Annotated in this window: 45 protein-coding genes (2 of these 45 cut by a window edge); 19 read left to right on the forward strand and 26 right to left on the reverse strand. The window is 59.0% G+C overall.

What is annotated here, in order from left to right:
• The 4 genes in view from ACSSVV_RS09315 to ACSSVV_RS09330 are tightly spaced (at most 45 nt apart) and all read right to left on the reverse strand, a layout consistent with a single transcriptional unit that may run on beyond the window.
• Positions 1-651: the 5' portion of an SDR family oxidoreductase gene (locus ACSSVV_RS09315; protein WP_023009468.1), read on the reverse strand. 21 nt of this gene lie to the left of the window's left edge; the window shows 651 of its 672 coding nt (coding positions 1-651); its start codon is at positions 649-651; its stop codon lies off the left edge, out of view.
• Positions 644-1,855, reverse strand: a complete 1,212-nt coding sequence (gene arsJ, locus ACSSVV_RS09320; protein WP_222534057.1) for an organoarsenical effux MFS transporter ArsJ — start codon at positions 1,853-1,855, stop codon at positions 644-646. The genes ACSSVV_RS09315 and arsJ overlap by 8 nt, the downstream gene beginning before the upstream one ends.
• 1 nt (position 1,856) lies before the next feature.
• Positions 1,857-2,861 carry an ArsJ-associated glyceraldehyde-3-phosphate dehydrogenase gene (locus ACSSVV_RS09325; RefSeq protein ID WP_454106133.1) on the reverse strand — a complete coding sequence of 335 codons (1,005 nt, stop codon included), beginning with the start codon at positions 2,859-2,861 and terminating at the stop codon, positions 1,857-1,859.
• Positions 2,862-2,906: 45 nt separating this feature from the next.
• Entirely contained in the window at positions 2,907-3,263 is a 357-nt protein-coding gene (locus tag ACSSVV_RS09330) for a metalloregulator ArsR/SmtB family transcription factor (protein ID WP_022993220.1), read from the reverse strand.
• A gap of 90 nt (positions 3,264-3,353) precedes the next feature.
• Between ACSSVV_RS09330 and arsH the strand changes: the two genes are divergently transcribed.
• The 3 genes from arsH (at position 3,354) to ACSSVV_RS09345 (ending at position 6,072) form a co-directional block, all read left to right on the forward strand.
• A complete protein-coding gene (gene arsH, locus ACSSVV_RS09335) occupies positions 3,354-4,070 on the forward strand; it encodes an arsenical resistance protein ArsH (protein WP_011787046.1) in 717 nt (238 codons plus the stop codon).
• 9 nt (positions 4,071-4,079) lie between these two features.
• Positions 4,080-5,150, forward strand: a complete 1,071-nt coding sequence (gene arsB / locus ACSSVV_RS09340; RefSeq protein ID WP_222198295.1) for an ACR3 family arsenite efflux transporter — start codon at positions 4,080-4,082, stop codon at positions 5,148-5,150.
• Positions 5,151-5,274: 124 nt separating this feature from the next.
• The gene (locus ACSSVV_RS09345; RefSeq protein WP_011787048.1) at positions 5,275-6,072 is read left to right on the forward strand and encodes an undecaprenyl-diphosphate phosphatase; all 798 of its coding nucleotides are present in this window, start codon (positions 5,275-5,277) and stop codon (positions 6,070-6,072) included.
• A 184-nt stretch (positions 6,073-6,256) separates the two neighbouring features.
• On the opposite strand, the gene uvrD is transcribed toward ACSSVV_RS09345, so the two are convergent.
• Together uvrD and ACSSVV_RS09355 are read right to left on the reverse strand one after the other, a co-directional pair.
• Complete coding sequence (gene uvrD, locus ACSSVV_RS09350; protein ID WP_022993223.1) at positions 6,257-8,422, reverse strand: DNA helicase II; 2,166 nt, start codon at positions 8,420-8,422, stop codon at positions 6,257-6,259.
• A 189-nt stretch (positions 8,423-8,611) separates the two neighbouring features.
• Positions 8,612-9,235, reverse strand: coding sequence for a hypothetical protein (locus ACSSVV_RS09355; RefSeq protein ID WP_454106157.1), 624 nt, complete (start codon positions 9,233-9,235; stop codon positions 8,612-8,614).
• Between ACSSVV_RS09355 and ACSSVV_RS09360 the strand changes: the two genes are divergently transcribed.
• Positions 9,164-9,613 carry a HAMP domain-containing protein gene (locus ACSSVV_RS09360; protein ID WP_454106155.1) on the forward strand — a complete coding sequence of 150 codons (450 nt, stop codon included), beginning with the start codon at positions 9,164-9,166 and terminating at the stop codon, positions 9,611-9,613. The genes ACSSVV_RS09355 and ACSSVV_RS09360 overlap by 72 nt on opposite strands.
• A 68-nt stretch (positions 9,614-9,681) precedes the next feature.
• Here ACSSVV_RS09360 and ACSSVV_RS09365 read toward each other — a convergent pair whose 3' ends face one another.
• Positions 9,682-11,130: an NAD-dependent succinate-semialdehyde dehydrogenase gene (locus ACSSVV_RS09365; RefSeq protein ID WP_454106134.1), complete on the reverse strand. Its 1,449-nt coding sequence runs from the start codon at positions 11,128-11,130 to the stop codon at positions 9,682-9,684.
• Positions 11,131-11,335: 205 nt separating this feature from the next.
• On the opposite strand from ACSSVV_RS09365, the gene ACSSVV_RS09370 reads away from it, so the two are divergent.
• Positions 11,336-12,349, forward strand: a complete 1,014-nt coding sequence (locus tag ACSSVV_RS09370; protein WP_183577550.1) for a histone deacetylase family protein — start codon at positions 11,336-11,338, stop codon at positions 12,347-12,349.
• Here the strand turns inward: ACSSVV_RS09370 and thiI are convergent, their stop codons facing one another.
• Entirely contained in the window at positions 12,350-13,804 is a 1,455-nt protein-coding gene (thiI, locus tag ACSSVV_RS09375) for a tRNA uracil 4-sulfurtransferase ThiI (protein ID WP_023012098.1), read from the reverse strand. It abuts the gene before it with no gap.
• 121 nt (positions 13,805-13,925) lie between these two features.
• On the opposite strand from thiI, the gene ppnN reads away from it, so the two are divergent.
• Positions 13,926-15,308, forward strand: a complete 1,383-nt coding sequence (ppnN, locus tag ACSSVV_RS09380; RefSeq protein WP_011787057.1) for a nucleotide 5'-monophosphate nucleosidase PpnN — start codon at positions 13,926-13,928, stop codon at positions 15,306-15,308.
• 26 nt (positions 15,309-15,334) lie between these two features.
• Here the strand turns inward: ppnN and ACSSVV_RS09385 are convergent, their stop codons facing one another.
• Positions 15,335-15,673, reverse strand: a complete 339-nt coding sequence (locus ACSSVV_RS09385) for a c-type cytochrome (RefSeq protein WP_011787058.1) — start codon at positions 15,671-15,673, stop codon at positions 15,335-15,337.
• 214 nt (positions 15,674-15,887) lie between these two features.
• Here ACSSVV_RS09385 and ACSSVV_RS09390 point away from each other — a divergent pair, with 214 nt between their 5' ends.
• On the forward strand, positions 15,888-16,997 hold the full coding sequence (locus ACSSVV_RS09390; protein ID WP_011787059.1) for an enoyl-CoA hydratase/isomerase family protein: 1,110 nt from the start codon (positions 15,888-15,890) through the stop codon (positions 16,995-16,997).
• Position 16,998: 1 nt separating this feature from the next.
• On the opposite strand, the gene ACSSVV_RS09395 is transcribed toward ACSSVV_RS09390, so the two are convergent.
• Both ACSSVV_RS09395 and ACSSVV_RS09400 read right to left on the reverse strand, forming a co-directional pair.
• A complete protein-coding gene (locus ACSSVV_RS09395) occupies positions 16,999-17,586 on the reverse strand; it encodes an ankyrin repeat domain-containing protein (RefSeq protein WP_454106135.1) in 588 nt (195 codons plus the stop codon).
• Between the two features lie 69 nt (positions 17,587-17,655).
• On the reverse strand, positions 17,656-19,797 hold the full coding sequence (locus ACSSVV_RS09400; RefSeq protein WP_454106136.1) for a tRNA(Met) cytidine acetyltransferase TmcA: 2,142 nt from the start codon (positions 19,795-19,797) through the stop codon (positions 17,656-17,658).
• A 57-nt stretch (positions 19,798-19,854) separates the two neighbouring features.
• Between ACSSVV_RS09400 and ACSSVV_RS09405 the strand changes: the two genes are divergently transcribed.
• Both ACSSVV_RS09405 and ACSSVV_RS09410 read left to right on the forward strand, forming a co-directional pair.
• On the forward strand, positions 19,855-22,179 hold the full coding sequence (locus tag ACSSVV_RS09405) for an ATP-dependent helicase (protein ID WP_454106156.1): 2,325 nt from the start codon (positions 19,855-19,857) through the stop codon (positions 22,177-22,179).
• A gap of 168 nt (positions 22,180-22,347) precedes the next feature.
• Entirely contained in the window at positions 22,348-23,553 is a 1,206-nt protein-coding gene (locus tag ACSSVV_RS09410) for an OmpA family protein (RefSeq protein WP_022993232.1), read from the forward strand.
• A gap of 77 nt (positions 23,554-23,630) precedes the next feature.
• On the opposite strand, the gene ACSSVV_RS09415 is transcribed toward ACSSVV_RS09410, so the two are convergent.
• Entirely contained in the window at positions 23,631-24,875 is a 1,245-nt protein-coding gene (locus ACSSVV_RS09415) for a methyltransferase (protein ID WP_454106137.1), read from the reverse strand.
• Between ACSSVV_RS09415 and ACSSVV_RS09420 the strand changes: the two genes are divergently transcribed.
• Positions 24,874-25,245 (forward strand): RNA methyltransferase, encoded by a 372-nt coding sequence (locus ACSSVV_RS09420; RefSeq protein ID WP_022993234.1) that lies wholly within the window; start codon positions 24,874-24,876, stop codon positions 25,243-25,245. The genes ACSSVV_RS09415 and ACSSVV_RS09420 overlap by 2 nt on opposite strands.
• A 2-nt stretch (positions 25,246-25,247) precedes the next feature.
• Here ACSSVV_RS09420 and ACSSVV_RS09425 read toward each other — a convergent pair whose 3' ends face one another.
• Positions 25,248-26,519 (reverse strand): D-amino acid dehydrogenase, encoded by a 1,272-nt coding sequence (locus tag ACSSVV_RS09425; RefSeq protein ID WP_454106138.1) that lies wholly within the window; start codon positions 26,517-26,519, stop codon positions 25,248-25,250.
• A gap of 10 nt (positions 26,520-26,529) precedes the next feature.
• Positions 26,530-27,360 (reverse strand): polyphosphate kinase 2 family protein, encoded by an 831-nt coding sequence (locus ACSSVV_RS09430; RefSeq protein WP_454106139.1) that lies wholly within the window; start codon positions 27,358-27,360, stop codon positions 26,530-26,532.
• Between the two features lie 119 nt (positions 27,361-27,479).
• On the opposite strand from ACSSVV_RS09430, the gene ACSSVV_RS09435 reads away from it, so the two are divergent.
• The 3 genes from ACSSVV_RS09435 (at position 27,480) to ACSSVV_RS09445 (ending at position 31,171) form a co-directional block, all read left to right on the forward strand.
• Entirely contained in the window at positions 27,480-28,289 is an 810-nt protein-coding gene (locus tag ACSSVV_RS09435; protein ID WP_222179636.1) for a TatD family hydrolase, read from the forward strand.
• Positions 28,286-29,494, forward strand: coding sequence for an HD-GYP domain-containing protein (locus ACSSVV_RS09440; protein ID WP_303293280.1), 1,209 nt, complete (start codon positions 28,286-28,288; stop codon positions 29,492-29,494). The genes ACSSVV_RS09435 and ACSSVV_RS09440 overlap by 4 nt, the downstream gene beginning before the upstream one ends.
• A 69-nt stretch (positions 29,495-29,563) precedes the next feature.
• Positions 29,564-31,171, forward strand: a complete 1,608-nt coding sequence (locus ACSSVV_RS09445) for a Na/Pi cotransporter family protein (RefSeq protein ID WP_454106140.1) — start codon at positions 29,564-29,566, stop codon at positions 31,169-31,171.
• Here the strand turns inward: ACSSVV_RS09445 and ACSSVV_RS09450 are convergent.
• From ACSSVV_RS09450 to ACSSVV_RS09480, 7 genes are all read right to left on the reverse strand, one after another.
• On the reverse strand, positions 31,153-33,432 hold the full coding sequence (locus ACSSVV_RS09450; protein WP_454106141.1) for a diguanylate cyclase domain-containing protein: 2,280 nt from the start codon (positions 33,430-33,432) through the stop codon (positions 31,153-31,155). The two genes, ACSSVV_RS09445 and ACSSVV_RS09450, sit on opposite strands and share 19 nt — an antisense overlap.
• Complete coding sequence (locus tag ACSSVV_RS09455; RefSeq protein WP_454106142.1) at positions 33,429-34,385, reverse strand: ABC transporter substrate-binding protein; 957 nt, start codon at positions 34,383-34,385, stop codon at positions 33,429-33,431. The genes ACSSVV_RS09450 and ACSSVV_RS09455 overlap by 4 nt, the downstream gene beginning before the upstream one ends.
• A gap of 108 nt (positions 34,386-34,493) precedes the next feature.
• Positions 34,494-35,402, reverse strand: a complete 909-nt coding sequence (locus tag ACSSVV_RS09460; RefSeq protein ID WP_011787073.1) for a lysine exporter LysO family protein — start codon at positions 35,400-35,402, stop codon at positions 34,494-34,496.
• Between the two features lie 61 nt (positions 35,403-35,463).
• Positions 35,464-35,784, reverse strand: a complete 321-nt coding sequence (locus ACSSVV_RS09465; protein WP_011787074.1) for a DUF2288 domain-containing protein — start codon at positions 35,782-35,784, stop codon at positions 35,464-35,466.
• Positions 35,785-35,853: 69 nt separating this feature from the next.
• Complete coding sequence (locus ACSSVV_RS09470) at positions 35,854-36,246, reverse strand: response regulator (protein ID WP_114435218.1); 393 nt, start codon at positions 36,244-36,246, stop codon at positions 35,854-35,856.
• A complete protein-coding gene (locus ACSSVV_RS09475) occupies positions 36,243-37,382 on the reverse strand; it encodes a response regulator (protein ID WP_454106143.1) in 1,140 nt (379 codons plus the stop codon). The genes ACSSVV_RS09470 and ACSSVV_RS09475 overlap by 4 nt, the downstream gene beginning before the upstream one ends.
• Positions 37,383-37,406: 24 nt before the next feature.
• A complete protein-coding gene (locus ACSSVV_RS09480; RefSeq protein WP_454106144.1) occupies positions 37,407-39,092 on the reverse strand; it encodes a diguanylate cyclase in 1,686 nt (561 codons plus the stop codon).
• Positions 39,093-39,253: 161 nt separating this feature from the next.
• Between ACSSVV_RS09480 and ACSSVV_RS09485 the strand changes: the two genes are divergently transcribed.
• The 3 genes from ACSSVV_RS09485 to ACSSVV_RS09495 are packed head-to-tail and all read left to right on the forward strand — an operon-like array spanning position 39,254 to position 44,939.
• Positions 39,254-40,978 (forward strand): ATP-binding protein, encoded by a 1,725-nt coding sequence (locus ACSSVV_RS09485; RefSeq protein ID WP_454106145.1) that lies wholly within the window; start codon positions 39,254-39,256, stop codon positions 40,976-40,978.
• Positions 40,965-43,010, forward strand: coding sequence for a GAF domain-containing protein (locus tag ACSSVV_RS09490; RefSeq protein WP_454106146.1), 2,046 nt, complete (start codon positions 40,965-40,967; stop codon positions 43,008-43,010). Before ACSSVV_RS09485 ends, ACSSVV_RS09490 begins: the two co-directional genes overlap by 14 nt.
• Before the next feature lie 12 nt (positions 43,011-43,022).
• Positions 43,023-44,939: an ATP-binding protein gene (locus tag ACSSVV_RS09495; RefSeq protein ID WP_454106147.1), complete on the forward strand. Its 1,917-nt coding sequence runs from the start codon at positions 43,023-43,025 to the stop codon at positions 44,937-44,939.
• Here the strand turns inward: ACSSVV_RS09495 and acnA are convergent.
• The gene (acnA, locus tag ACSSVV_RS09500; protein ID WP_454106148.1) at positions 44,936-47,698 is read right to left on the reverse strand and encodes an aconitate hydratase AcnA; all 2,763 of its coding nucleotides are present in this window, start codon (positions 47,696-47,698) and stop codon (positions 44,936-44,938) included. The two genes, ACSSVV_RS09495 and acnA, sit on opposite strands and share 4 nt — an antisense overlap.
• Positions 47,699-47,913: 215 nt before the next feature.
• On the opposite strand from acnA, the gene ACSSVV_RS09505 reads away from it, so the two are divergent.
• Together ACSSVV_RS09505 and ACSSVV_RS09510 are read left to right on the forward strand one after the other, a co-directional pair.
• Positions 47,914-50,814 (forward strand): MHYT domain-containing protein, encoded by a 2,901-nt coding sequence (locus tag ACSSVV_RS09505; RefSeq protein WP_113879091.1) that lies wholly within the window; start codon positions 47,914-47,916, stop codon positions 50,812-50,814.
• Positions 50,808-51,800 carry a response regulator gene (locus ACSSVV_RS09510; RefSeq protein ID WP_454106149.1) on the forward strand — a complete coding sequence of 331 codons (993 nt, stop codon included), beginning with the start codon at positions 50,808-50,810 and terminating at the stop codon, positions 51,798-51,800. Before ACSSVV_RS09505 ends, ACSSVV_RS09510 begins: the two co-directional genes overlap by 7 nt.
• On the opposite strand, the gene ACSSVV_RS09515 is transcribed toward ACSSVV_RS09510, so the two are convergent.
• From ACSSVV_RS09515 to ACSSVV_RS09525, 3 genes are all read right to left on the reverse strand, one after another.
• Entirely contained in the window at positions 51,797-53,155 is a 1,359-nt protein-coding gene (locus ACSSVV_RS09515) for a methyl-accepting chemotaxis protein (protein WP_023012118.1), read from the reverse strand. The genes ACSSVV_RS09510 and ACSSVV_RS09515 overlap by 4 nt on opposite strands.
• 123 nt (positions 53,156-53,278) lie before the next feature.
• Positions 53,279-54,802: a methyl-accepting chemotaxis protein gene (locus tag ACSSVV_RS09520; protein WP_023012119.1), complete on the reverse strand. Its 1,524-nt coding sequence runs from the start codon at positions 54,800-54,802 to the stop codon at positions 53,279-53,281.
• Between the two features lie 11 nt (positions 54,803-54,813).
• On the reverse strand, positions 54,814-55,383 hold the full coding sequence (locus ACSSVV_RS09525; protein ID WP_023009437.1) for an SCO family protein: 570 nt from the start codon (positions 55,381-55,383) through the stop codon (positions 54,814-54,816).
• A gap of 264 nt (positions 55,384-55,647) precedes the next feature.
• On the opposite strand from ACSSVV_RS09525, the gene ACSSVV_RS09530 reads away from it, so the two are divergent.
• Positions 55,648-57,102 (forward strand): hypothetical protein, encoded by a 1,455-nt coding sequence (locus tag ACSSVV_RS09530; RefSeq protein ID WP_036149913.1) that lies wholly within the window; start codon positions 55,648-55,650, stop codon positions 57,100-57,102.
• A gap of 18 nt (positions 57,103-57,120) precedes the next feature.
• Here ACSSVV_RS09530 and ACSSVV_RS09535 read toward each other — a convergent pair whose 3' ends face one another.
• A protein-coding gene (locus ACSSVV_RS09535; protein WP_454106150.1) for a rhomboid family intramembrane serine protease crosses the window boundary here: on the reverse strand, positions 57,121-57,671 show its 3' end. Its footprint extends 901 nt past the window's final position; only the last 551 of its 1,452 coding nucleotides appear in the window; its start codon lies off the right edge, out of view; it ends in the stop codon at positions 57,121-57,123.

Here is a 57,671-nt window from a genome sequence, read left to right on the forward strand (position 1 = left end):
ATTGCTGTGCCAGAACGACCCGGTGTTCTCCAGAGTCAGATTGGCAATGCGCTCGGCCAGCCCCCTGGCAGACTCCTCCGGCGTGATCAGCCCGCCAAAGTTCACCATTCGCGTTTTCACATAACCGGGGTGCAGCTGCGCCACGGCAATGCCCCTGGGTTTGAGATCCACCGCCAGGGATTTTCCGAAAGCGTTCAGCGCAGCCTTCGAGGCCCGATAGCCATAACGGCCGCCGGAGTCGTTGTCGGCGATAGAGCCCATCCGGCTGGTTATATTGGCAATCTTGCTGCCCTGCCCCATCAGAGGCGCCAGGGCTTCGGCCACGCGCAGTGGCGCGTAGGCGTTGATTTCCATCTGGGTGCGAATGGAGTCGAAGTCGATACCGCCCAGCTGCTCGTCCTGAAGCAGGCCCGCGTTGTTAATCAGCAAGCTGATACGCTTGCCCGCCAGACTGGATTTCAGCTTATCGATGCCGGCATCGGTGGTGACATCCACGCCGTCGATCACCTGACCCGCCACACCGGCAAGCTCTTCCGAGGACTGTCGGCATACGCCAATGACCTCGCAGCCCTCAGCGGCATAGTGCCGGGCCAGCTCCAGACCAATACCCCGATTGGCACCGGTAATGACCACCACATTGGAATCAGACATAGCCTTTTTCTCCTATTGGTTTCTCCGCTCGTTCCGGCAACCATACTGACAACGCTGCCGCTGTGGCTACCAGGGCAGCGGAAATCCACAAACAGGCTTCCAGCCCGTAGGCCTGGTACACCCAGCCAGAGAGAATGGTGCCCAGCAGCCGGCCGGCGGCGTTAGACATATAATAGAACCCCACATCCAGCGATACGCCGTCACCCCGGGCGTAGCTGACAATCAGGTAGCTGTGCAGCGAGGAGTTGATGGCAAACAGCACCCCGAACAGCAGCAAACCGCCAATCACCACCACCTGTGCCGACCAACCGGCCAACAGAGCCCCGGCAATGGCGGCAGGAACCAACGCCAACACTGCCGCCCAAAGCACGGCACCGGACTTACCGTTGGCGTGGCCGGTGATTCTGGGCGCAAGGGTCTGGATAAAACCGTAACCGATAATCCAGCTGGCCATAAAGCCGCCAACTTTCCAGTGGTCCCAGCCGAACACCGTGGCCATGTACACCGGCAACGCCACTACAAACCACACGTCCCGGGCGCCGAACAGAAACATCCGGGCGGCCGACAACACGTTGATGGCCCGGCTTTTGGACAGGATCTCGCTGAACTTTGGCTTGGCCTTGCTCTTGCCCAGGTCCTGCCCCAGCAGGAACAGACTGGCCAGCCACACCAGCCCCAGCGCTACCGCCATGAGGATCACCGCACCGGTAAACCCGGCGGCCATCAGCAACACGCCGCCCAGAAAGAATCCCACCCCTTTCAGGGTGTTCTTGGAGCCGGTCAGAATCGCCACCCACTTGTACAGGGTGCCCTGCTGCTCGTCCGGTACCAGCAGCTTGATACCGCTCTTGGCCGACATCTTGTTGAGGTCTTTGGCAATACCCGACAACGCCTGTGCCGCCATCACCCAGGGCACCGTGAGCATGGCCGCCGGCAGGGCCAGCATGGCCAATGCAACAATCTGCAGGAACAACCCGATATTCATGGTGCGGTTCAGGCCCATGCGGGCGCCGAGATAGCCGCCCACCAGGTTGGTCACCACCCCGAAGAACTCGTAGAAGATGAACAACAGGGCGATTTCCAGGGGCGAATAGCCCAGCTGGTGAAAGTGCAACACCACCAGCATTCGCAGGGCGCCATCGGTCAATGTGAAGGCCCAGTAGTTGCCGGTGATCACCAGGTACTGGCGAATGGCGGCATTCATATCAGGCCTGGCCTACCTTGCGCGCCAGTTCGACGGTGCGGTTGGCGTAGCCCCATTCGTTGTCATACCAGGCGTAGATTTTCACATGGGTGCCGTTGACCACCAGGGTGGACAGGGCATCGACGATGGAAGAGCGGGGGTCGGTTTTGTAGTCGATGGACACCAACGGGCGCTCTTCGTAGCCCAGAATGTCTTTCAATTCGCCCTCAGCCGACTCTTTCAACAGTTGGTTGACGGTATCCCGGTCCGTCGGCGTTTCCACTTCAAACACGCAATCGGTCAGTGACGCATTGATCAGCGGAATCCGCACCGCGTGGCCATCCAGCTTGCCTTTCAGCTCCGGGAAGATCTCGACAATCGCCGTGGCGGAACCCGTGCTGGTGGGGATCAGCGAGCTACCACAGGCCCGGGCCCGGCGCAGGTCCTTGTGGGGCGCGTCGATAATGGTCTGGGTGTTGGTCAGGCTGTGGATGGTGGTCAACGAACCATGTTTGATACCGAGTTTCTCGTGGATTACTTTCACCACCGGTGCCAGGCAGTTGGTGGTGCAGGAAGCCGCGGTGATGATGCGGTCGTTGGCGGGGTCGAAGATGTCTTCGTTCACACCCATGACAATGTTCTTCGCACCCGGCTCTTTCACCGGGGCGGTGACCACCACCCGTTTGACACCCTGGTCCAGGTAACCCTGCAGCACAGCCACCTTCTTGTTCACACCGCTGGCTTCGATCACCAGGTCGCAGCCGGACCAGTCGGTCTCGGCGATAGCCTTGTTATGGGTTACCCGGATGCGCTGGCCGTCAATCAACATATCGTCACCATCGGCCATCGCTTCACGACTCCAGGTGCCGTGTACGCTGTCAAAGTTCAACAGGTGCGCCAGCGTATGGGTGTCCGCGCCGGGATCGTTGATGGCGACAAACTCGAACTCCGGCCAGCCCCAGGCGGCCCGCAGCGCCAGCCGGCCAATGCGACCAAACCCGTTAATGCCTACTTTGATCTTGCTCATGATGTTCTCCTTGCGACCTTCGCGATCCGTATGTGCGATAAAGGATCAGGGGCACTGCACCGCCGGGCGATCCGCCATGGCCTGTAATCTGGCCAGCGGCTGCTTAATCAGTGCCGGGTTGTTAACGGCAGTTTCCTCCAGCACCCGCACCATCCAGTCTGGCAGGTGCGGACTAAGGTAATAATAGACCCATTGGCCCCGGCGCTCTGTTTCCAGCAAGCCAGCTTCACGCAGCGATGCCAGGTGGCGGCTGACTTTTGGCTGAGGCGCCTCAAACGCCGCCATCAATTCGCACACGCACAACTCACCCTGACGGTGGATCAACAGCGTGGCCGCAAGCCGGAGTTCATCTCCCAGGGCCTTGAACAGGGTCATCGGATTGTAATGGGCTTGACCTTTCATATTTACCGACCAATATATATGCTTATTCGAATATGCAGTTTTTCGCATATTAGTGTGACACAGTGATGACGTAAAGGATCGACGATCAACATGCCAACCGCGGATCTTCCCAACATTAAAGCTGAGCTGTTCAATGCTCCCACGGCATCGAAGGTATTCGAGGCCCCCGCCTCCGAGCATCCAGCCCGGATTCTATTGCTATACGGCTCCCTGCGCGAACGCTCGTTCAGCCGCCTGGCGGTGGAAGAATCCGCCCGCCTGCTGGAAGCCATGGGCGCGGAAACCCGTATCTTTAACCCCCGCGGCCTGCCCCTGGCCGATGCCGAAGACGCCAGCCATCCCAAGGTTCAGGAACTGCGGGAACTGGTGCAGTGGAGTGAGGGCATGGTGTGGTGCTCCCCGGAACGCCACGGCGCCATGACCGGCATCATGAAAACCCAGATCGACTGGATACCGCTGTCCCTGGGTGCGGTTCGGCCGACACAGGGCAAAACCCTGGCAGTGATGCAGGTTTGTGGAGGCTCCCAGTCATTCAACGCAGTCAACCAACTGCGGGTGCTGGGCCGGTGGATGCGCATGGTCACCATTCCGAACCAGTCCTCGGTGCCCAAAGCCTTCATGGAATTTGATGGCAATGATCGCATGAAGCCCTCGCCTTACTATGATCGCATCGTGGATGTCATGGAAGAGCTGGTAAAGTTCACCCTGCTGGTACGGGACCGCAGTGATTACCTCACCGACCGCTACTCCGAACGCAAGGAAAGCGCCGAAGAACTGTCGAAGCGTGTGAACCAACGTTCCATTTAAGGATATGCCATGAGCAGCAAAAGCGATGTGAACACGGTTGAAACCACTGACGGCGGCCTGGACCTGTTCGGGCGTTACCTGTCCGTGTGGGTGGCACTGGCCATTGTGGCCGGTGTAGCCCTCGGGCAGCTTGCCCCCTCGATTCCCGAGACCCTGTCCCGCTTTGAATACGCCCAGGTGTCCATCCCTATCGCCATCCTGATCTGGGCGATGATTTTCCCGATGATGGCGCAGATCGATTTCAGCGCCGTGGTCGGGGTGCGAAAAGAGCCGAAGGGCCTCGCTATCACCACTATCGTGAACTGGCTGATCAAACCCTTCACCATGTTCGCCATTGCCTGGTTTTTCCTGATGGTGGTGTTTAAACCCTGGATCGCCCCACAACTGGCCAGCGAATACCTGGCCGGCGCCATTCTACTGGGGGCTGCGCCCTGCACCGCCATGGTATTTGTCTGGAGTTACCTGACCAAAGGCGATGCCGCCTACACCCTGGTGCAGGTATCCCTGAACGACATCATCATGCTGTTCGCCTTTGCGCCCATTGTGGTCTTCCTGCTGGGGATTTCCGACATCCAGGTGCCCTGGGATACGGTGATTCTGTCGGTGGTCTTATACATCGTGATTCCCCTCACCGCCGGCTACCTGACCCGCCGGACCCTGATCGCCCGCCACGGCGAACAGTGGTACGACAACGTATTTATGAAACGCCTCAGCCCGGTGACGCCTGCCGCGTTGATCGTCACCCTGGTCTTGCTGTTCGCCTTCCAGGGTGAAGTCATTCTGCAAAATCCGTTGCACATACTGCTGATTGCGGTGCCACTGGTTATCCAGACGGTGTTTATCTTCCTGCTCGCTTACGGCTGGGCCAGGCTCTGGAAGGTGCGCCACTGCATCGCCGCCCCAGGAGCCATGATCGGTGCCAGCAATTTCTTTGAGCTGGCGGTGGCGGCGGCCATCGGCCTGTTCGGACTGCAATCGGGCGCGGCCCTGGCCACGGTGGTGGGCGTACTGGTGGAAGTGCCCTTGATGCTCGCCCTGGTGCGCATCGCCAATAACACCCGGGACAAGTTCCCAGCCTGAACGATAAAGCCGAACAGGCGCGTCGCTATCCGCGCCTGTTCAGCCGACAACCACCCTGCTAATATCGCGCTCGTTTTTTGAGCGTCGAACCCGTTAATCAGCACCACCGACCGGAATCAAAAGAATGGATATTTTCCAGGCCCTTTTCCTTGGCCTCCTCCAGGGACTGACCGAATTCCTGCCCATATCCAGCTCCGCCCACCTGATCCTGACACCGGCCTTCTTTGGCTGGGAAGACCAGGGCGTCGGCTTTGACCTGTCGGTGCACGTGGGCACGCTGCTGGCGGTGGTGCTCTACTTCCGCCGGGATGTCTTCGGCATCGCCCGGGACGGCCTGATTTCCATGGGCCAGCGCAAAATCGTCGGCCAGGGCGCCCTGGCCTGGTACCTGGTGATCGGCACCATCCCCGCCGGCCTCGCCGGCCTGGCCCTGCTCGACATGATCGACAACGAACTGCGCGGCGCGTCGGTGATCTTCTTCACCACCCTGGTGTTCGGCATCCTGCTGGGCATTGCCGACTGGCTCCCCAAACGCCAGCGCACCATGGATTCCCTAAACTGGAAAGACGCCGTTATCGTCGGCATCGCCCAGGCCATGGCTCTGGTCCCCGGCACCTCCCGCTCGGGCGTCACCATCACCGCCGGCCTGTTCCTGGGCATGACCCGGGAAACCGCCTCCCGGTTCTCATTCCTGCTGGCGATTCCGATTATCGTGCTGGCGTCGGCGGTAAAGCTGCTGGAAGTGGCCACATCCGACGTAATCGTGGACTGGAATGGTTTCCTGATTGGCGGCGTCACTTCGTTCCTGATGGCCATTACCGCCATCCACTTCTTCCTGAAGTGGCTGAACAAGGTGGGCATGTGGCCGTATGTGATCTACCGGATCATTTTGGCTGGGGTGATTTACGCGGTTCTGATGTAAACCGTTTTCTTTAAATACTTGGCGGCCTGCACAGCACCAAGAGTGCCGGGTTGGGGTTGGCTTTCCAAAAATTTGTGGAGCCAGGGATGGCGGAACACAAGCGCCACAGGGATGTGCCGAAGGAGCGCTTTTTGGAAAGCCAACCCCAACTCGGCACCGACTCCACACTTGGCAGGCTTCTAAATCAGCAGGCCTCCAAAGGCGCATAAGCCAGCACCAGCCACTTGGCGCCCTCATCGAAGTTCACCTGCACGCGGGTGTGATGCCCGGTGCCCTCGGAGTTCATCACGATACCCTCGCCGAACTTCGGATGACGCACTCGCTGGCCCAAGCTGAAACCGGACTGCTGGGCCGAATCCTGGGCAAACAGACTCTCATTCGGTCGCTCCACCATCGCCGGCCGCGTCACCGTATTACGCAACCGCACCTCCTGCAGACAATCCCCCGGGATCTCCCGGACAAACCGGGACAGTGCGTGAAACTTCTCCTGACCATACAACCGACGGGATTCCGCGTAAGTAAGTACCAGCTTTTTCATGGCCCGGGTAATGCCCACATAGGCCAGGCGGCGCTCTTCCTCCATGCGCCCGGGCTCCTCCAGCGACATACTGTGCGGGAACAAACCTTCCTCAACGCCTGCCAGGAACACCATCGGAAACTCCAACCCCTTGGCCGAATGCAGCGTCATCAACTGCACACTGTCCTCATGGGCATCGGCCTGTGATTCGCCGGCATCCAGCGCCGCCTGGGCTATAAACTCCGCCAGCGGATCTACGCCTTCTTCTACATCATAATCCGCCAGCGCGCTGACCAGTTCCTCCAGGTTTTCCACCCGGGCCTGACCCTTCTCGCCCTTCTCACTGGCGTGATAATCCTTCAGGCCACTGGACTCAATCGCCTGCTTCATCAGCCCCTGCAGTGAAGCATGCCCAGCCATTTCAGACAGCGTGTTGATGATCTCCATAAACTGCTGCAGGCCGGTTTTCGCCCGGCCCTTCACCTGGCCCGCGGCCAGTAACCGCTCGGACGATTCCCACAGGGAAATACCCTGGCCGGTGGCGTATTCACGAATTTCCTGCAGGCTCTTGGCACCAATGCCGCGGGTGGGAATATTCACCACCCGCTCAAAAGCGGCATCGTCCCGGTGGTAATGCACCAGGCGCAGGTAAGCCAGCGCGTTTCGGATTTCCTGACGGTCGTAGAACCGCAACCCGCCGTAAACTCGATAAGGAATACCCTGGCGCATCAGGGCTTCTTCGAGCACCCGGGACTGGGCATTGGAACGATAGAGAATGGCGCACTCGCTGCGCAGATTGCCCTCGCTGACCCAGGCCGAGATGGAATCGGCAATATAATTGGCTTCATCCTGCTCGTTGAACGCGGCGTACAGGCTGATCGGCTCACCTTCCACCCCGTCAGTCCAGAGTTCCTTGCCCAAACGCCCCTGGTTGTTGGCAATCACCGAGTTGGCGGCTTTCAGAATGGTCTTGGTGGAGCGGTAGTTCTGCTCCAGCCGGACCAACCGGGAATTGGGGAAATCCCGCTGGTACTGCTGGATATTCTCGATCTTCGCGCCCCGCCAGCCGTAGATGGACTGGTCGTCATCGCCCACCACCGTCAGCGGCACCCGGTTGCTGGCCAGCACCTGCAGCCAGGCGTATTGAATGGTGTTGGTGTCCTGGAACTCGTCCACCAGTATGTGCTGGAAGCGCTGCTGGTAGTGACTCAGCAATTCCGGACGATGCAGCCAGAGTTCGTGGGACCGCAGCAGCAGTTCACCGAAATCCACCAGGCCGCCCTGTTGGCAGAGCTTCTCGTACTGGCGGTAGATCTTCAGCATGGTATTGGTGAAGTGATCGCCCGGATTCTCCTGAATATGATCCGCCCGCAAGCCCTCATCTTTCTGGCTGTTGATAAACCACTGAGCCTGTTTCGGCGGCCACTGGCTTTCATCAATGCGGTTTTCCCGCATCACCCGCTTGATCAGCCGCAACTGATCGTCGCTGTCCAACACCTGGAAGTTTTCCGGCAAGCCGGCGTCTTTCCAGTGGGAACGAAGCAAACGATGGGCAATTCCGTGAAAGGTGCCGATCCACAGACCACGGGTGGGAATCTGCATCATCTGCTCCACGCGATAACGCATTTCCTTGGCGGCCTTGTTGGTGAAAGTCACCGCCAGAATGGACGTGGGCGGCACCCGGTCAACCGACATCAACCATGCCATCCGGTGCACCAGCACGCGGGTTTTGCCACTGCCGGCACCGGCCAGCACCAGCAAATGGTCGTTCTGCGCCGTCACCGCTTCGCGCTGGGCGTCGTTCAGGGAATCAATAATATGAGAGACATCCATGGAGCAAGGCTTCATTACTGGTTAAATTTACAGCCCAGTATACCAGCCAAGAGCCCGGCTGCCTCCCCTGGCACAAACTACCCCCTCAAGAGTATATACAGGCCAATTCAAGGCTCTAGGCTTAAAGAGACAGCCAGTGTGGCCGATACAGCACTTAACACACTGACACATTAATTCTGTGTCATGCGTTCAAAAAAACAACCTACACTCGCGCTGCTGGTGATTGTAGCCGTGGTGGCTTTCGTAGTGAGCCAGACCTTTTCCGTCATCACGGAACGAAACAACTCGGAACGACTGGGAGAGGTGCGCAACCAGCTCTATCCGTCCCTGGAACTCTCCACCATCAACCGGGGTCTGCTGCAACTCATCGAAAACTAGATCAACAGCGCCGTCACCACGGGCGACGATCAGCAGATTGCGGCTACCCGAGAGCAACTCGCCGAGATCATCGAGAATCTTGACCGCATTGCCCAGCTTAACCCGAGCCAGCAGAGCGACGTAAAAGCGCTGAAATCCGAACTGAACGGCTACTACAGCACCGCCACTCGCATCGCCACCGCGATTATCGAGGGCACCGCCGATTTCAGTCGCATAGGCCAGGAAGCATCCGCCAACGCCGAGCGCCTGGCGGGCCTGCGCTCGGATCTCGACCAGATGCGTAATGCCATGGAGAGCCGCCTGACCCAGGCCATTGACGACACCACGGCGGCCAGCAGCGAAGCCGTCTCCGTGACGATCGTGGTGGTCGCCCTGGTTGTCCTGATTGCACTGAGCTTGATTATCGGTCGATCGGTCTCCGGCAGCCTGCAGCAAATCATCAGTTCCCTGCGGAACATGGCTTCTGGCGAAGGCGATCTGACCTACCGCATCGAGTACACCGGCAAGGATGAACTTTGGGATCTGTATCTGAACCGCAGCAAAGCCCTGCCGAATGGCCAGAGCGCGAAGCCGTTTGAACTCCCGGAGGGCAACGCCACCCGTGCCGAGTTCCACGACAAGGTGACCGGCCGTAACGATGCCCAACTGAAGGCCTTCTGGTCCCAGCAGGTGTTCACCGGTCGTGGTCAGCCTCCGGCGGAAGCCGGCAGTGCTTCGGGCATGAAGGCCCAGGTCGCCTCCACACCAGGCGCCATCGGCTACATCGATTCCGCGGATGTGGACGACAGTGTCAAGGTTATCCTGACGCCCTGATCACAGCCGTGCAGAACGCAAAAAGGCGAGCCGAAGCTCGCCTTTTTTGCTGTTTGAAGACCGGCTGCCTAGAAACCTCTCGGCACGGTCTGGGCTTCCACGAATTCAAACAGCCCTTCCAGACCACCTTCCCGGCCAATACCCGAGGCTTTCATACCGCCAAACGGCGCCTCCGGTGTCGGCCCGGTGCCGGTGTTCCAGCCCACGTGACCAAACCGCAGGCCGGCAGCCACCCGCTGGGCACGTTCGGCATCGGCGGTGAACACGTAGGAGGCCAGGCCAAACTCCGTGTCGTTACCGGCATCAATGACTTCTTCCTCGGTCCGGAACAGCGCCATGGGCACCAGCGGACCGAAGGTCTCCTCCTGGTAACAGCACATCTCCCGGTCCACGCCCTGCACCACCGTGGGTGGGAAAAACAGGCCATCACCCAGTTCCGCTGGCTGTTTGCCAGCCACCAGGCTGGCGCCCTTGTCGAGGGCGTCCTGCAGGTGCCGCTTCACCTTGTCGAAGCCCTGCTTGTTGATCAAGGGCCCAATGTCGATGCCCTCATTCATGCCGTCGCCGACGGTCATCTTGTTCACACGTTCGGCCAGCTTCTGACCAAAGGCATCCGCCACCTTCTCGTGCACAAAAATCCGGTTGGCGCAGACACAGGTCTGGCCGCCACCGCGGAATTTGTTGGCAATCAGGTTATCGGCGGCGGCCTCCAGGTCGGCATCGTCAAAGACGATGAACGGGGCATTACCACCCAGCTCCAGTGCCAGCTTCTTAACTTGCTCGGCGGTGTCCACGATCAGTTTGCGGCCCACTTCTGTGGAGCCGGTGAAGCTGAGCATGGGCACGTCTTTGTGCTCACACAGTACCTTGCCGATCACGCTGGCCTTACCCATCACCAGGTTGACCATGCCATCCGGCAGGTCGAGTTTATCCATCACGCTGAAAAAGGCGATCATGGTCAGCGGGGTTTCGCTGGCCGGCTTGATGACCGAGGGACAACCCGCCGCCAGGGCCGCCGACAACTTCTTGGCGATCATGCCGATGGGAAAGTTCCAGGGCACAATCAGCCCGGTTACGCCCACAGGCCGATAATGAACCGTCCAGGTGCAATCCTTGGGCTTTTCCGGAATCGTGTGGGAATCAAGCGCGCTGATGTGCTTGGCGCAGTAATCGAAGAAACCGGCGGCGTAATCCACCTCGCCCTGGGCTTCCTTCCAGGGCTTGCCATGCTCCATACACAGGATGCGGCCAATCTCTTCGCGGTTTTCTTTCAGGCCGTCACGAATATCCTCCAGCCACTTGCGGCGGGTTTCAATCGGCCAGGGATTGGTGAGCCGGAGCGCTGATTGTCCAGCCTCCACCGCTGCCACAACATCTTCCTCCGGCATCGACGGCACCTTGGCAATCACCGAGCCGGTGGCCGGGTTGTAAACGTCGAACGTGGCACCGCCGGCAGAGTCTTTCCAGCGCCCGCCAATGTAGCCTGTGAGGTTTTCCAGTAGTGGTGACTCAATCATCTCGGCTCCTCTTGCATGACTGGTTACGCCCCGGACCGGGGCGAAGTTCATAAGCAACGCGTGCCTTTCATAGTGGATCCTGAGTGGCGGCCTGTAAAGTCAAGGGGAGATTTCCTGGCCGTCATTTTTGACCCGGGCGGGTGACTGCCTATACTCGAAGGAGAGTTTTTACAGGCTCTCCCTGACACCCCAAGGAGACGGATTCATGAAAGCATTTTTTCATCCGACGCAGGACCTGCACATCCCGAAGACGTATTTCACCCGAGGCCAGATGCGCCAGCCTCAGGAGGTGCCTGATCGCACCGGCCAGATGCTTGAAGGCCTGAAAGCCATGGGCATCCCGGTACTGCAGCCGGCCGACCAGGGCGCCGGCCCGATCTCCAAGGTGCACGACCTGGGTTACCTGCGATTCCTCGAATCCGCCCACCGGCGCTGGATGGAAATGGAAGACTGGGGCGACGAGGTAATGTCGAACATTTTCGTACGTTCCCCCAACGCCATGCGGGGCATCCTGGCGGAAGCCGCCTGTTACCTGGCAGACGGCAGCTGCCCCATTGGTGAGAATACCTGGAAAGCGGCCTACTGGTCGGCTCAGACCGCTCTGGGTGCCGCCGACGCGCTGATCGCCGGAGAACGCAACGCCTACGCTGTGTGCAGGCCACCAGGCCATCACGCCCGCAAGGATGCCGCCGGTGGATTCTGCTACCTGAACAACGCCGCCATCGCGGCCGAGCACCTGAAGAGCCGGTTCCCGCGAACGGTCATCCTGGACACCGACATGCATCATGGCCAGGGCATTCAGGAGATCTTCTACGACCGCAGCGACGTGCTGTACATCTCCATCCACGGCGACCCCACCAACTTTTATCCGGTGGTCAGCGGCTTCGAGGACGAACGGGGGGAAGGCGAAGGCTATGGCTACAACATCAACCTGCCCATGCCCCACGGCTCCAGCGAGGATCATTTCTTCGCCAAACTGGAAGAGGCGATGGCGGCCATCCGCCTGTACCAGCCGGATGTGCTGATTCTGACCCTGGGCTTCGATATCTACAAGAACGACCCACAAGCGAAAGTATCGGTGACTTCCGAGGGCTTCTGTCGGCTGAGCACGCACCTTCGTCAGCTGGGCTTACCCACTCTGGTGGTGCAGGAAGGCGGGTATGATCTGGACGCCCTCAGCGAGAACGTCCAGCAGTTTTTCAAGGGCCTAGAAGGCTGATCAGACCGCCGGGGCATACACCTTGATATTGCCATGCCCCTCTGCCTTCAGGTGGCCGGCGTGCATGCGGCTCATGGTGCCCCGGTCACAGTACAGCAGGTACTGGCGGTTGCCCGGCAGTTCCGCCACCTGCTGATTCAGCTCGTAGAAAGGAATCTTGAGCACGTCGTTGTTGGTCAGGGTCAGTGGCGAGCGTTCTTCTTCAGACGGGTGGCGAACGTCGATAATCACGTCATCTACCGACGGCGTCTGGATCAACTCCACCTCTTCCGGCGTCTGGGTGCTGTCCAGGAGCTGGCTGACCATGGTGTCGGTACGGTTAGCGATGGCATCGGCCAGGGCGGCCGGGTCCATGTTCGCCTCTTCTTCCTCCACGCGATGCAGCCTGGCACGGGTGACCGGCTTGCTGGAAATCACGCCGCAATACTCCGGCATGTTGCGGGCAAACGGCTCGGTACCGATGTCCTTGGCAATTCGAATGATTTCCTGCTTGTCCATCGCGATCAGCGGGCGCAGCACCACCTCGTCACTGGCACGGTCCACCACATTCAGGTTGGTCAGGGTCTGGCTGGAGACCTGGGCCACCGCATCGCCCATGACCAGCCCAGAGGCGTTGTAATCCCGGGCGATCTCGGCAGCGGCCTTGAGCATCATCCGTTTGAGCACCACGCCCCAGTGGCGATGGTTGACCGAGCGCATGATCTCGGCGACCACACCCTCAAACGGCACAGAAATAAACTTGACGTTGTGGGACGAACCATAACGCTCCCACAGGTAGTGAGCCACCTGGCGCACGCCCACTTCATGGGCCGCACCGCCCAGGTTAAAGAACAGATAATGACTGCGAATGCCACGGCGCATCATCAGGTAGGCAGCCACCGACGAGTCGTAGCCGCCGGAAATCAGCGTCATCACCGTTTCTACCGTCCCCAGCGGATAACCGCCAAGACCCTCGTGGCGACGATGGGCAATGTGGTAGCTGTCGTCCTTTACCTCAATACGAACTTCCAAATCCGGTGATTTCAGATCTACGCCTTTGGCGCCGGAGCCCTGCAACAACGCCGCACCCACCGAACGCTCCAGGTCAATGGAACGGAAATCATGATCGCCATGGCGGCGGGCGCGAACGGCAAACGTCTTGCCTTTCAGGCGTTCGGCATAGGCCTGCACCGCCTTTTCGCCCACATCGTCAAGATCGACAAACGGAAACACCCCGATCTCCTGGATGGTCGAGATGCCGGGAATGCGCACCAGCTCATCAATCACCGGGCCGGCAAGGCTGCGGCCATCGGGCACATCCACATCCACCCGGTCCCAGCTGCCATCCACACGGATCTCCGGATCCAGCCGGGCCAGTAATTTACGGATATTCTGCCGCAACTGGCGCATCTGCTGCTGGCGAACGGGTTTACTCTTGATAGCCACTTCCGGGGCGGGACGAATCAGCAATTTCATAAAAAAGACTTTGATCGGAATAACGTCGGGTGGCGTAAAAGCCAGAAAGGCCTTAGTGTACCCTTTCGCCAGACTGGCTCAAAATCCGTCATTGCCGAAACCATCAGGAGCTTCACCAACGATGACTGAAACCACCATGAATGCCCTGGTCTCCCCCGAGGGCAGCCTCGAGATCCTTTCCAACTACGAGGTAAACCGGCTCAAGGACAAGAGCGAGGGTGGTCTGTATCGCCTGTTCCGTCAGTGTGCACTGGCCGTGCTCAATACCGGCGTCGAAACCGACGACTGTAAGGAATTGATGGAAGCCCACGCCGATTTCGATGTACGGCTGGTGCCCCAGCCCCGGGGACTGAAACTGGAGCTGATCAATGCGCCCGGCCACGCCTTTGTGGACGGCGAAATGCTACGCGCCATCCGGGAGCACCTGTTTTCTGTGCTGCGCGATATCGTTTACAGCCACTCCCTGCCCAACAGCGTGGCCGGCTTCCGCAAAGACAACCCCGAAGACCTAACGAATCTGGTGTTCCACATTCTGCGCAACGCCAGGGTACTGGAGGCGGGGCGTCAGCCAGACCTGGTGGTGTGCTGGGGCGGCCATTCCATCAGCCACGACGAATACCAGTACAGCAAGGATGTCGGGCACCAGTTGGGGCTGCGCGGCCTGAGTATCTGCACCGGTTGCGGCCCGGGCGCCATGAAAGGCCCGATGAAAGGCGCCACCATCGGCCACGCCAAGCAACGGGTGAAGAATGGCCGTTACATCGGCATTACTGAGCCGGGCATTATCGGTGCCGAGGCGCCAAACCCGATTGTAAACGAGCTGGTGATCATGCCGGATATCGAGAAGCGTCTCGAGGCCTTTGTTCGCTGTGGCCATGGTGTGATTGTATTCCCGGGCGGCGTAGGCACCGCAGAGGAGATTCTGTACCTGCTCGGCATTCTGCTGCACCCGGACAACGTTGACCTGCCTTTCCCGGTGGTGTTTACCGGCCGCCAGGAAAATGCCGAATACTTCGAAATGATCGACAAGTTTATCCGCAACGCCCTGGGCGATGAGGCTGCCAGCAAATACGAGATCATCATCGATGATCCGATACGGGTCGCCCAGACCATGAAGCAGGGCATGAAAGACGTGGAGACCTTCCGCCGCGCTATGCAGGATGCCTACTACTTCAACTGGATGCTGAAGATAGATCCGGTATTCCAGCTACCGTTCGAGCCGAACCATGACAACATGCGGGCTCTGGAACTGCATCGCGATCAACCGGTTCACCTGATTGCGGCGAATCTGCGCAAAGCGTTCAGCGGGATTGTGGCGGGTAACGTGAAGGAAAGCGGAATCCGGCAGGTGCAGGAGAAAGGGCCGTTTGAAATCGCTGGTGACCCGACGCTGATCAAGCCTCTGGAGGCCATGCTGGAGCAGTTTGTGGCGCAGAACCGGATGAAGCTACCCGGGTCCTCAGCCTACCGTCCGAGCTATCGCATTGTCAGTGGTGCGGCCTGAGCCGCAACACTGACAAACACAACGTCTTACTTGCCGCCGTCGGCCGGCAGGCTGGCGTAGTAAGCTGCCAGGTTGGCAATGTCAGCATCGCTCAGGGCTGTGGCCTGACCCTGCATCACCGGAGCCTGTCCACCCTGACGCTGGCCTGCCTTGTACGCCTTCAGAGCTGCAACCAGGTACTGCTCTTTCTGGCCAGCCAGGTTCGGATAGATGGGCACCTGAGAGATACCGTTCTGGCCATGGCACGCGGCACAAACGGCGGCCTTGGCCTTACCAGCTTCGATGTCACCGGCGGCCATGGAAGCGACCGGTACCATCGCGCCAGCTGCGAACAGGCCCGCTACTGCAAGATGCTTCAGATTCATTGTGTTAACCCTCTCATCGTTTTAACGTTCACATTCCGGCATAAAACCGGTCAGTAACTCAGGTTTCACTTATAGCACACCCGCCCGTGAGCTCAAATGTGATAGATCAAGGACTTTCGTGCGACCATAGTCCTCTTTTACGCCTGAGCGTAGTGAACGACAGTACGAACAAACCACAAATACCCAATCAGAGATACCACCGGAGAACCAAGCCATGCCAGTTGAGGTACAGGAGCTCCCCTGCCGGGAAGGACACATCGGCCTGCTCACCCTGAACGAGCCGGGCACACTCAATGCCCTGACCGAGGAAATGGTCAACCAGGCGCAGCAGGCGCTGGCGCAATGGGCCGAGGATTCCCGTATCTGCCTGGTGGTTCTGCAGGGGGCGGGAGACCGGGCGTTTTGTGCCGGAGGCAACATCCGGGCCCTGTACCCGGCACTGACAGGCGATGGCGACAAAGCCGCGCCCGCGCGTTTCTTTGCGGCGGAATACCGTCTCGACTTTACCCTGCACCGGTTCCCCAAGCCGGTGGTGGGCATGGCCGGCGGCATAGTCATGGGCGGGGGCCTGGGCCTGCTGGCGGCCTGCCGTTACCGGTTAATCTACCCGAATGTCACCATGGCAATGCCCGAGATCAGCATCGGTCTATTCCCCGATGTGGGCGCAAGCTGGTTCCTGAACCGCCTCCCGGGACGGCTCGGATTGTTTATGGGTCTGACTGGCGCTCGACTGAATGTCGCCGACGCCTTGCGAGTGGGCCTGGCTGATATGGTGATCGAAGCAGACCAGAGCAGCGCCTTGCTTGAACGGCTACAGGAGGAACGCTGGAGCGGTGAAACCGCCGCCGACGACAACCGCCTGTTCCGCCTGCTGAACCAGCTGGAAGCGCTGGATTACCGCACGCTGGCTCCGGGGCACCTGGAACAGCACGAACAGACCATCGCACGCCTGAGTGCAGGCGATGAGCTACCGGCCATCGTTGAAAAACTGGGGAATTCGGAGAGTACCGACCCCTGGTGGCAGGCGTGCATCCATACCCTGAAGACCGGCTGCCCGGTCACCGCCTGGCTGATCTGGCACCAGATACAGAAAGGCCAGCAGATGTCGTTGAAAGATGTGTTCCGTATGGAGCTGGCCATGGCCGAAGAGTGCACCCGGAGACCCGATCTGGCCGAGGGCATTCGCGCCCTGCTGGTAGACAAGGACCGCTCCCCAGAGTGGTCTTACGCCTCGGTTGCCGAAGTGCCGCAAGAGGTGGTTGAACGGCATTTTCAGCCGGTGTGGGATGACACGACCGACCCAATGATGCTGGACAGCCTCTGAATCAGCGGGCGGCGCCCGCCTGCACCAGCAGCATTTCAAGATCCTGATTGTTGCTGGCGCGGGCAAGATCCAGAGCGGTGGTGCCATCAGCACGGCGATAGTGCACATCGGCACCGGCCGCCAGAAGCATTTCGGCGGTCAGAAGGTCACCACTGGCCACCACTTTCATCAACAGGGATTCGCCACCCTGGCTGACGTTCACATTGGCGCCCGCCGCCAGCAGGGCTCTTACCACCGCAAGGTGGCCGTTTTCAGCGGCCTGGATAACCGCAGTGTAGCCGTCGGCATTGCGGGCATTCACGTCTGCGCCAGCAGCCAGTAACAACCGGACAATACGGCGATTGCCGTTGGTGGCCGCTACCATGAGTGGGGATTGCTCTGCTCCGGCCCGGGCATCCGGGCTTACCCCGCTGGACAGCAGCTCCAGTACCGCCCGATCCTCATTGGCGCGCACCGCGGCCATCAGTTCCTCCGGATTGGCACCGGCCTCTTCGGTTTCAGGTGCTGACCCGGTAGTGCTACATCCGGCCAGCAGCGCCAGTGCCAGGAAAAATACCAGGTGGAAATAGCTACTCGCGTCCCTGCCCATGTCGGAAATCTCTTGTTTGCGTTTTGCAGCTATTCTGATCAGGCAGTCACCGGAATTAAATCGAACCGGTCACAACTCCGCCTCGTTTTGCAGAAGTTCACGAGCCAGCAATCGCAGTTGCGTTTCTGCGTCTCGCTGGCCCCGGCAAAGCCCGGCCTCCTGCAACTGTGCCCAGGACCAGCCCTGTAATACGGCACGACACCAGAGCATTGCCTCCGGATGGCTTTGAATTCGTTGAGGCATACCCTTGCAGACAGAAAGCCCCTGCAAGACCGGCAAAGTGAATTCAAATCCGCGAAAGCCATACGCAAAGTGGGTCAGATCCCGCCGATCATCGTCGTCTAGCCATACCGGTGAGGGCAAAGCTTCGGAGACGGCCAACAACAGCTCATGGTCCAGCTGAGGCCAATGGCGGGGCACCAGAGCTAGCCAGTGTCTGGCGAAACGGGTGCTGAGCTGTTGCTGAAGTTGCAGCCCCGGCTCAGAGGTGCCCTTCAACATTTGCAGCGGAAACTCTCCGGTGGACGCCTCCTGGCTCAGACCCATACGCACGATGCGCAGGCCACATCGGTGCCAGAACGCCAACAAACCCGGTTCGCCGCCAAAGCTGGTACCCAATGCATCCATTCCATCCTGAACACAGGCCTCATGGGCAGCCGCCACCAACCGTTGGCCGACCCCAAGCCTGCGTGCCGATTCCGCCACCGCTACGCGGACCACTCGAAGGGTTTTCAGGGTAGCAGCGGCGGGGGCGCCGCCATGATTGGCCAGTGACTGGGCCAGCATATGGCCCCTGAGCCGCCGTTTTCCAGCGACCACCTCTTCAGCCAGATCAGGAGCCAGGCCACCTTCAGTGGATGCCCAGAGCAAGCCAATGGTCCGCCCCTCTACGCTGGCCCGCCAGGTCATCGCGGCGGGGTCATCCAGCCATTGCCGAAGATCGGCGGGCGTGGTCCGGTAATGGGCATTGACCAGCAGACCAAAGGCCTCCGCCAGGGTCTGTTCGCTGGTCGCGGCAGGTTGCCAGCGTTCAATGCGCACGTCGCCGGCGACGAACGGTTGCGGCTCCGGCGCGTCTGCCGATAACAGATACAGCTGGAAAACCAGTCGCTCCAGCGGGTCACCCTGCGCCCAGCGAATGGGCTCGCGAACGCTGACGGCGCGCCAGTTCGGAGTTTCCTGTTCCAGAATCTGTCGAAAGCGCAAGGCAAAGCCCCGGCCGGTACCTTCATAGCCATGCACCGTACTGGCAAACACCACTCTCGGCCAGCCCAGCAACACGGCTTTCAACCACTGGGCCGGTAAACCCGCCGCTTCATCAACCAAGACCACTTCCGCCTCCGGCCGCTGCGACAGCAACTCCTGTGGCGGCAGAAAGCAAAGTTCATGACCGGACCGGGTGGTCAGATGGGTCGGCGTATCCAGTGCCAGAGCATCACCCAGTGCCTGCCGGGCGTGAGCGAACAGGGTAGCCACGTTATCAGCCGAAGGTGCCGTTACCAGCACCCGTTTCCGGCCTGATTCGAGCAAGCGGGCAGCAGCCATACCAAGGGCCGACGATTTGCCTCGGCCGCGATCGGCAGTAATCACCAGCGGCCGTCGGCGGCGGCCCTGGCCAGTGCGCACAATGTCGGCAACCAGAGCCTGCTGCTCGGCCGTCTGCCCGGGTTGAAAGCCCGCCCTGCCCGGTTCCGGCCGGCTAAGATCAGGCACGCTGGCATCTTCCGCCACAAGCCTAATGACATCGGGATCTTCGGCCAGTATCGCCGCCAACCGGGCAGCAAAGGGATGAGCTATCGTCCGATCCAGCCCGGTTCGGCCATAGTCCGGATCGTCAAAGTCCGACCACTGCGCCAGCGGGGGCATCAACCAGAACAGCAATCCACCGGCCCGTAATGTGCCGGAAAGTGCCGCAAACGCGTCCGGAGACGTTCCCTCCCAGCCATCCCAGACCAGAACTGGCAACTCCTGTCCCAGTACGCGCCGGTAATCTTTGGCACGGATATGGCCAAGCCCAGCCATGATCGCATCCTGTTCACGACCGACCCATAGCCCCTGCGCGGCCGACAATTCCGGCAAGAGCCCGGCTACCCGGGCGATCGCAGCCTGCCGATCACCCTCAACCAATACCAGCCGGCGATGGCCGCGAGCTGCCAGGATTTGCTGGAACGCGCGCCAGCCTGAGGCGATTGTCTCGGTTTTATCATTCACGTCAATTCAGACCTGCTGGCCATAAGAAGGTATTTGCGCCTGAGCTATGCCGGGATTATGCGGCAGCGCTATCCGCACTACCAGTTGGCCAGTACAATAGCGACTATGCCGAGCGAAACCCAAGCCCCCGACCACCTGTCCTTACCGGATTACCTGACCGACGAGCAGCGCGCCATCATCACCTCCGGCTACGAGCACGCGGTGATAACCGCCGTCGCGGGCAGTGGCAAAACCTCCACGCTGGCCTGGCGCATCCGCTACCTGCTGGCCCAGGGCCACGATCCGGACCGGATGCTGGTGCTGATGTTCAACCGCAGCGCCAAGGTGGACTTTGAGCGCAAGTTACAGTCCGTCTGCAGTCAGAGCGGGCTGGCTCTGCCGGAAATCCGCACCTACCACGCCATGGGCCTTCGGCTGTATCGTCGGTTCGTCCGCGAAGGCTATCTGCCGGGCTTTTCGGAAAAGATCCTGACCGAACAGGAGATCGGCTTCCAGGCCTGGCTGCTGACCCGGCGGCTGGCACCGGAGGAACTGGCCGATGAAATCCGCCGCAACAAGAAGGATTTTGTCGAAACCGCCACCGGCTTTATCGACCGCGTCAAAACCGGGCTGGCACCCGCGGAGGTGGTATTCGAGGAGCTGGGCTACTCCGACAAACACCGCTACCTGATCGACCTGTTCCATTCCTTCGAGCAGTGGCGTAAAAGCGAAAGCCGTATCAGCTACGCCGACATGCTGTATGAGCCGGTGATGGCCATCCATCAGAACCCGCCATTGCAGCGCCTGGTGGGTAACAAAATGGATCTGATCCTGGTGGACGAGTACCAGGACACCAACGAGATCCAGCACCTGCTTCTGCGTTATGTGGCCGGTGACCGCGCCCGGGTAACCGTGGTCGGCGACCCGGACCAGACTATCTACGAATTCCGTGGTGCCCGGCCCGAGTTCATTCTGCGCAAGTTCAGTGATGAGTTTGAAAGCCCGCTTGAGCAGACCCTCAGCTACACCTTCCGTTACGGCCACCGGGTGGCACTGCTGGCCAACCATCTGATCTGCCACAACACCGGCCGCCGGGATGTGATGTGCCATTCCCACCCGGGCACCCCCGACACCGAAATCCATCTGCATCAGGCCGAAAACGATGGCAACCAGGTGCTTTCTATCCTGCAGGGACTCGCGCCGGAACAACAGAGCCAGAGCGCCATCCTGTTCCGGGTCTGGAGCCAGAGCGTGCCGATTGAACTGAAACTGCTGGCACGCCAGATTCCCTACCGGATCGACACCGGTAAGGGCGCGCTGTTCAGCCGCGAGGTTCAGGCGGTGCAGGCCCTGCTGCTAGTGGTTACCCGTCGGCTCGACAAGCTGGCAGAAAATGACCGACTGGACATTGCCCGCCAGATTCTGAGGTTCCCCCACGTAGGCCTGAAAGAACCGGAACTGGAAAACCTGGCCCGGTTCCTGGCGGCGTTCGACACCGGCTGGCACGAACGGCTGCTCAGTCTGGATTTCGACGCCCTGGCGCCCATGGCGGCCAGAAAGCTGAAAAGACTCGGTGAAGTCCTGCAGCAACTCGACCGCTATCAGGGGCTGGTAGCTGGCCTGATCACCGTCTATGCCGAGCACATGGATCTCTATGAGGGTATTCGCAGTCTCGCACTGACCCATGACAGTGCCGAGGAGCGGATTGATACCATTCAGGGGTTTCGCGACTACCTGAAAAGCCTGGAAGTCAATGCCGACGGGGCCCTGGACCATCTCAGTCTGCTGAAGCAACAGGCCAGCGAACATCGGGACGAGGGTGTCCTGCTGTCCACCATCCACCGAACCAAGGGACTGGAATGGCCCGTGGTAATCATTCCCGGCCTGCAGGAGAAATATCTGCCCTACAGCCCTCGTCCCCAGGACGATGCCCGGGCCCTGCTGGAAAGCGAGCGCAGGCTGCTCTACGTGGGCATGACCCGCACCCGCCACCATCTGCACCTGATCACCCGGCCCACCCCGGCCAGCCCGCACCTGGCGGGCGAACAAGGTCCCAGTCGATTCGTTTCCGAACTGTGCTTTGGATTAGCTCAGGAACTTGGCTCCGCGCTGGATACCGGTCCTGCACCGAAAGACCAGCCCCTGAAGCTGGACAACCCGTTAACCCCCGTGAGTCTGCGATACGCTGAACGCGAGGGTGTTCAGCTGGAAAGCGAAGGAACGGTCAGCCAAAACACGGCGGAACCAGTGTGGCATCAACAGCGTCTGACCCATGCGATCTTTGGCACGGGCGAGGTTATCTCAGAAGATGAAAGCTCGTTCGAGGTCCGGTTTGGCAATGGCGACACCCTGAATTTCAGTAAAAAAAGCGCGCACCTGTATTTCACGCCAGCGGGTGATTGATCTGTCGCCTGTGAAGGCTGCGTACAAATGCGAAGACGTCGAGAGATGCCAAATTTTGTGTTTTATGGCTTACTGGCCTAGATTTTCAGTAACGTGGTGTTTTACCGGAGTTTATCCGTCTTCAACGGAGACAGCTTCAGGACATAATAATCAGACAGGAGGTTCTGCATGAAACTCATGCGCCCGGTCGCTCTGGCCGCCCTTGCAACATCCCTTACGACGCCAGCCCTGGCGGAACGCCAGGAAACCATCTACATCAACCCGTTTGCCGGCTTCCAGCTCTTCGACGATAAACGGGACCTGAGTGAAACCGGCACCTTCGGTGTAGGTGTTGAGTACCGTTTCCGCCCTCACTGGTCAGTTGAAGCCGTGTACTCACGGGCCGATGCCGACCGCAAATATGTGTCTGGCGAATCCGATTTCGACGAAGTCCGGGTAGACGGCACCTATTACTTCGCCGGCCCGGAAGCTGCCTGGAATCCCTACGTGTCTCTGGGGGCGGGCCATGCCGATTTCGGGCTGGGAGACTCCATTTCCTACCGCTCGGCAGGTACTGACCACGATGAAACCCGTGTCAATGTGGGTACCGGCTTCCGCTACAACGTCAGTGATGGCATTTCTATTCGTGGCGATCTGCGGGAATTCCATGGCATTGATGAAAGCACCTTCGACACCATGGTCTCGCTCGGCTTGAGCTGGGCCTTTACCCGCACGGTTTCTGCCCCGGCCCCGAAAGCCCCGGCCGATGCCGACAACGACGGCGTGCCCGATAATCGCGACCAGTGCCCGGGCACACCGGCCGGGGCCAGCGTCGACAGCCGCGGCTGCGAGCTGGACAGCGACAATGACGGCGTGGCGGACAGCCGCGACCAGTGTCCCAACACCCCAGCCGGGGCCGAGGTTAACAGTCGCGGCTGTGAGCTCGACAGCGACAACGATGGTGTGGTGAACAGCCAGGATCAATGCCCGGACACCACCGCGGGCGCCACGGTGGATGAAACCGGCTGTGAGGGCATTACTGAAACGGTGGAAACCATTGAACTGCGGGTTCAGTTCCCCACCAACAGCTCTGTTATCGACAACGCCTATGACAACGAAATTCGTCGCGTCGCCGATTTCATGGAGGAATACCCGGAAACCACCGTTGAGATCGCTGGCCATACCGACAGCGCCGGTGAAGCGGGCTATAACCAGTTTCTGTCCCAGCGCCGGGCAGAAGCGGTTGCCGGTCGACTGACCGGGCCTCTGGGTGTCGATCCGGACCGTGTCAGCGCGGTGGGCTATGGTGAAGCCGAGCCTGTTGCCACCAATGATACGCCGGCTGGCCGTGCCCAGAACCGTCGTGTTGAGGCACGCATCCAGGTTCGCCGTTAAGGCAATCCGGGCAACCTCGGTAAGGCGCCTTCGGGCGCCTTTCTTTTTGATTCCGCAGTCAGAAAGCGCTCAGGCTTTCAACCGCCCTCACGTTCCGCATCCAGTAGCAGGTTTCTTGGCGTCAGCTGACGATCACAGAAGGTGCCCAGTCGAACCCGGTAACCCTGTTCTTCCAGAAACACGGCGTAGTCCAGGACCAGCCAGAGCTCCAGGGGCCGCCGGAAAAGATGGCGCAGCAGTTCATGCCGGCGCACCTGACGATATCGTGCCTCACCGCGTGCCAGCCACTCTGCCCAGTCAACATCGGCGGGCAGAGTCAGTTGTTTCTTTGCCGCCGCCCAGCGACAGAAGTCCTCGAAACGGCCATTATTGAGCCCGGCCGGGTGCGACGGCACCGGCAGGTAGTGCCCGTTACCGGTCAGCTCCCGTTGCAGCGGATCGAACCCCAGGCGCCAGGTACTGATGCGTGTGGTTTGCTCGCGCACCCGCTCCGGTGCCGTGACCGTCTCCTGAACCGCCAGCCTCAGATCGTTGCGGTCTACCGACAAACACTCGCCATACTCCCGGGTTTGCCGGGCCTGAAGCTGATACCGCTCATCCCCGGTCAGGTGGTAGCAGCAAGGTGAGAGACTGAGCCGGGGCAAACGCGCCTGGGCACCGGATTGCATCAGCCGGCGGTGCAGATCACCACAGGCGTGCAGCGCCACCCCATGGTGGCACTCAGGCAGTTTAAGCCCATCGACCATCACATCCTGATGAGACAAGCGAACCGGGTCGCCATAGTGCTCGGCCAGGCGGTTGCCATCGGTCACCAGTTCCGGATTCCATTCAAATCCGGTTACTTCCATCGCCCCCCGCCGGGCCAGGGTCCGGCCCAGGTGACCCTTGCCACAACACCAGTCCAGTACCGGATAGCCCAAGGGTGAAATTGCAGCGGCGAATGCGCCGGCCTGCTGTCGTTTTCGGCCAGGCATATCAACGGCGGCCACCTCCGCCAGTTCCGCCTGCCGGCCCTCGGCCTCGGTCGCCAGACGGGGTAAATCAAGCAGATCCCGGTACCGGGCCAGCGCCGGGACATGCCCGGCTAACAACGAGGACAGTTCCGGGAGCCGCTCCTCCCAGTCCTGACAGTCCTCCTCAGGAAGCGCCTCCAGCCAGCGCGCCAGGTCCGGATGCGCGTCGCGCCAGGCGGGGGCAGGTTCCATGAACGGGATGGGGCGCCAGAGTGGCTCCAGTTCCCGCAGCCAGTCATTCAAAGACTGCCAGCGCTGGTAAAAACAACCCGAGGCTTGGTGTAAACTCGCCGCCGGAGGTAATGTCATGAAACTGGCCTTTGTACTGGTTGAACCGAAAGTCCCGGAAAATGTCGGCGCCGCTGCGCGGGCCCTGTGCGATCTGCTTACCGGCTTTCCGATGGCGGTCAGCTATCCGTCCCTGAATCTGTCCCAGGCGGTCATGCTGTATGCCTGGGAGCTGTCCGGACTGGCGCGCCAGAGTAACAGCACGCCCGAGGTCGCCTCGGATGCCAGCCTCGGCGCCTTGCGACAACGCCTGGAAACACTGTTACCGGCGCTGGAGGCACCGGCCGACAGCAAGCTGTCGCAGTGGGTATTCCAGCGCCTGCCCATGCTTTCCGAACGGGACGTCGGCTTTGCTCACACCCTGTGCGGCAACCTCGAGCGCAAACTCTGAGCCTATTCCTGGAACCTTCCGGGCCGGAAGGCATCCAGTGGCACCGCCGGCTCCTCACCGTCGATGACCTGGGCAATCACCGAGGCGCTGCCCGCCGACAGGGTCCAGCCGAAGGTGCCATGGCCGGTATTCAAGAACAGGTTCCGGCGGGGTCCGCGACCAATAATGGCGGGGCCATCCGGAGTCATGGGGCGGAAACCGGTCCAGGTTTCGGCAGCCTCAAGATCCGCGCAGCCGGGAAAGCGTGAACGCACGGATTTCTTGATGGTGGCGATGCGCGCCTCGGGAATGTCGCGATTGAAGTCCGCCAATTCGACAAAGCCCGTGGCCCGGAGCCGGTTACCCAACCGGGTAGACACCACCTTCAGGTTATCGTCGTGGATCGTGCTGGCCGGGGCCTTGTCCGGATCACTCAGGGGCACCGTCAAGCTGTAACCCTTGACCGGGTAGATCGGGAGGTCCAGCCCGAGGGGCCGAACCAGCTGCGGTGACCAGCATCCGGCGCAAATCACTACCGCGTCGGCTTCCAGGGTGGCTAACTCGCCGCCGCGGGCTCGATACTCGATCCCGTTCACCTTCTCGTCATCAAACAACAGCCGCTCAACCTCGACACCATAATGGAAGGTTACCCCTTGCTGTTCACACACCTGCGCCAGTGCCCGGGAGAACAGGTGACAGTCGCCAGTGCCGTCTGTGTCATAGCTGATGGCTCCATAGAGGGGCCCGTCTCCGGTCATACCCGGCTCTGTGGCTCGCACCTGCTCGGGCGTGAGCAGCTGCGAGGCGATGCCCAGCTCATTCAGCAGGTCGTGGATCTCACGATAACCGTCCATGGCCTCAGGGCTGCTGGCCAGGTGCAGAAGGCCCTTGTGGTCGCCATCAAAGTTCAGGTCATGCTCCTGTTCCAGAGCCAGAAATCGCTCCCGACTGTGGACACCCAGGCGCAGCATGGCCCGTTTGTTGAGGCCAAACAGACCCGGGCTCCAGGCGTAGCGCAGGGTGGCAAACATAAACTTGATGGCATCCACCGAAGGCGGCACTCGCAGCTTGAGTGGGCCGTCGGTTTTAAACAGCCAGGGCAGTGCCTTGAAGACCATGGAGGGATCAGCCCAAGGGTAAACCACGCCGTAAGACCGCTGGGCGGCGTTGCCTTTGCTGGTCTCGTTACCGGCAAGGTCGTGTCGCTCCAGCAGGGTTACCTGATGCCCCCGGCGAATCAGTTCCCTGGCGGTAGTAACACCGACCACACCACCCCCTACCACTGCGATGTGCATATTGCCTCCATTAGCTGACGCCATTCGCTGCCAGCAGCTGACGATAGTCTTCCAGTACATCCGGATGTTCCGCCGGGTAGTCCGGCGCAAGCTGTTTCAGCACCCCGGCCAGCAAGGCCGCCACAATCGCCCGGGCCTGGGGTTTGCGGTCGCCGGGCACAATGAACCAGGGCGCTTCCTCGGTGTGGGTCTGGGCCAGGGCTTCCTCGGCGAAGGCCTGATAACGGGCGCGCTGCTTCCAGCCCTCGATGTCCGAGCGGTCAAACTTCCAGCGCTTCCTGGGCTTATCCAGGCGTTTGAGCAATCGCTGTTTATGCTCATCCTCGGAGAGATTGAGCCAGATTTTTACGACACAGGTGCCTTCGCTGACCAGGTGACGCTCAAAATGTCGTATTGCCTCGAACCGGGCCGGCCAGTGATAGGTGCTGGCATCTCGCACGGGCCATACTCGCTCGCCGATGACGGCCTCGTGATGACTGCGGTTGAAGGCCACCATCTGGCCATAGGCGGGGAGATAGGGTGTCACCCGCCAGAGAAAATCATGAGCAGCTTCCGATGCATTGGGTCGCCCGAATGACCAGGCGTGAAAGCCGGCCGGATCAGCGTAGGTGGCCAGCGTCCGGATCAGGCTGTCCTTGCCGCTGGTGTCCGGGCCATGGATGACGACCAGCAATGCCTGCTTACGATTGGCCCACAACCGCCGCTGGTACTCTCCGATCTCCTCCAGACTCGCTTCAAGCGCAGGCAACTTGTCGTCGCCCTCATACAGCGAGGGATAACCTTCGAGAGCCGGTTGGTCAGGATTCAAGAACCAGGAACGGGCAAACGCCGTATATTTCATCAAGGAAACTCCCTATCGCCCCGTTGCAGGTCAATAATCGTACAAAGTGATACACTTACGTGATCAGATTCTCAGAATAGCATCCATACACCGCCCCTGATGGAGTCTAGTACCCTGGCATGAGCAAGAAACGTCGTGAGATTCCCGTATTTGATCATCCGATCATCGAGACCCACTGCCATCTGGACTACCTGAAAGACCGGCCGTTGTCCGATACTCTGGAGCAAAGCCAGCGGGTCAACATCGAAAAGGTGATCACCATTGCGGTGTCGCCAGATAACCTGGCCGCCGTGCGCGAACTGGCGGGTTCCGCTGACTGGGTGTTTGGCACCCAGGGCATTCATCCCCATGAAGCGGAAACCTATACGGATGAGGTGGAAGCGGAAATCCGCCAGCATGCCACCGACGACAAGATCGTGGCCGTGGGCGAGATCGGGCTGGATTATTTCTACGACAATGCCGATCGCTCCGTGCAACGAGAGGTGTTTCGCCGGCAGCTACAGATTGCCTGCGACAGCGACCGTCCGGTGGTGATTCACAGCCGCGACGCCGACGACGATACCATAGCCATTCTGAAAGAGTTCGAGCATTCTCTTGAGCGCCGGGGGGTTATTCACAGCTTCACCTCCGGGCCCGGGCTGGCACAATACGCCATCGACCAGGGCTGGTGCCTGGGCTTCAACGGCATCACCACTTTCAACAAGGCCGAGAACGTGCGTGATATCGTACGCATGACGCCCATCGAGCAGATCCTGCTGGAAACCGATGCCCCGTTCCTGACACCCGTGCCCTATCGCGGCCGTGAAAACGCACCGTTTTACCTGCCGTTCGTGGCCGAGAAAATTGCCGACGTTAAGGAGTTGCCGATGGATCAGGTATTAAGTCAGACCTATCAAAACAGCCTGAGAACGTTTTTCCCCCATCAATGATCAAGCGCATTCCTGTCTCCGCCCTGAAGGTCGGCATGTACATCACCGACCTGAACAACGACTGGATCCCCCATAACACCCAGCGCAAGCAAGGGGTGATCAAGCGGGAAGAGACCATTGAAAAAATCCGCAAGATGGGCGTGCAATATATCTACATTGATGTCACCCGTGGCGCCGACTGCCAGGATTCCGAGCCGGCGGCGCATGTGGATCAGCGCAATGAAACGGCCCTGCAGAACGCCGGAGCCCTGAAGCCGGGATACACCCCGAAGGCCCCTCTGGCAGAAGAAATAGTTATTGCTCAACAGGTGCACAGCCAGGCCCAAAGCCTGGTGGGCAGTTTCATGAACAACGTCAAGATTGGTGGTGCAATTGATGTGGCCCCGATCCACCAGCTTGCAGACGAGCTGCAAAATTCGGTACTACGCAATGCCAATGCCCTGAGCTGCCTGGGACGGATCCGCGAGAAAGACAATTACCTGTTAGAACACTCGGTCAACCTGAGCGTATTGATGTCACTGTTCGGACATTACCGGAAACTCTCCCAGGATGTTCTGCACCAGACCATCGTAGGCGCTTTGTTGCACGACATCGGAAAAATTCTTACGCCCGATGAGGTTCTGCACAAACCTGGCCGACTGACGGCGGAAGAGTTCGAGGTCATGAAGCTGCACGCCCGCCATTCCCGTGACATTCTTGCCAGCACCGAAGGCATCGGGGAGATCACCGTGATAACCGCCGCCCAACATCATGAGAAACTGGACGGCAGCGGCTATCCAGAAGGTCTCAAAGGCGACGAAATCACCGAGTACGGACGCATGGTTGCCATCACGGATGTTTACGATGCTATCACTGCTGACCGGGTTTACCACAAAGGCCTGACGCCGACTCAAGGGCTGAAGAAACTGCTGGAGTGGTCCGGGGATCATCTGGATCCGACGCTGGTGAAACAGTTTATCCGTTGCGTTGGGCTGTACCCGATAGGTTCATTGGTCTTACTTGAAAGCGGCAAGCTGGGCGTGGTCATCGAAACGAATGAATCTGACCAGAGATTGCCAGTGGTGCGCGTTATGTACAATACGAAGTTCCGAATGCCTGTAACCGTGCATACCATCGATCTGTCTCGCCCCGGCAACCAGGACCGGATCGTTCGGGCGGTCGATCCAGACGACTACAAGCTCGATATCCGAAAGTTTCTGGTCTGACACTCTGAAAGCTACCCGGGCTCTGCTAGGCTTGTGTTAAAGCCCCATCCATAAAAAAGATAACCCATCATGCTGTCATCGGTTTTCCAGGTTCTGGGCGGTCTGGCCCTGTTTCTCCTGGCCATGGAGATGATGACCAATGGTCTGAAAAACGCCGCCGGCCATCATCTGCGCCATATGTTGGGGCACTGGACCAGAACGCCTCTGCGGGCACTATTCGCCGGCTTTGTTATTACCGGTATCGTGCAGCATTCCGGGGCGGTGACCGTGGCAACCATTGGGTTTGTGAATGCCGGCCTGATGACTCTGGCCCAGTCCCTGGGCGTTGTTTTCGGTTCCAACATCGGTACCACCATGACCGGCTGGCTGGTCAGCCTGATTGGCTTCGGCTTCAAGATCGAAGCCATGGCGCTGCCACTGCTGGCCGCCGGGGTGGGCTTCAAACTGGTCAGCCGCAACCCGAGAAACCAGTTTCTGGGGGAAGCTCTGGCAGGCTTTGCCTTGTTTTTCCTGGGGTTGTCGATTCTCAAAACCGCGCTCGAGTCGTCGGCTCTCGGCTTCCAGAACGGCCACCTGATCAACGCCGATTATGGCCTGCCGGCCTTCATGCTGATTGGCCTGCTGGCCACGGTTCTTACCCAGTCCTCCAGCGCAGCCCTGGCCATCGTACTCACCGCTGCAGCTGGCGGCCTGATCCCGCTCGAGAATGCCGCCGCGGCCGTGATTGGTGCCAATCTGGGCTCAACCTCGACCGCCGCACTGTCGGCCCTGAAAGCCACGGCAAACGCCCGCCGGCTGGCCACCGGCCATATCCTGTTCAACCTGGTCACCGGCGTCATCGCCCTGCTGGTGCTGCCGGCCATGCTCTGGCTGGTGAATACCCTGACCAACCTGTTGGATCTGGAAGCCAACCCGGCGGTTTCGCTGGCCTTATTCCATACGTTGTTCAACGTTCTGGGTGCCGCCATCATGCTGCCCTTCACCCAACCGTTTGCCCGTTTTCTCGGCCGGCTGTTTCGCAGCAAGGAAGAGGACAACGCCGAACCCCGCTATCTCGATGACACTCTGGTGACGACACCGGAACTGGCCATCGGCGCCGTAGATCAGGAGATGAAGCGGTTGATTGGTCACAGTCGGGGTTTGCTGCGGGTATGCCTGGACCGGGAAAGCCTGGAGGAATCCGATGTGCGCCCGAAGGCCGATGCCGTGCGAAACCTGAACCTGGCCATCACCGACTACATCGGGCGCCTGAGAGCCGAGAAAATGCATCCGTCGGTGGTAGATGCCCTGACGCTGAGCATTCGCACCTGTCGTTACCTGGCTGAAGCCACCGAGCTGACCCTGCATCTGGTTCGACTTCGGGCGCTGGCCCGGCGCACGGATTTCGAGACGCTGGAGTCGGTTTTCAACCGCTATTTTGAGGTTATTCGGGCGCTGGTGGCCTCAGAAACGCCCGTACCGGAGCAGCTACAGGAAGCCGAAACCGTCTACCATCAGCTGAAAGCAGCCACCCTGCAGAAGATGATCCGGCGGGAATTCAGTTCCAGCCTGGGGGCTCAGGTTCTGGATGAGCTCAGCGCCGTGCGCCGGCTCACCGATCAGTGGAGCAAGGCGCTGTATTGGCAGGACGGCGTGGGGCTACTCAACCAAAGCCATGATCAGGCATCGGCATCCTGAAAACAGTAATAGCGGTTCTTGCCTTCACGCTTGGCCCGATACATGGCCTGGTCAGCCTGGCGAAGCAGCTGATCTCCGTCTATTTCCTCGCCTTGAGGGTACAGGGTGTACCCCATACTCGCAGACACTTCAACGCTGTGATTGGCCACCCAGACCGGTTCGGCAATGACCGTTAGCAAACGCGAGAGCAGTATATCCAGAGTAACCGCGTCCGGGACATTGACGATGATGGCGGCAAACTCATCGCCGCCCAATCGTGCCAGACTGTCCTCCTCCCGGAGGGTGGCACGCATGCGCCGGGCCACTTCCACCAGCAAGCCATCACCGGCATCGTGACCAAAGGCATCATTCACCGGTTTGAACTGGTCCAGATCGATGTAGACAACCGCCAACCGGTAATTCTGCCGACGGGCCTGGGCCATGGACTGGTGCAGACGATCCGAGAACAGTACCCGGTTCGGTAAATTGGTCAGGGCGTCGTAGTGGGCCATGATCCGAAGCTGCTTCTCAATCTCTTTCTGCCTTGTGATGTCACTGAAGACACCCACAAAGTGAGACAGGTCGCCCTGCTCGTCCAGCACACTGCTCAGACTCAGGTTCAAGACAATGGCCTGGCCGTCCTGGTGCCGGGCTGCAAACTCTCCGCTCCACACTCCATGCCTGCTGGCGGCCACCAGTATGGCACTGCCCTCATCTACCGGCATGGGCGGCAGGCTGCCAATGGCAGACTTGTGATCCCGCCCGGTGATCTGGGTGTAGGCCTCGTTGATGTCCATCACCACGCCGTGGGCATCGGTGATAAAAATCGCTTCCCGGGCATTCTTGAACACCCTTAACGCCAATCGCTGCTGCTCCTCGGCCTGCTTTCTGCGCGTGATGTCATGCCAGGAACAGAGTACCGAAGGGATGTCGCTGCCGTGTTCATAAACCGGGGCCAGGGTCATGGCCACCCACACCCGCTCTCCGTTCGAACGCACAAACAGCCATTCCGTCTGGGACACTTCTCCGGCCGTCACCCGGGTAAAGAGCGCCTCGGATTTCTGTGACGACGGAGCTCCATCCGGCTGGCTATGGGGTGAGAAGGCCGCCAGGGACTTGCCCAACAACGAAGCTTCGGAGGTATAGCCAACCAGATCCACGGCCGCCCGGTTGCAGTCCACCAGTTCACCATTGCGAATCATCAGCATCGGCTGGGGCCAACTGGCAATCAGTGTACGCAGCCTGCGCTCTTCAGAGGCCAGCTGCTTTTTCTTGCGGCCGAGCCAGAGACTGGTAATCACCAGCAGTACAAACAGCACAGCAACGGTAATCACCCAGTTACGGTATTGGTGGAGTACGTCGACCCAGGTTACCCTCGGCACCTGATCGTACGGCGGCATCCGCAGGCTTCGGGTCAGCATTTCGACCGACTGGTAATCTGCAGGCGGCGAAAACCCGGCCAGACCGGCCGCCTGCGCCGCCGCATGCTCTGGCTCCAGAGCAAACAGGGCGGAAGCAACCCGGCGTACCGTCCTGCTGTCGACATGGGGCAGAGAAACCAGAGGCCACTCCGGGTACAGCCGGGTGGACAGAACAAACGGATAGCCTCGAAGCTGCTGCGGATTGATGATTTTCAGCTCATCTGCAAGGTTCGGGTTCTCGCTCAGCAGTTCTTCATAGATGCCGGTGCGGATGAATCCGACATCGGTATCGCCCGCCAGCACCGAGCGGATCACCCGGTCGTGATTACCCAGAAACACCATCCGGTTATGGCGCCGAACATCCACGTCCACGCTGGCCAATTCCAGCGCCTGGGCCTGATAGCCACCCAGATAGGTCAGCCCTGGCGTGGCAATACTCTTTTTCTCCAGATCCTGCAGGCGGTTGATATCGTCCCGTTCAGCACGGGTAATGATCACGCCACCAATACTGCCCGTGGTTTTGCCCTGCCAGCTACGGCGCAGGGTTGCGAGGGCTCCGGTCAGACTGCGTTCACTGCGAATAACCAGAAAATGGCTGGGATTGGTGAGGAAGAAATCGATCTGGTTGGCCGCCAGGGCACGGTTCATATCATCCTGATTGAAAACCTTCAGGTTCACTGCCATGCCGGTTTCCAGGGTCAGGTAGTCGGCCAGCGGCTGATAACGTTCGTTGATCACGTTATCAGGCCGGTAGCCAAAAATGCCGAGCGTGACCGAGTCGCTGGCTGCCAACTGCGCCGGTACATTGGCAGCAACCACCAACAGCCAAACCAGGCAGCGGTATATCACCCCCTTCATCATGGCAAGCTCCGAGGCAGGAAAGCCGGCTCGGTCAGATGCTCATAGTGCAGGGGCGCATCTATCAGCCCCTCACGAACCATAATACTTGCCAGCGTCTTCGCCACCACTTCCAGCCGGCCATTGTGGGTAAGGTAGCGATGGTTGGCAGACAGTTCCGGTAACATCACCGTCGCCAGAGACTGACGCACCATCTCCGGAGATACCTGCTGGCGCGTAGCAACACGATAGAGCGCATCGTGCGTGTTACGCACCAGATGCTGCAGGCCCAGAAAATGGCCTTTCACCAGATCCCGTACCGAGGCTGGCTGCCGACTGGCCGCAGCATCAGTGACCACCAGAAGATCGAAGATGGTTTCCGGCAGCTGGCTGCTGTCGAAAAGACGCACCGCGCCCTCGTCCTCCAGCCGGGAGGCCTCCGGTTCGTAGCTGATGGAAGCGTCGATATCACCACGCTGCCAGGCCCCGATATGTTCGTGGACCGGTAAATCCACGACCGATATGTTGTTACTGGTCAAGCCCGCGCGCTCAAGCACAGAAAACAACATGATGCCGGACACGCCACCGAGCTCCACCGCGACCCGGCGGCCCTGCAAATCCGAGAGGCTGGTAATTGCAGGCCGCACCAGAAGCACGTCCGCGCCCACGGAAACGTTAGTGACGGCAACGGCCTTTACGGGCACCCCGGCGGCAAGAACCCTGAGGGTTTCATCCAGAGTCAGGGCTGCGGCGTCCAGATTGCCGGAGACCAGTCCGCTGATGGAATCACTGGCCGCCTGGCCTTTCACCAACTGCACTGTCTCCGGCAGCCAGCCGAATTCTTCTGCCAGGTACAGGGGTTCGTAACCAATCCAGGGGTGGATGCCGGTTCTCAGAGGATCTCGCCGGGAGCAACCACTCATTCCCGCAGCAACAGCGGCAGCTATCGTCAGGTGCAGAAAGTGACGGCGGTGCATCCAGAAGCTCCGGGACAGAGGTGGGTAGTCTTTGCATACTAATCCGTAGCCACTATAACCGTAAATCTGACCAAAGCATTGCACCGGGTCAAATTGAGCAAAATCAACCTATCCCAGCGACAGAAAAACCCCCATCAGCACCGGCGAAAGGAAGGACAGCAGAAAGCCGGAGGCAATGGCCACCGGCACACAGGCCAGACCACCACTACTACGGATGACCGGCAGTGTGAAATCCATGGCGGTGGCTCCGCCGTAGCCGATGGCCATGGCTGGCCGGGCATGGATCACCAGCGGAATCAGGGCCAGAGCAATAATTTCCCGCAGCACATCGTTCAGGAAAGCGACACCGCCCCAGGCGGGTCCCAAGGCATCACCAATGACAATGCCTGAGAGTGAATACCAGCCAAACCCGGAGGCCAGGGCCAAAGACTGATGCCAAGGGATATCCAGTACCGGCACCAGAGCCAGCCCCGCCACCAGGGAGCTAACCACCAGGGCCAGTGCAATCCCCAGCCCCTGGCGGTTCATCAGCAGTTTGCGCAATGACAGGCCGGCATTGCGTAACTGAAGCCCTATAAGGAACAGCAACAACATCAGCGCCCAGGTGGCCACATCGTCCACCATCGGCAGATCCGGGAACAGGAAATACCCGAGCAGAGCACCGACAAGCACGGACAAAAGCGGTTTGAGGCCTGCCAGAAACAGGCGGCCATAACCGGGCCTGGAACCGGTTTCAGCCGCCTCCGTGTGCATGGGCTGCCAACGGTGAAACAGCCACAGGCCCGCCATGTTCGCCACCAGCAAGACCAGCACCAGCCCCGCTACCTGGGCAGCCATGGTACCCAGTTGGCCCAATAGCCCGTCCATCTGTCCCAGCCCCAATCCCAGCAGGGCCAGAATGAAATACACCAGGGCCTCCACCGAATAGTGAATCACGGTCATCAACTGACGATTGGAGAGGGCAATGGCAAAGCCCAGAAATAACGGGGCCAGGATCAGGAGCGCACCGGTCAGCATGAAAACCTCGAACGAATACAGGGATAAAGAGCAGGACAGCTAGGGAGAAAACCGGGGACGTTCAGTGAAGACGCTCACCAGAACGGTCCTGTACCAGCACCCAGGGGGCAATGACGACTGCCCAGAGTTCCGCATTGCGGTCGTACCAGGCGCGCGCGAGGTCAGGCGCCACCTCGCCCACCTGCCCACCGGACATCCAGTGCTCAAACTGGGCTTTGTTGTCCGCCGCCAACTGGGCCGCCACATTCAGCAGGTCCAGCTCTGGCGCCACTCGCACCACCTGGCCCCGGGCATAATAGGTTTGCAGCTCATGCCAGTGAATGCGGGAGGTCTCCAGGTTGAGTTTGGCCTTGATTTCTTCCGGCGACTGGGGGGATGACATGACAACCTCGGTGATCAGTTCATTTGCGGGGCGCCAGACTACCCTAAAACCGATGACGACGCACCCGGTTCAACGCTCCGGGTGGTCGGCCACCAGACGCCGGATATCATCGGCCAGAGTCATGGGATCAAAGGGTTTCGGAATGACACCGATAGCGCCCAGCGATCGGTATTCTTCAATTTCCGAGGGCTGCAAACGAGCGGTCATAAAGATAACCGGAATATTCAGCCCCTCCGGGCGCTGCTGCAGGGCTTTCAGAGTCTGAGGCCCATCCATACCCGGCATCATCACATCCAGTAAAACCAGATCCGGTCCAAATTCCTCAATGCGCGATAAGGCTTCCTGACCAGAGGCACACAGGCAGACGTCGAAGCCGCCCACATCCACCAGTGCCAGCTCAGCCACACTGCGAATGTCCTCATCATCTTCAACGTAAAGCACGCGATCAACTTGTTGGCTCACGAGGACTTTAACTCCTCTGATTGTGTCTCATCCAGGCCCAGCCGTCGCAGTAAACGCTGGCATTCTTCGCCGGCTTTCGCCCCCGCCGCTTCCAGAGAGGCCGCCCGCATCAGCAGCCGGTCTTCACGGGTACAGTCAGAACCAAGCGAATGTACTGCCCCAATCAATTCCCTCAAACCAAGTGGCAGATGCCAATGAATTTTCAGGCGATTACCAAACGGTGCCGACCATTCCCGGAACAGCGCTTCAAACGCGGCCTCCTCCACCTCGCCACCCAGCGCTACGTATTCGTCCAGCACTTTGACCAGGGCCATCTCACCAAGGCGACTGAGCAGACCAGCCTGCTGGAACAGCATCGGCTGCTTTTTGAGCCTCAGCGCCAGAGTCTGTGCAGAGGTCGCAACAGTGATCGCCTGCTCGTAAAACGTGTCAGCCCGTGCACGCAATGGCAGATGCTGGATGTTTCTGGAAACATCCAGTGACAATGCCAACGCCTGGTTCAACGCCATCGTAACCCCGATCGAACTGATCGCGTCCCGGACTGTATCCAGAGGCTCCCCCGTGCGGCGAAACGACGTACTGTTGGCGACATCCAGCAAACGTAATGTCAACGCTGGCTGATCCCGCCACCGTTCCGCAAGCTGCGAAGCGGAAAGCTCGTCCTGGCGTCGGTATAAATCCAGAATCTCGGCGGCATCCAGATCAGACGGCAACTGCGTGATGTTCTCCAGCGCATCGGCCAGATAGCTCGAAATCGCGGGCAACCGGGCAGGGGTATCAGAGAGAAGCTCCGTGAGTCTTTGATGCAGGACACGAACGTCCAGAGGCTTGGTAATATAGCCATTGATGCCGTAATGGGCGGCCTTCAATACGGAGTCCCGATCGGCCCGGGCCGAGACGATCACAACGGGCATGGTCGCATTAGCCGAACGCACCCTGCGAACCAGTTCCAGCCCCGAGCCATCTGGCAGGTTCCAGTCCGCAATAATCAGATCAAAATCGTCATCGTCAACATATCGGAAGGCCTCAGAAAGCCGGCTCGCCACCGTCACCCGCATGCCCGGACGGAGCCCCGCCACTACGGTCTCCAGCAGTTCCGAAAAGAGATCATCGTCTTCAAGCACCAATGCTTTCAAGGCATTCTCCGCAGCGTGATTAACCTACGCGTTATCTGTATACAACGTAACGCCATTGCGGCCGTTTCGTTTCCGCTCATAGAGTGCCTTGTCAGCAGCTTCGATGATTTGATCACCGGCAGAAAAATCATTGATTTTTGCGACCCCTGCACTGAACGTCACGTGGAACACCTCTTCTTCACTGGAAAACTCCAGTTCAGAAAAACTCTCAAGAATACCGGACATCAGTCGCAGGGCTGCTGACGGCTCACAATGCGGCAGTACCACAAGAAATTCTTCACCACCGTAGCGACCGATGGCATCGGATTCCCTCAGCCGGTTGCGCAAAAGATTGGCCAGAGTCCGGATGACGACATCACCCTGTGCATGCCCCCAGGTGTCATTCACCTGCTTGAAATGATCAATGTCGAGCAGTACCGCAACAGAGCTGTAATCGCCCCGGGTGCAACGCTGGCGCTCCCTTTCTACTTCCTGTTTGATCACAGAGTGTTTCAGCAGTCGCGTCAGACTATCGCGGTTCATCAGCTCAGACAGCTGCCGAGCCCGATGACACCGCATCTGCACCGCACGAATCAGGTAGTCTTCCGAAATCGGCTTTACCAGGAACTCATCGGCACCGCCCGACAGTGCACGAAGCTGGCGCTCCGGATCATCTTCGGAAGACAAGTAAACAATCGGCAGGCTCAACCAGCGGGCATGGAAGCGGATCATCCGAGCCAGAATGACGCCAGAATGCGCGCCAAGCTCGATATCCATCAGCAACAACTCAGGCTCGAACGCATAGAGTTCTGACAGCAGCGTCAAAGGGTCCGATACGGCATGAGCCTCAATACCGGCAGACTTGAGCACCAGGCAATAGTGCTCGGCCAGTTCCCGGTCGTCGTCGACGATCATCACGCGGCCTTTGGTGCCGGCGGCCAGTTCCTGAACCAGGGTTTCCAGCCGCTCCACCAGCTCGGGCAAATCCACCGGCGCCGACATGAACGCACGTGCCCCGTGCTGGGCAACGTGATAGCGACGATCGAAGTTTTCAGCCTGTCCGATGCAAACAACCGGCACCGGTGGCTGATAGGCGCCGCGGGGGTGGGCCTCCAACCAACGAGCCACACCTTCAATACTGGCATCGCTGCAGAGCACGGCTGCTGCGTTACAGGGGTCAGCGCTCGAAGCTAGCAGCACGCCTTCCCGGCTCTCTATCGTCTCAACGGAAAACCCGTATTTCTGCAATTCATCCGGCAAAGACGCCAATTGATCCGTGGCGTCAAGAACCACGATCAGCCGAACCTGCATGCCATGGGAGACCAGCTCTTCATCGGCTTGCGCCGATCGCTCCCGCTCCGTGGACAACGGGTTATCCAGATCGGCGATGCCAATCAGGAGTTCAAGCTGGTCGGCGACATTTTCATCAACGGGAAGACAATCGAACTGGGCGTCGGATTCCTCCGCCAAAGCTTCTTGCTCCCGCTTGAGACGTTTTTCGAGCTCTCGCGCAAATTCTCCAAGGGAGGGGAAACCAAACGTGCCCGCAGATCCCGCCAACTTATGCAACCTTTGACTACAGTCGCTGAGGGTCAGCTCATCCACCCGGCCCTCTCGAATCAGGGTCGCGAACCCCGAAAGGTAGGTCAACTCGCCCCTTAAACGCTCGATAAAACGCAGTTTCAGAACGTTCAGGCGATCACTGATGTCGTCTTGCCGTTGGTTATCCAAAAAAACTCCCCGAATCCTGGTTTTTCCGACTCTGGAAATACTCTAAGCTCTATGTAAGCACGTTTTTCCGCTCTCGACCACGCCACTAAGGATTACCGTTGAGATCCCCATCGTTAGGTATACGCGTTACCCTGATTACGATCTCCAGCAGTATTGCGACCATGGCAGCCGTGTTGTTTTTTGCCTACAACGGGCTGGTAAGGGATTTCGAGAACGTTCTGACCCAAAGGCAGCTGCTGGAAACCGACTCGGCTGCGCGCATTGTGGACCAACAGCTTCAGATTCGCCTGGAGGCACTGAAGGCCTTCTCGGCTTTTCTCACGGACGGCGACAACCTGCGCCCTCTGCCTGAGTTGAAAGAGCTTCTCGGGCGCCAGCCCAGTCTTGAACGCTATTTCGAAGGCGGCCTGCTCATTTTTGATGACAAGGGTGTCGCCATTGCAGAGAACCGTTTTGTGCCCAGACGAATCGGCACTGACTACTCAGACCGCCCGCATTTCCGGGAAGCCCTGACTAGCCGGCAAGCGGTGATCAGCCGCCCCATTATCGGCCGCACCACCGGATTGCCACTGCTATCTTTTCTGGCTCCCATTGTCAGTGACGACGGCGATCTGCTGGGCTTGGCGGGCGGCAGCATCAATCTGGCTGAATCCGGCATCATTCCCGACTCCTTGAGTGAAAAAAGCAACGCCATCTTCAAGGTGCTCGATACCGGGCACTTCACACAGGTGGATTCGCTGACCCCAGGGGCTCCGATGCCTGAGCTACCGCCACCCGGCGAGAACCTGATTATCGACGCAGCGCTGTCTGGCGTCACATCGGGGGTAGTGACCGACAAATCCGGTAAACGCTGGATTTATGCGACCCGTCATCTGGAGCGTGTCGGCTGGTTGTTTCTGCGCGCCGAGCCCTATGAAGGCGTGACTGGCCCGGCCAGGGCCTCATTTGAAAACTTTCTGCTGCTCAGCGTACTGGCTGCACTGATTCTGGCCACAGCAGCCTGGCTACTCGGGCGCACTGCCACCCGGCCCCTGGAACACATGTCCACACGGATAAGAGCCATGGTGGATGGCGCATCGGATACCCGCCGCTTGAAGCCCAAGGGCCCGCCGGAAACCCGCAATCTCGCGCTGGCCTTCAACCGGCTGATGGAGGAACGGGAAGCTCTGGACCAGATGAAAGACCAGTTTGTGGCCACCGTGAGTCATGAATTGAGAACGCCTCTGACCTCAATCAACGGTTCTTTGAAACTGCTGGACCGGGAGGCGGCCGGCGAGCTTCCGGAAAAGGCCAGGAAAATGGTGGAAGTAGCGCTGCGCAACGGCGAACAACTGCAGCTGCTGATTTCAGATCTGCTGGATTTCAATAAAGCCATCGCCGGAAAAATGATGTTGCAGATTGGCACAATCCAGGTCAGTGAAGCCCTGGAGCAGGCCATTGAAGGCAATCGCTCAATGGCCACCCATTATGGTATCTCTTTGTGCGCAGTCCCGGCCGCTGAACCCTTGGTGGTCCGAGCCGACCCCCAGCGACTCCGACAGATACTGGACAACTTTATCAGCAACGCCATCAAGTTCTCTCCCACTGGCGCCGCCGTTCAGCTGTCCGCCCGAGCGGTTAATCAGAACACCATCCGATTCATCGTTTCGGACCACGGCCCGGGGGTAGATGAGCAGTTTATCCCACATCTGTTCGAGCGGTTTGCACAAGCCAACCCATCCTCAAAACAGGCACAGTCCGGCACTGGCCTGGGGCTGGCCATTTGCCGTGAGCTGGCCCATCTGATGCACGGCCAAGTGGGCTACTATTACCAGCAAGGGGCCCATTTCTGGCTCGACATCCCCCGCCAGGAGACCTCAAGGGAGCCTGATCATGAAGTCACCTGAGTACCCACCCGAAGAACCACAGCGGCTCTCCGCCCTGGAGGCGACAAAGCTGCTCGACACCCCCCCGGAGGAGCGCTTCGATCGGGTAACAAGGCTTGCCGCCGAAGCGTTCGATGTGCCCATTGCGTTGGTGTCACTGGTCGACCGGGAACGCCAGTGGTTCAAGTCCTGCTATGGCCTGGGAGTCCGGGAAACCGGTCGTGACATTTCGTTCTGCGGCCATGCCATCCTGAAATCCGAAGCCTTCGTGGTTTCCGATGCCCTCGCCGATGAGCGGTTCTCCGACAACCCCCTGGTCACGGGAGAACCCCACATCCGTTTCTATGCGGGCGCACCGCTGGAAGACCGCTCCGGCTTTCGCATTGGCACCCTGTGCATTATCGACAAAAAACCTCGGGACTTTTCGAACCGGGACGAGAAAACGCTCAGAGACCTGGCCGATATCATCGAACGCGAACTCCAGTTTCAGGAGCTGGGCAACTACTACAGTGAGCGCACCCGGGCACTGAATGCACTGAACGAAATCGTTCTGGAAGTGAAAGGCAACCTTGATACCGCCATTCCGCTGGCGCTCAAAAAGGCCAACCATTTCCTCGGAACAGAGACGGCCATTGTCAGCGAAATCAATGGTGGCGCCTACACCGTTCTCTGGCACCATGCGCGCCGAAACGAGGCACTTGAGAACGGACTCACCTTGCCCGTTGAGCAAACCTACTGCTCCATTCTTCTCGAGCGGGGTGACGTACTCGCCATCAACCACATGGGGCGCTCGCGATTTCAGGACCACCCCTGCTACGCCGAGTTTGGTCTGGAAAGCTACCTGGCCGCGCCAATCTGGATAGATGACACACTGTTCGGAACCCTGAACTTTTCATCCTCCATACCGCGCAAACCACCGTTTACCGAAACGGAAAAGATGTTTGTAAACCTGCTGGCCCGCTGGGTTGCCGATGCCATTCACCAGTCCCGGCAGGCCGAGATCCTGGAAAAACTCGTCAGCAACGCGCCGGGAATGCTCTACCAGTACCGCCTCTGGCCGGACGGCCATAGCACCTTTCCCTACACCAGCCAAGGTATCCAGCAGATCTACAACATCAGCGCCGAAGCTGCGGCAAAAGATGCCAGCCCGGTCTTCGGCGTCATTCACCCGGAAGACCTTCCACAGGTTGCGAAGAGCATTCAAGAGTCCGCAGACAACTTGAGCCGTTGGCACCAGCGTTATCGGATTCAGTGGCAAGGCCAGAACTGGCACTGGGTCGAGGGGCAGGCCAACCCCGAAAAACTGCCGGATGGCAGCATTCTCTGGCACGGCTATATCGTAGACATCAACGAGCGATACGAAGCCGAGCAGATGAAGAATCAGTTCATCTCCACCGTCAGCCACGAATTGCGTACTCCCCTCACTTCGATTTCCGGATCCCTGGGGCTGATTTTGGGCGGCGTTACGGGAAACATCGACGAGAAAAGCCGTCACATGCTCTCCATCGCAAAGCGCAACGCCGACCACCTGAAGCTGCTGATAGACGATCTCCTGGATATCGAAAAACTGATTGCGGGCAACATGCCCATCGCGTCTGAGGAACAGGACATTGGAACGTGCGTAACCACAGCCATTGAAGAAATCCAGCCCTTCGCCAAACAGCGTCAGGTGCGCATCACTCTGCGGGACGGTTCACCGGGGCTCACGGCGCTGTTTGACAGCATCCGGCTGAAACAGGCTCTCACCAACCTTTTGTCCAACGCCGTCAAATTCTCACACGAGCACGGCGAAGTCCTCGTCGATATTGAATCGTCAGAATCGGCGGTCCGCATCTCGGTGAAAGACCAGGGGATCGGCGTACCTGAGAGCTTCCGATCCAGGATCTTTCAGAAGTTCGCGCAGGCAGATGGCTCTGTTACCCGCGGACAAGGCGGGACCGGCCTTGGACTGGCAATCACCAGAGAAATCATGACGAAGATGGGTGGCAGTGTCGGGTTCAACTCGGCCGAGCGGCAGGGTTCCACCTTTTGGCTGGAGTTACCCTTAACATGAGCTTGCATTGACATGAGCACACAAAAACAAGAACAAGCTTTTTTCGGCCTGGTCTGGCTTGCTCGATTGACGGTTTGCCTGCTGACGGTCGGGCTCGCGCTGGCGATCGACTCAACCGCAACGGAACGACACCGGGCTGATGTGCGGGCGAAATGGCAAGAGAAGGTAGATGATCTGGGGCTGCGTCTGCGCGCCACCATTCTGCAAAACACACAAACAGTGTGGGGGCTCGCTGCAAACGTTGCGGTCCAACCAGATATCGGTGAAGAGCGATTTCAGCGGCTGGCTTCCGTCATCTTCAAACTGGCACCAGAACTGCTGAATATCGGTTTGGCCCCCGGATTTGTCATAAAACACATCTACCCTCTGGATGGAAATGAGGCTGCCCTCGGGCTCGACCTTCAGGCTCAGAGCTTGTCAAGAGATCAAATGGCCCTGCTACTGGAAAGCCGGCGAGCAGTCTTCAGCGGCCCTATTAATCTGGTACAGGGAGGCCAGGGCCTGGCCGCGCGTATTCCCATTTTCGAGAACGACACGGGACGGGTTTGGGGGGTTATCTCCGCCATTCTGGATCTGAATCGACTTTACACCGCGATTGGGCTGGACAGCCTCCCTCCCGAGGTGGTCTTTGCGCTCTCAACGACAGGCTCCGGCAACATAGATGAAGGCTTGTTTTTCGGTGAGCCCGATGCAGCCTGGCAAGCGCCCGTGTCAACAACCATGGCCATGCCGGGATTTTCCTGGAAGCTCTACGCTCAGCCAGCGGATGGATGGCCGGATCATCCGGACTCTCCGTGGCTGCTGCGTAGTCTGCTCGGCCTGGTCACTCTGATCATCATTGCCGGCACACTCTGGATAACGACACTCATCCTCCGTGATCGCCAGATGCAACTCCGATTCTGGGGCCTGTTTGAACTCGCCCCGTTCGGCATCGCCCTCTATGACGCGATCTCTGGGGAGTTGCTACAGGCCAACCCGGGCTTCACCCGAATACTGGACTCGAAAGCCAAGAACATCGGGTATTTCGACGATGTGCGCAGCCTTTCCGGCGATCAACAACGCAGCGAACCTTCAATATCCAACCGCCTGGCAAGCCAGGTTCGCTTCACCGGAGTTGAAGGCTTCTTCCCAATGGCAGATGGGACTCTCCAGCCGCTCATGCTCCACGGTTTGCGCCTGGACCTTCAGGGAAAAGAATCCGTTATCTGGATCATCGTCGAGGACATCTCCCAACGAAAAGAGGCGGAACGATTAAAGAGCGAGTTTATCTCGACCGTCAGTCATGAACTCAGAACCCCCCTCACCTCCATTTCCGGGGCGCTGTCGCTGTTAACGACCAATGCTGTCGGAGAGCTTTCAGGAAAAGCACAACAATTGCTGAAGATCGCCCAAAGAAACAGCGATCAGCTGGGTTTTCTGATCAATGACCTGCTGGACATCGAGAAACTGATTGCGGGCAAGATGGATTTCAATGTGGTCGAATTTCCTGTGTCTGAGGCGATCACCGAAAGCCTGGAAAACATCCAGAACTACGCCACCGAAAAAAACATCACTCTCAACGCACAAGAACTTTCAACAACCACGGTTAAGGCGGACAAACAAAGGCTGGCACAGGCACTCAACAACATCCTGTCAAACGCGATCAAGTTCTCACCGGTCAACGGCCAGATTCGTATCTGGACAAAACCGCATGGCCAAGGGCTCCGAATCTACGTGCAGGACGAGGGACCTGGCATCGCTCCGGAATTCAGAGAGCGCATGTTCCAGAAATTCGCCCAGGCCGACAGTTCGGACAGACGGAGCAAAGGTGGCACCGGCCTTGGCCTGGCCATCACCAAAGAGCTGATGGCCAGGATGGAGGGCGACGTCGACTTCACGTCAGAAGCTGGCCAGGGAGCCACCTTCTGGCTGGAAGTCCCGGCCGCCTAGGCGTTTTTCAGCATCTCCCGCACCACGTAATGCAGGATACCACCATGCTGGAAATACACTGCCTCGTTGGCAGTATCAATCCGTGACTTCAGCTCGCAGGTTTCGGTAGAGCCATCCTTGTATTTCACCGTCATGGTCAGGGTCTGGCCCGGCTTGATCTCGCCAGACAGTCCCTGAATGCTGATCGTTTCCTCCCCGGTGAGTTTCAGGCTCTTGCGATCAGTCCCCTCCGGGAATTGCAGCGGCATCACGCCCATGCCAATCAGGTTGGAGCGATGGATGCGCTCATAGGATTCCGCTACCACGGCTTTTACGCCCAGCAACCGGGTGCCCTTGGCGGCCCAATCCCGACTGGAGCCGGTGCCGTATTCCTTGCCGGCAATCACAACCAGCGGCGTGCCCTGCTCCTGGTATTTCATGGCGGCATCGTAGATGGCCATTTGTTCCCCGGTGGGCACAAATTTGGTGAAGCCGCCTTCCACGCCGTCGAGCATTTCATTGCGTATGCGCACGTTGGCAAAGGTGCCGCGCATCATCACCTCGTGGTTGCCCCGGCGGGAGCCGTAGGAGTTGAAGTCTTTTGGGTCTACCCCATGTTCCTGCAGGTATTTGCCCGCCGGGGTATCCGGCTTGAAGGAACCGGCCGGTGAGATATGGTCGGTGGTCACCGAATCCCCCAACAGGGCCAGGATGTTGGCATCCTTTATGTCATCAATGGCCTCGGGCTGTTCACCCATGCCTTCGAAGAAGGGCGGATGCTGGATGTAGGTGGATTTGTCACTCCACTCATATACCTTGCTTTCCGGCACCTTGATGGATTTCCAGATGTCATCACCCTCGAAGACCTCGCCGTATTCCTTGCGGAACATGTCGGTTTTGACCTTCTCGACCGCTTCCGCGATCTCGGCCTGGCTTGGCCACAGGTCTTTCAGGTACACCGGATTGCCGTCTTTGTCGGTACCCAGCGGGTCCCTGGTCAGATCCAGCCGCACGTTGCCCGCCAGGGCATAGGCCACCACCAGTGGCGGTGACGCCAACCAGTTGGTTTTCACCAGCGGGTGCACCCGGCCTTCGAAGTTGCGGTTACCAGACAACACCGAGGCGACGGTCAGATCCCCATCGGTAATGGCTTTCTCGACTTCATCCGGCAGCGGGCCGGAGTTACCGATGCAGGTGGTGCAGCCATATCCCACCAGGTTGAAACCCAGCTGGTCCAGGTCGTCCTGCAGGCCGGCCACTTTGAGGTAGTCGGTGACCACCTTGGAGCCCGGCGCCAGCGAGGTTTTCACCCAGGGCTTGGTTTTCAACCCCTTCGCCACAGCCTTTTTGGCAATCAGGCCAGCCGCCATCATCACGCTGGGGTTGGATGTATTGGTACAGGAGGTAATCGCCGCAATCACCACCGCGCCCGGGTCCAGCCGGGTAGATTCACCATTCATGTGAAGTGGCTGGCTGGCGGGGTGTTCGAAATAGGCGCTCTGAGCACCGACCGCGGTTCCACCCCCTTCCGATTCCAGCTTGGCCTCACGGCTTTCTGCCGGGCCTTCCGAAGTTTCCATCAGCAATTCAAACGACGCTTTCATGTTGGTGAGGGCGACCCGGTCCTGGGGCCGCTTCGGGCCGGCAAGGCTGGCTTCCACTTCACCCATGTCCAGCTCCAGGGTGTCGGTGTATACCGGCTCATGACCGGGTTCCCGCCACAATCCCTGGGCTTTGGCGTAGTTTTCAACCAGTTCCAGCAGTGCTTCATCCCGCCCGGTCAGGCGCATGTAGTTGATGGTTTGTTCATCCACCGGGAAGAAACCACAGGTAGCACCGTATTCCGGCGCCATATTGGCAATGGTGGCACGGTCGGCCACGGGCATGTCTTTCAGACCGTCCCCATAGAACTCCACAAACTTGCCCACCACGCCTTTCTTGCGCAGCATTTCCGTGACGGTCAGCACCAGGTCGGTCGCCGTGATGCCCTCCCTCAGCTTGCCGGTGATCTTGAAACCGATCACCTCCGGAATCAGCATGGAGACCGGCTGGCCGAGCATGGCGGCTTCCGCTTCGATACCGCCCACGCCCCAGCCGAGTATGCCCAGACCGTTGATCATGGTGGTGTGGGAATCGGTGCCCACCAGCGTGTCCGGGTAGGCGATGGTTTTACCGTCCACCTCCTTCTGCCACACCGTTTTGCCCAGATATTCCAGATTCACCTGATGGCAGATGCCGGTGCCCGGCGGCACCACCCGGAAGTTGTCAAAGGCCTGCTGGCCCCAACGCAGGAACTCGTAACGCTCCTGGTTGCGCTCCATCTCTATGGCGACGTTTTCCTTGAAGGCAGACGGGTTACCATATTTGTCCACCATCACCGAGTGGTCGATCACCAGATCCACCGGCGATAACGGGTTGATCAGGGCGGGATCTTTACCAGCGTTCTTCACGGCCTCGCGCATGGCCGCCAGGTCCACTACCCCGGGCACCCCGGTGAAATCCTGCATCAGAACCCGGGCCGGACGGAACTGGATTTCGGTATCCGAGCCCCGGTCTTTCAACCATTGCACCATGGAATCAATGTGGGAGCGGTCGACCGTCGTATCATCTTCGTTGCGCAGCAGGTTCTCCATCAACACTTTCAACGAGAACGGCAGGCGGTTGAGGTCGCCCAGGGTGTCCGCTGCCTTGGGCAAACTGTAGTAGTGGTAGGTCTGGCCACCCGCGCTCAGGGTGGAGAGGGTATTCAGGCTGTCTTTACTCAGGGATGAACTCGACATGCGATGCCTCCTCTTCGGAAATCTCCTTTAACTATTGCATCGAATGGCGAGAGTTCAACTGCAGTCCCGTGAATGTTCCGCATTACCCCGGTGAATACTGTCAGTATCATCCGTGACCTGGCGTATACAAGTTACACAAAAAGACGATACTTAAGCCAATCCCGTACTGATACCGTACATACCTCAAATCTCTTCAGCTTTTACAGGAATCTCGCTTGCTGGCGCTTGATCACTTCTTTGTTCTGAATCCAGAGACCGACAAGCTGGTGTCAGGCCAATACGACTATGGCCTGGTGGTGTTGTCGTTGCTGATTGCTATAGGCGCCTCCTACATGGGGCTAACCCTGGCTGCCGCTGCGCGCCGCAGCAACACCCTTTACATGCAGCGCCTGCACCTGTTCAGCGGTTCTGCCTCTCTGGGCTTTGGCATCTGGTCCATGCATTTTATCGGCATGCTGGCCTTTGAAATGCCCACCCATGTGCACTATCACCCCTGGATTACCGCGCTTTCCGCCGCTCCGAGCCTGTTTGCCTCCTGGGTAGCGCTCAGCCTCCTGGCCCGGCACGACCTGACCGGGCAGCGACTGATCGGTGGTGGCGTGGTGGTCGGGGCCGGCATCGGTGCCATGCACTATCTGGGCATGGCCGCTATGGAGATCGGGCCGGCACTTCGCTACGACCCAACGTTATTCGCACTGTCGATTGTGGTGGCGGTGATGCTAGGCACCCTGGCGCTGTGGATCAGCTTCGGACTGCGCCACAGAACGCGCCTGCGCGGGTACAAGCGCCGTTTACTCGCCGGTACCGTGATGGGGCTGGCCATCGCCGGCATGCATTACACTGCGATGGAAGCCGCCCGGTTTATCGGCCAGCCCGCCCCGGATTTTCTGCCCGGGAGCAACAGCCACACCATTCTGGCACTGACCATTGCATTCGTAACGGTAACGCTCAGCCTGCTCGCCTCCGGGGTCAACGCGGTAGCCCGTTATCGCGCCCTGATGAGGCGCAGTCAGGAAACCGCCAGCGAACTGCGCACCATTGTCGATGCCGCCGTAGATGGCATTATCAAAATTTCCGATCGGGGCATTGTGCTCTCCTTTAACGAATCCGCTGAACGCATCTTCGGTTACCGCGCTGATGAAGTCGTGGGCAAGAATATCAACATGCTGATGCCCAACCCTCATCGGGACGCCCACGACGGTTATCTGAAAAACTACCTGCGTACCGGGAAACGCAAAATCATCGGTTCCGGCCGGGAAGTCTGGGCTTTGCATAAAGACGGCCACCAGATTCCGGTTCGGCTGGGCATTGGTGAATCCCGGCTGGGTGGTATCAGTACTTTCGTAGGCTTCATCACTGACATTTCCGAACGCCATCGAATGGAAACCGATCTGCGCCGGGCGAAAGAGGAAGCTGAGCAGGCTGCCGCCGCCAAAAGTGCGTTTCTGGCCAACATGAGCCATGAAATCCGCACCCCGATGAACGCCATTATCGGCTTCACCGACCTGGTACTGGACACACCGCTGGATGAAACCCAGGCACGGCATCTTGGCGTGGCGAAAACCTCGGCCCGGTCTCTGCTTAACCTGCTCAACGATATACTGGACACCGCCAAACTGGACGGTGGTCATACCGAACTCGAACTGCACGATTTTAACCTGCGCCGCCTCTGTGACCAGGTGATTGCCACGCAATCCCTGAATGCCGCGCGCAAAGGGCTGTATCTGACACTGGATTACCAGGCCGGAGAATACTACCAGGGCGATCCCTTGCGCATTCAGCAAGTGGTGCTGAATCTGTTAAGCAATGCCGTAAAATTCACCCAGACAGGCGGCGTCACCCTGAAGGTGCAGGAGCCCTCTGTGCACAAGGTCGTTATCCGGGTTGAGGATACCGGCATTGGCATTTCTGCCGATCGCATCGACAGGATTTTCGAACCGTTTACCCAAGCCGATTCCAGCATGACCCGTCGCTTTGGTGGCACTGGCCTGGGCACGACCATTGCCCGACAACTGGTGGAACTGATGGGTGGCACCATCAGCGTGACCAGCAGCCCGGGTGAGGGCTCGGTTTTCCAGGTAGAACTGCCCCTGCCTACCGGCCTGGCCGTGGACGAGGATACGCTGGCAGACCAGGAAGTCGCTCTTCCCCCTTTGCGCATTCTGGTTGCTGATGACGTGCCACAAAATCTCGAACTGCTGAAAACCCTGCTGCTTCACCGCAAACATGAGGTCACCACGGCCGGGAACGGACAAGAAGCGATAGACCTCTATCGTAACCAGGTTTTCGATCTGATTCTGATGGATGTGCAAATGCCCGGAATAAACGGCCACGAAGCCACCCGGGCGATACGTCGACATGAAGCAGCCGCCCAGCGACGATACACGCCCGTAATTGCTCTTACCGCCAGCGTGCTGGAAGACGATCGGAGGCAGGCTTCCGAGGCAGGGATGGACGGCTTCGCCATCAAACCACTCAATCTGCCGGAACTCACTGCCGAGATGGCCAGAGTCCTGGGCATAGAGGCTTCGGCACCGAGCAATGCAGGTCATGATGTCGACGACAGTACGATAGATACCGTCACGCTCAGGCAGCTCTGGCCGGACGCCCAAAAACACCTACGGGCGGCAGGACGTCTGTTGCAAGCGCCAGAGAATCAACCCGAAGCAATCCGGCTCTGCCCCGATAACCCGACAGCCGAAGCCCACCGGGTTCGCGGCATTGCCGGTAATCTGGGTTTCCGGCGTTTAGCGGCAACGCTGGCAAACCTGGAGACCCGGCTGAAATCGGAAAAACCGGTGCCGGAGGCCCTGTGGCAGGAGCTCCAGAACGATTTTGATCGGGCACGCCAGTGGCTGACCGAACAAGCAGCGGACTCTGAAACGCGCCCCGCAAGCTGGACTGAACCGGATGCCATAGACCCGAAAACGCTGGCACAAGTGATCGAACGCCTGAGCCAGGGCGAAATTCCGGAACGCGCTATCGACCAGCTGAAGCCAGGACTGCCCACGGAGATCGCCGATGCGATGAACGAGGCTCTCGACGACTTCGAACCAGAGAAAGCGGCCAAAATTCTGATCACTTTTCGCGATACCCTGGAGGCCTCGCAATGCTGACCGACACCAAGACCCTGCTGCTGGTGGACGACGAGCCAGCCAACCTTCAGGTGCTGCGCAACGTACTTTCCGACCACTACCGGCTACTGTTCGCCAAAGATGGTGAACGGGCGCTGGAACTGGCACGCAGCGAGAAACCGGATCTTGTTCTGCTGGATGTGATGATGCCGGGAATGTCCGGTTACGAGGTGTGCAAAACCCTGAAGGCCGGCCAGGATACCCGCGCTATCCCGGTGATCTTCGTCACCGCATTGTCTGATGCCGATGACGAGGCCCGGGGCTTTGAGCTGGGTGCTGTGGACTACCTTACGAAACCCGTGAATGCGGCAATTGTCCGGGCCAGGGTGAAAAACCATCTGTCGCTGGTGCGTATGGACGAGCTGATAGAGACCCGGCTGGCCGTCGTTCAGCGACTGGGGCGCGCGGCGGAATACAAGGACAACGAAACCGGCCTGCACGTTATCCGCATGAGCCATTTCTCGCGGTTGATCGCGCTGGAGGCCGGCCTCGGCGAAGCCTGGTCCGACACTCTGCTCAATGCCGCCCCGATGCACGATATCGGCAAGATCGGCATTCCGGACGCCATTCTCCAGAAACCTGGCAAGCTGGAGCCGGATGAGTGGCTCATCATGCAACGCCACGCGGAAATCGGGGCGGAGATCATCGGTGAAGACGGCTCAGATCTGCTCAACATGGCGCGGGAAGTGGCACAGAACCACCACGAGAAATGGGATGGCAGCGGCTATCCTCAAGGCCTGAAAGGCGCCGCTATTCCCATTTCTGCGCGGATTGTGGCCCTGGCCGATGTCTTCGACGCTCTCACCAGCGAGCGCCCTTACAAGAAGGCCTGGCCCGTAGAACAAGCAACGGATCTGATTCGTGAGCAAAGCGGCAAGCATTTCGACCCGGAACTGGTCGAGGCCTTCTTTCGCTGCCTCCCGGCCATACTTGACGTGCGCCAGCGTTGGCAGGAGGGGGCTGCCTAACAGCCCAGATCGCCACGCTTCAGAACTTCTTCAATCATGTCATCCAACAGGTCAATGACTTCGCCTGAGGAAGACTTGAGCGTGGCTACCAACTCCCGGGAGAGTTCAGAATAGCGATCAGAACTGATCCTCTTCTGATGAAATTCCTGGGCCGTTTTATAAAGCTCACGGCCTGCTTTATGCACTTGTGGGTGAACCACCTTAATCAGCCGGTCAGCACTGCGGAGCTGGTGCATGGGCTGAGCCTTGTCGCTGGCCAGGAAATGGCCCAGCCGGCACTGGGTGTGATCCTTCACTTCCGCCTCAGTGATCGAGTTTTCATTGAATACGGCAAAGCGGATGAGCTTGTCCACCCAGACCACATGATCACGCTTGGCACTGGCCAGCACGAGACAGGGAGTGGTTAACCGGATCTGGCTGAAGATGCGGTCGGTGTCGTCCCGAAGTGGGCGAATCGCCTGCATCAAATCCCGGAAAATACTGGCCAAAGCATCGGAATCTTCAGAGTTGGAACTGACCTGACGCGCCATATCCGCGGCCACCTGACTCTGCTCCTCGGCCGCAGCGGCAATGGAGGTTGCCTGGTCGTAGTTGATGTTCGAGGACTCCCGGGACTGATGTATCACCTCCGCCACCCGCTCCCGGCTTTCCCCCGAGGCCTGCACAGCACGTACGGAATTTCCCAACCGGGACTGGACCGATTCAGAGCCGGAGATGATCTGCGAGACAATCCCGTTGATTTCCTGCGCCGCCCCCGCACTTCGGGCAGCTAATTGCCGCACCTCGTCCGCAACCACCGCAAAGCCCCTGCCCGCCTCACCGGCACGGGCGGCCTCAATCGCCGCATTAAGGGCGAGCAGGTTTGTCTGGTCGGATATTTCATTCACGGTGTTGGTAAGCGATTCAATACTCCGGGTTTGCTCCGCCAGCGAACGCATTTCCTCGTTGGCCTGGGTCAGGGCGATATCCACCTCGGCCAGACGCGCCTCCATATCCTCCAGCGCGGAAATGGATTCCCTGGTGTACTCATTTACCCGGGAGGCTTGCTCCAGTACATCCTGGCCCAGGCCACCCACTTCCGACGCACTGGCCGACATTTCCTCAATGGCGGCGGACAACGTCTGAATATTGGCGACAAGGTTATGAATGCGGTCGTCAAACTCCAGAGCGCCCTGGCCCAGATCAGAAATATGGCGGGAGACATCCACCGCCCCGTTGGCCACTGAAAGCTCCTCGGAACGCACCGACGACAAATACTCTGCCAGTGGCACCAGCCAGTCCGGACAACGTGTGGGCACCCCGTTATCAAGTAAAGATTGAATCTGTTGTTTTGCTCGTTTTTCAGACAGGAACATAGCTCTTACTCACGCAGATCCGGCAGTCGGAATTATTGGACTTGTTTGAACTTGATAACTGTCAATATTAACGGCAGATGCGCCAGATCCTGCAGAACCCAGATCAATTTTTCTGACGGGTTTTCAGGGCAACCGGTAGCGGCTGATCAACTCGTCCACCCGGACCACGCTGTTCTCCAGCTCACCCGCCATGTTCTGCACACTGTCGGCCTCTTTGGCCACCTCAGCGTTACGGGTCGCAACCGCATGAATGTTCTCGTTGATCTGCAACGACGTGGCTGCCTGTTGCTCGCAGGCCGCCGCGATCTGGTTGTTCATACTGCTGACCGAATCAATGGCCTGTTCAATGCGGTTAATAGCCTCCGCGGCTTGCTGAATCGCCCGGTTGGATTCTGTGGAGCGCGTCTGCCCCATTTCCATGGCGGCAGTGGTGGCCTCGGACAGGTTCTTCAACTCATCCACTGTGGCACGAATTTCCTCGGTGAATTCCTGAGTGCGGCGCGACAGAGATCGAACCTCATCGGCGACCACAGCAAATCCGCGGCCATGCTCTCCTGCCCGGGCTGCCTCGATAGCCGCATTCAGCGCCAGCAGATTAGTCTGGTCGGAGATATCGTGAATCGAACCGGTAACCCGCGCGATGGATTCCACCTTGCCTGCCAACTGTTCCACCATTCGGGCACTGTCTTCCAGTGCCTTGTTGGTTGCATCCGTCATGGTTCGGGCACAAGTCATGGCCTGGCTGCCTGCGGAAGCGGAATCCGCCGCATCGCTGGCGGCTTCCGACGCCAGTTGAGCATTGTGCGCCACTTCCTGCACGCTGGCCGACATCTCGTTGGTGGCGGTGGCTACCTGATCAGCCTGCTGTTGCTGCTCATCTACAAATCGACGAGTGCTCTCGCTCGCCCGCAACAGCTGTTCGGAATTCCGACGCAGCTCCAGCGAGAACTCTCGCATTTGCCGGATCAGCTCGCAGGACTTTTCCATCATGTCGTTGAAGGATTTGGCACTGGCGTTACCGTCTGTGGCGGGCAGGCGGCCGGACAGATCATGTTCCCGGTCAAAGTCGCGGACAATGGCCATCATGCGAAATGCCTGATGTCTCTCCTGTTTCATCTGCACCGCAAAGAACACCAGAATGCCGGCCTCAAACACCACAAAGGCGGCGTGAAGGAAGGCGATACCCCAGCTACAGCCATAGTTGAAAATCATCAATGGCATTCCGCCCACCTCAGCTTCTGAAAGCTGCAAAGCGGTCAATAACAGATGGTGGGCGGCAATGGTGACGGCCGCAGCAACAACCGGCACCCAGTCCCGGTAAATGATCACCAGAGCCAGGGCCGAGAAGATGTGGAAATGCATTTCGATACGGCCCATCTGGGCCTGAATCATAATGGCCGAATACAGCATCAGGCAGGCCGCGAACAGAACCGAACTCGCCCGGGTGCCCCGCAGCAGGTAGTAGCCCGCCAGTGCCACCACACCCACCAACACCGAAGCCGCCAGTGCAAAACCATGGGTACCATAACCCCAGGGCACCCACAGCCCCACCACAGGTACATGGGCCAACAGAATAAAGAGCATCTGGCGGTCGGTTACCAGCGCCTGTTCTTTTGCCAGATCGTCAATCGCAATGCTGTTTGCCACGGCTGAAACCCTCAAAATTGCGACAGAAGCCGCTGAATGTCTTGCTCAACCCGGGCCAGATCCAGCGCCGGGGAGCTGTAAAGCAAATGGCGCCGATTATCTGCGGTGACGGCGTAAATCCGTGCACTGTGGTCGAAATCGTACTGATCACCGTTACCCACTTTCGCGGCATATTCGGCAAACCCCATCGCCAGTTCTTGCGCAGCGGCCTGAGATACGGGCCGGACGGCCTGAAAACCCTCGCCCATACTGGCCATAATCCGGTCAAGCTCCTGCTGGCTGTCTCGTTCGGGATCCAGTGTTACAAATACGAAGCGCACCGGTTCGTCGGCCATTCGGTCGTGAAGCTCCTTCAAGTTGACCAGTTGCAGCGGACAGACCGTGCCGCAATGCTGGTAGCCGAAAAACACCAGCCGAATCTCCTCGCTGCCACGCTGATACCCGGGTAACGGAGGTACTTCAATATTAGTTTTGAAGCCGTAGTAATCGCCATCACGGGTGATATGGCCCAGCAACGGTAAAGACACCAACAGACCGATCACCAACAAGATGACACCGGTAATCGCAGAACGTGTTCGCATTGAGTCATCTCCTGAGCAACGGTAAACAGGTTATCGGCTGAAGGAACCATGGGCTTATAAGGTTATTCCGAGATATTCCTTACAGGGTGATGATACGTAGCGAAGGCTCAGGGGTTCACATACATACCCGGCAGATGCGTAGATATAACCATCGTCACTACAACAAGACGGACCGAGACCCAACTGTGAACACAGCGGGTGCGGCAACTGTCGAGTTCTGTCATGATTGGCGGCTGATTTCTGACGGATCAGGAACTGTCTCACGTGAAGCACGATTGTCATTACCATCCGGGTGACCCTGCCAAGTGGCATTGTGGCGAATGCCAGATGCACTATTGCAGCCGTTGCATGCCGGATGCCGATACCCGCCAGCGCCGGGCGCTATGTCCCCGCTGCAGTAAAGCCATGCGTTATCTGGGCGCCGCCACTGAGGTGGTGCCCTTCTGGCAGCGGGTGGGGGCGTTTTTCCGTTACCCCTTCCACACCGATCCGCTGATCGTGATCGCCATCTGCACTTTGGTTCCTGTGGTGGCGCCGGCCAATATTATTGGCCTGATCATCTGGCTCGTGCTGGCCCTGGCTCTGTTCAAGTACACCTATGCGGTGATCAACCACACCGCGGAAGGCCATCTGAAACCGCCACCCGTGTCGGTGGCGTTTACCGGCAGCGGTTTTGACATTGTGGTGCTGCAACTGCTGGTGTTTGTGCTGATGGGCGGTTTGGTAGGCGCCGCCGCCATGCTGGGCGGGCCGATACTGATGATGCTGGCCGTGGCGTTTGTGGTACTGGCACTGCCGGCCAGCATCATGGTGCTTGCCATGGAACGCTCTGTGGGCGCTGCTGTAAACCCCATGAACCTGGCGGTGCTGATCTCACGCATCGGCACGCCCTACTTCCTGCTTTACGGGTACCTGATTCTGCTCACCCTGGCTTCCGGCGCGGCGCAGGATTTTGCCGTGAACCATTTCCCCATGTGGGTGGCCCAACCCCTGGCCGGTTTCCTGAACAGTACCTTTACCCTGATCCTGTTTCACATGCTGGGCTACCTGCTGTTCCAGTATCAGGAAGAACTCGGTTTTGCCTCAGACCTTCAGGACGAGATTTCGGAAACCGACCAACACCAGCGGGATCGCAGCAGCCGGTTTGATGCCGATCTGGATATGAACCTGAAGGATGGCAACTACGACCGTGTGCAGAGCATGCTCAAGGAAGCCCTCAAACGGGACCGGACCAACCCTGCCCGCATCGGCCAGCTTTACCAGCTGCTGACCGCCCGCAATGATGCCGAAGAGCTGTACCGCTACCACCCCAGGATTATGGCCTGGCTGGCCCAACGGCATGATGGAGACGGGCTGAATCAACTGTTACAGACGCTGCAAATGGTGGAGCCGAAGTTCCAGCTGGACGACCCGGAACTGGCGGTGCAGTGTGCCGGCACCCTGTACCATCGGGGCCATCACAAAGCGGCCATCCGTTTACTGCAGGATTTCCACAAACGCTTCCCGGACAGCGAGCAGCTGGCACCCGCCTATCTGATTGTGGCCCAGGCCCTGGCCAATGGCCTGCAGCAATGGGAAAAAGCCAGTGCTTTCCTGTCGTTCATCAAGAAGCGCTGCGTGAACCATCCGGCCCACGAGCATATTGATGTCTGGCTGGAACAGGCGGCGAACCAACAACCGTTGAAAGGGCCAAAAGCGAGCTTTCAGGTTTCAGACTGAGGGCGTGCCTGCCACGCCTCAGCCGTGAACCTGCAACAGCTGCCGGTAATGGCGCGCTTTCGGCTCCATCTGCAGTTTCTCGAACTCCGCCACCAGTAGCCGGCAGGCTTCATTCACCATGTCCGGTTCGGCCTTGGCTCGCATGCGTTCAAACGCCTTCTCTGCGGCTTTGAAATCATGGCGTTTCAGGCTGGCGAACAGCACACGATTGTGCGCCTCCGGTGCCAACGGATGATAGGCCTCGCCCTTGCTCAGATACTCCTGCCAGACATCCACCATCTGTTCCGGCTGCCGCCGGGCGATGGCATCGGCCATCATTTCTTCGGCACGCATCCGGTAGCTGTCCAGGTCCGGCCTTAATTTAGCCAGTTGATACAGGTGCTCGAGCAGCACGGGCCGTTCCGGATAACGCTCCCGCAACGCCTCGAACTGGCGCCGGGCCAGATCGAACTCCATACGGCCAAGGCTGGCCATGGCCTGGCCATAGGCCTTGGTGAACTGTTCGTCCTGTTCTTCCTGCTCCGGTTCGAAGAACTCTTCTTTCACCTGCAGCCAGCTCTGGCCCAGCA

This window comes from Marinobacter sp. MBR-105 (genome assembly GCF_053628895.1).

Excerpts from the sequence above, each read along its gene's own strand:
- ACSSVV_RS09430 (WP_454106139.1), bottom strand. The coding sequence starts at position 27,360 with ATGAAATATACGGCGTTTGCCCGTTCCTGGTTCTTGAATCCTGACCAA.
- ACSSVV_RS09465 (WP_011787074.1), bottom strand. The coding sequence starts at position 35,784 with ATGTCATCCCCCCAGTCGCCGGAAGAAATCAAGGCCAAACTCAACCTG.
- ACSSVV_RS09450 (WP_454106141.1), bottom strand. The coding sequence starts at position 33,432 with ATGATGAAGGGGGTGATATACCGCTGCCTGGTTTGGCTGTTGGTGGTT.
- ACSSVV_RS09510 (WP_454106149.1), top strand. The coding sequence starts at position 50,808 with ATGCTGACCGACACCAAGACCCTGCTGCTGGTGGACGACGAGCCAGCC.
- ACSSVV_RS09325 (WP_454106133.1), bottom strand. The coding sequence starts at position 2,861 with ATGAGCAAGATCAAAGTAGGCATTAACGGGTTTGGTCGCATTGGCCGG.
- ACSSVV_RS09420 (WP_022993234.1), top strand. The coding sequence starts at position 24,874 with ATGAAACTGGCCTTTGTACTGGTTGAACCGAAAGTCCCGGAAAATGTC.
- ACSSVV_RS09525 (WP_023009437.1), bottom strand. The coding sequence starts at position 55,383 with ATGCGAACACGTTCTGCGATTACCGGTGTCATCTTGTTGGTGATCGGT.
- ACSSVV_RS09330 (WP_022993220.1), bottom strand. The coding sequence starts at position 3,263 with ATGAAAGGTCAAGCCCATTACAATCCGATGACCCTGTTCAAGGCCCTG.
- arsJ (WP_222534057.1), bottom strand. The coding sequence starts at position 1,855 with ATGAATGCCGCCATTCGCCAGTACCTGGTGATCACCGGCAACTACTGG.
- ACSSVV_RS09460 (WP_011787073.1), bottom strand. The coding sequence starts at position 35,402 with ATGCTGACCGGTGCGCTCCTGATCCTGGCCCCGTTATTTCTGGGCTTT.
- ACSSVV_RS09445 (WP_454106140.1), top strand. The coding sequence starts at position 29,564 with ATGCTGTCATCGGTTTTCCAGGTTCTGGGCGGTCTGGCCCTGTTTCTC.
- ACSSVV_RS09415 (WP_454106137.1), bottom strand. The coding sequence starts at position 24,875 with ATGACATTACCTCCGGCGGCGAGTTTACACCAAGCCTCGGGTTGTTTT.
- arsB (WP_222198295.1), top strand. The coding sequence starts at position 4,080 with ATGAGCAGCAAAAGCGATGTGAACACGGTTGAAACCACTGACGGCGGC.
- ACSSVV_RS09395 (WP_454106135.1), bottom strand. The coding sequence starts at position 17,586 with ATGGGCAGGGACGCGAGTAGCTATTTCCACCTGGTATTTTTCCTGGCA.
- ACSSVV_RS09455 (WP_454106142.1), bottom strand. The coding sequence starts at position 34,385 with ATGCACCGCCGTCACTTTCTGCACCTGACGATAGCTGCCGCTGTTGCT.
- ppnN (WP_011787057.1), top strand. The coding sequence starts at position 13,926 with ATGACTGAAACCACCATGAATGCCCTGGTCTCCCCCGAGGGCAGCCTC.
- ACSSVV_RS09490 (WP_454106146.1), top strand. The coding sequence starts at position 40,965 with ATGAAGTCACCTGAGTACCCACCCGAAGAACCACAGCGGCTCTCCGCC.
- ACSSVV_RS09405 (WP_454106156.1), top strand. The coding sequence starts at position 19,855 with ATGCGGCAGCGCTATCCGCACTACCAGTTGGCCAGTACAATAGCGACT.
- arsH (WP_011787046.1), top strand. The coding sequence starts at position 3,354 with ATGCCAACCGCGGATCTTCCCAACATTAAAGCTGAGCTGTTCAATGCT.
- uvrD (WP_022993223.1), bottom strand. The coding sequence starts at position 8,422 with ATGGATGTCTCTCATATTATTGATTCCCTGAACGACGCCCAGCGCGAA.
- ACSSVV_RS09370 (WP_183577550.1), top strand. The coding sequence starts at position 11,336 with ATGAAAGCATTTTTTCATCCGACGCAGGACCTGCACATCCCGAAGACG.
- ACSSVV_RS09495 (WP_454106147.1), top strand. The coding sequence starts at position 43,023 with ATGAGCACACAAAAACAAGAACAAGCTTTTTTCGGCCTGGTCTGGCTT.
- ACSSVV_RS09390 (WP_011787059.1), top strand. The coding sequence starts at position 15,888 with ATGCCAGTTGAGGTACAGGAGCTCCCCTGCCGGGAAGGACACATCGGC.
- ACSSVV_RS09425 (WP_454106138.1), bottom strand. The coding sequence starts at position 26,519 with ATGCACATCGCAGTGGTAGGGGGTGGTGTGGTCGGTGTTACTACCGCC.
- ACSSVV_RS09515 (WP_023012118.1), bottom strand. The coding sequence starts at position 53,155 with ATGTTCCTGTCTGAAAAACGAGCAAAACAACAGATTCAATCTTTACTT.
- ACSSVV_RS09365 (WP_454106134.1), bottom strand. The coding sequence starts at position 11,130 with ATGATTGAGTCACCACTACTGGAAAACCTCACAGGCTACATTGGCGGG.
- ACSSVV_RS09410 (WP_022993232.1), top strand. The coding sequence starts at position 22,348 with ATGAAACTCATGCGCCCGGTCGCTCTGGCCGCCCTTGCAACATCCCTT.
- ACSSVV_RS09385 (WP_011787058.1), bottom strand. The coding sequence starts at position 15,673 with ATGAATCTGAAGCATCTTGCAGTAGCGGGCCTGTTCGCAGCTGGCGCG.
- acnA (WP_454106148.1), bottom strand. The coding sequence starts at position 47,698 with ATGTCGAGTTCATCCCTGAGTAAAGACAGCCTGAATACCCTCTCCACC.
- ACSSVV_RS09435 (WP_222179636.1), top strand. The coding sequence starts at position 27,480 with ATGAGCAAGAAACGTCGTGAGATTCCCGTATTTGATCATCCGATCATC.
- ACSSVV_RS09485 (WP_454106145.1), top strand. The coding sequence starts at position 39,254 with ATGGCAGCCGTGTTGTTTTTTGCCTACAACGGGCTGGTAAGGGATTTC.
- ACSSVV_RS09345 (WP_011787048.1), top strand. The coding sequence starts at position 5,275 with ATGGATATTTTCCAGGCCCTTTTCCTTGGCCTCCTCCAGGGACTGACC.
- thiI (WP_023012098.1), bottom strand. The coding sequence starts at position 13,804 with ATGAAATTGCTGATTCGTCCCGCCCCGGAAGTGGCTATCAAGAGTAAA.
- ACSSVV_RS09440 (WP_303293280.1), top strand. The coding sequence starts at position 28,286 with ATGATCAAGCGCATTCCTGTCTCCGCCCTGAAGGTCGGCATGTACATC.